The organism is Nostoc sp., from assembly GCF_036917935.1.
Taxonomy (GTDB): domain Bacteria; phylum Cyanobacteriota; class Cyanobacteriia; order Cyanobacteriales; family Nostocaceae; genus Nostoc.
Genome location: NZ_JBALEL010000039.1, coordinates 57,672 through 115,342, shown reverse-complemented (window position 1 = coordinate 115,342; position 57,671 = coordinate 57,672). Strand labels below are relative to the sequence as shown.

Annotated in this window: 46 protein-coding genes and 1 pseudogene (2 of these 47 cut by a window edge); 22 read left to right on the top strand and 25 right to left on the bottom strand. The window is 42.6% G+C overall.

Annotated features, from left to right (window positions below; all coding sequences use genetic code 11):
* The 11 genes from V7K62_RS17835 to V7K62_RS17785 form a co-directional block, all read right to left on the bottom strand.
* Positions 1 to 2,585, bottom strand: partial view of a type I restriction endonuclease subunit R gene (locus V7K62_RS17835; RefSeq protein ID WP_334866241.1) — the 5' portion only. The gene continues 880 nt to the left of window position 1, outside the view; only the first 2,585 of its 3,465 coding nucleotides appear in the window; it begins with the start codon at positions 2,583 to 2,585; its stop codon lies beyond the left edge, outside the window.
* 289 nt (positions 2,586 to 2,874) lie between these two features.
* Positions 2,875 to 4,179 (bottom strand): restriction endonuclease subunit S, encoded by a 1,305-nt coding sequence (locus V7K62_RS17830; protein WP_334866240.1) that lies wholly within the window; start codon positions 4,177 to 4,179, stop codon positions 2,875 to 2,877.
* On the bottom strand, positions 4,172 to 5,281 hold the full coding sequence (locus V7K62_RS17825) for a hypothetical protein (protein WP_334866239.1): 1,110 nt from the start codon (positions 5,279 to 5,281) through the stop codon (positions 4,172 to 4,174). The genes V7K62_RS17830 and V7K62_RS17825 overlap by 8 nt, the downstream gene beginning before the upstream one ends.
* Positions 5,282 to 6,046: 765 nt before the next feature.
* Complete coding sequence (locus V7K62_RS17820; protein WP_334866238.1) at positions 6,047 to 7,630, bottom strand: type I restriction-modification system subunit M; 1,584 nt, start codon at positions 7,628 to 7,630, stop codon at positions 6,047 to 6,049.
* Between the two features lie 254 nt (positions 7,631 to 7,884).
* The gene (locus V7K62_RS17815; protein WP_334866236.1) at positions 7,885 to 8,946 is read right to left on the bottom strand and encodes a saccharopine dehydrogenase family protein; all 1,062 of its coding nucleotides are present in this window, start codon (positions 8,944 to 8,946) and stop codon (positions 7,885 to 7,887) included.
* Positions 8,947 to 8,958: 12 nt separating this feature from the next.
* The gene (locus V7K62_RS17810; RefSeq protein ID WP_334866234.1) at positions 8,959 to 9,267 is read right to left on the bottom strand and encodes a putative quinol monooxygenase; all 309 of its coding nucleotides are present in this window, start codon (positions 9,265 to 9,267) and stop codon (positions 8,959 to 8,961) included.
* Positions 9,268 to 9,296: 29 nt separating this feature from the next.
* A complete protein-coding gene (locus V7K62_RS17805) occupies positions 9,297 to 10,937 on the bottom strand; it encodes a lipoxygenase family protein (RefSeq protein WP_334866232.1) in 1,641 nt (546 codons plus the stop codon).
* A 92-nt stretch (positions 10,938 to 11,029) separates the two neighbouring features.
* The gene (locus tag V7K62_RS17800) at positions 11,030 to 12,463 is read right to left on the bottom strand and encodes a c-type cytochrome (RefSeq protein WP_334866230.1); all 1,434 of its coding nucleotides are present in this window, start codon (positions 12,461 to 12,463) and stop codon (positions 11,030 to 11,032) included.
* 76 nt (positions 12,464 to 12,539) lie between these two features.
* A complete protein-coding gene (locus tag V7K62_RS17795; protein ID WP_334866228.1) occupies positions 12,540 to 12,965 on the bottom strand; it encodes a hypothetical protein in 426 nt (141 codons plus the stop codon).
* 11 nt (positions 12,966 to 12,976) lie between these two features.
* Positions 12,977 to 14,443, bottom strand: a complete 1,467-nt coding sequence (locus tag V7K62_RS17790; RefSeq protein WP_334866226.1) for a cytochrome c — start codon at positions 14,441 to 14,443, stop codon at positions 12,977 to 12,979.
* Between the two features lie 66 nt (positions 14,444 to 14,509).
* Positions 14,510 to 15,952: an NADH:flavin oxidoreductase gene (locus tag V7K62_RS17785; protein WP_334866224.1), complete on the bottom strand. Its 1,443-nt coding sequence runs from the start codon at positions 15,950 to 15,952 to the stop codon at positions 14,510 to 14,512.
* Positions 15,953 to 16,568: 616 nt separating this feature from the next.
* Between V7K62_RS17785 and V7K62_RS17780 the strand changes: the two genes are divergently transcribed.
* From V7K62_RS17780 to V7K62_RS17770, 3 genes are all read left to right on the top strand, one after another.
* On the top strand, positions 16,569 to 18,578 hold the full coding sequence (locus V7K62_RS17780) for a hypothetical protein (RefSeq protein ID WP_334866222.1): 2,010 nt from the start codon (positions 16,569 to 16,571) through the stop codon (positions 18,576 to 18,578).
* A 389-nt stretch (positions 18,579 to 18,967) separates the two neighbouring features.
* On the top strand, positions 18,968 to 20,443 hold the full coding sequence (locus V7K62_RS17775; protein WP_334866220.1) for a lipase family alpha/beta hydrolase: 1,476 nt from the start codon (positions 18,968 to 18,970) through the stop codon (positions 20,441 to 20,443).
* A 330-nt stretch (positions 20,444 to 20,773) separates the two neighbouring features.
* On the top strand, positions 20,774 to 21,565 hold the full coding sequence (locus V7K62_RS17770; RefSeq protein WP_334866218.1) for an SDR family NAD(P)-dependent oxidoreductase: 792 nt from the start codon (positions 20,774 to 20,776) through the stop codon (positions 21,563 to 21,565).
* Between the two features lie 267 nt (positions 21,566 to 21,832).
* Here V7K62_RS17770 and radC read toward each other — a convergent pair whose 3' ends face one another.
* Complete coding sequence (gene radC, locus V7K62_RS17765) at positions 21,833 to 22,564, bottom strand: RadC family protein (protein WP_334866216.1); 732 nt, start codon at positions 22,562 to 22,564, stop codon at positions 21,833 to 21,835.
* Between the two features lie 206 nt (positions 22,565 to 22,770).
* Between radC and V7K62_RS17760 the strand changes: the two genes are divergently transcribed.
* Positions 22,771 to 23,313 (top strand): hypothetical protein, encoded by a 543-nt coding sequence (locus V7K62_RS17760; RefSeq protein WP_334866214.1) that lies wholly within the window; start codon positions 22,771 to 22,773, stop codon positions 23,311 to 23,313.
* 250 nt (positions 23,314 to 23,563) lie between these two features.
* Here V7K62_RS17760 and V7K62_RS17755 read toward each other — a convergent pair whose 3' ends face one another.
* Positions 23,564 to 24,502 carry a phosphoribulokinase gene (locus V7K62_RS17755; protein WP_334866397.1) on the bottom strand — a complete coding sequence of 313 codons (939 nt, stop codon included), beginning with the start codon at positions 24,500 to 24,502 and terminating at the stop codon, positions 23,564 to 23,566.
* Between the two features lie 206 nt (positions 24,503 to 24,708).
* Here V7K62_RS17755 and V7K62_RS17750 point away from each other — a divergent pair, with 206 nt between their 5' ends.
* Positions 24,709 to 25,371, top strand: coding sequence for a class I SAM-dependent methyltransferase (locus tag V7K62_RS17750; protein WP_334866212.1), 663 nt, complete (start codon positions 24,709 to 24,711; stop codon positions 25,369 to 25,371).
* Between the two features lie 18 nt (positions 25,372 to 25,389).
* Here the strand turns inward: V7K62_RS17750 and aroA are convergent, their stop codons facing one another.
* Positions 25,390 to 26,670 carry a 3-phosphoshikimate 1-carboxyvinyltransferase gene (gene aroA, locus V7K62_RS17745; RefSeq protein ID WP_334866210.1) on the bottom strand — a complete coding sequence of 427 codons (1,281 nt, stop codon included), beginning with the start codon at positions 26,668 to 26,670 and terminating at the stop codon, positions 25,390 to 25,392.
* Positions 26,671 to 26,877: 207 nt separating this feature from the next.
* Here aroA and obgE point away from each other — a divergent pair, with 207 nt between their 5' ends.
* Positions 26,878 to 27,906, top strand: a complete 1,029-nt coding sequence (gene obgE / locus V7K62_RS17740; RefSeq protein WP_334866208.1) for a GTPase ObgE — start codon at positions 26,878 to 26,880, stop codon at positions 27,904 to 27,906.
* Here obgE and V7K62_RS17735 read toward each other — a convergent pair.
* Complete coding sequence (locus V7K62_RS17735) at positions 27,899 to 30,970, bottom strand: PAS domain-containing sensor histidine kinase (protein WP_334866206.1); 3,072 nt, start codon at positions 30,968 to 30,970, stop codon at positions 27,899 to 27,901. The two genes, obgE and V7K62_RS17735, sit on opposite strands and share 8 nt — an antisense overlap.
* A 300-nt stretch (positions 30,971 to 31,270) precedes the next feature.
* Between V7K62_RS17735 and V7K62_RS17730 the strand changes: the two genes are divergently transcribed.
* The 3 genes from V7K62_RS17730 to V7K62_RS17720 are packed head-to-tail and all read left to right on the top strand — an operon-like array spanning position 31,271 to position 32,960.
* Positions 31,271 to 31,876 carry a vWA domain-containing protein gene (locus tag V7K62_RS17730; RefSeq protein ID WP_334866204.1) on the top strand — a complete coding sequence of 202 codons (606 nt, stop codon included), beginning with the start codon at positions 31,271 to 31,273 and terminating at the stop codon, positions 31,874 to 31,876.
* Between the two features lie 55 nt (positions 31,877 to 31,931).
* A complete protein-coding gene (locus V7K62_RS17725; protein ID WP_334866202.1) occupies positions 31,932 to 32,537 on the top strand; it encodes a vWA domain-containing protein in 606 nt (201 codons plus the stop codon).
* Positions 32,538 to 32,564: 27 nt separating this feature from the next.
* Complete coding sequence (locus V7K62_RS17720; protein ID WP_334866200.1) at positions 32,565 to 32,960, top strand: salt stress protein, Slr1339 family; 396 nt, start codon at positions 32,565 to 32,567, stop codon at positions 32,958 to 32,960.
* 574 nt (positions 32,961 to 33,534) lie between these two features.
* Here V7K62_RS17720 and V7K62_RS17715 read toward each other — a convergent pair.
* On the bottom strand, positions 33,535 to 33,876 hold the full coding sequence (locus V7K62_RS17715) for a winged helix-turn-helix transcriptional regulator (RefSeq protein ID WP_334866198.1): 342 nt from the start codon (positions 33,874 to 33,876) through the stop codon (positions 33,535 to 33,537).
* Between the two features lie 379 nt (positions 33,877 to 34,255).
* The gene (locus V7K62_RS17710; protein WP_334866196.1) at positions 34,256 to 34,999 is read right to left on the bottom strand and encodes a ferritin-like domain-containing protein; all 744 of its coding nucleotides are present in this window, start codon (positions 34,997 to 34,999) and stop codon (positions 34,256 to 34,258) included.
* Positions 35,000 to 35,113: 114 nt separating this feature from the next.
* Here V7K62_RS17710 and V7K62_RS17705 point away from each other — a divergent pair, with 114 nt between their 5' ends.
* Complete coding sequence (locus V7K62_RS17705; protein ID WP_334866194.1) at positions 35,114 to 35,680, top strand: thermonuclease family protein; 567 nt, start codon at positions 35,114 to 35,116, stop codon at positions 35,678 to 35,680.
* A gap of 95 nt (positions 35,681 to 35,775) precedes the next feature.
* Here the strand turns inward: V7K62_RS17705 and V7K62_RS17700 are convergent, their stop codons facing one another.
* The gene (locus V7K62_RS17700; protein ID WP_334866192.1) at positions 35,776 to 36,657 is read right to left on the bottom strand and encodes a carbohydrate ABC transporter permease; all 882 of its coding nucleotides are present in this window, start codon (positions 36,655 to 36,657) and stop codon (positions 35,776 to 35,778) included.
* 24 nt (positions 36,658 to 36,681) lie between these two features.
* Between V7K62_RS17700 and purN the strand changes: the two genes are divergently transcribed.
* A complete protein-coding gene (gene purN, locus V7K62_RS17695) occupies positions 36,682 to 37,344 on the top strand; it encodes a phosphoribosylglycinamide formyltransferase (RefSeq protein ID WP_334866190.1) in 663 nt (220 codons plus the stop codon).
* Between the two features lie 228 nt (positions 37,345 to 37,572).
* On the opposite strand, the gene V7K62_RS17690 is transcribed toward purN, so the two are convergent.
* From V7K62_RS17690 to V7K62_RS17675, 4 genes are all read right to left on the bottom strand, one after another.
* Positions 37,573 to 40,152 carry a GAF domain-containing protein gene (locus V7K62_RS17690; protein WP_334866188.1) on the bottom strand — a complete coding sequence of 860 codons (2,580 nt, stop codon included), beginning with the start codon at positions 40,150 to 40,152 and terminating at the stop codon, positions 37,573 to 37,575.
* Positions 40,153 to 40,519: 367 nt separating this feature from the next.
* Complete coding sequence (gene pyrR / locus V7K62_RS17685) at positions 40,520 to 41,056, bottom strand: bifunctional pyr operon transcriptional regulator/uracil phosphoribosyltransferase PyrR (protein ID WP_334866186.1); 537 nt, start codon at positions 41,054 to 41,056, stop codon at positions 40,520 to 40,522.
* Between the two features lie 94 nt (positions 41,057 to 41,150).
* Complete coding sequence (gene cbiB, locus V7K62_RS17680; protein ID WP_334866184.1) at positions 41,151 to 42,122, bottom strand: adenosylcobinamide-phosphate synthase CbiB; 972 nt, start codon at positions 42,120 to 42,122, stop codon at positions 41,151 to 41,153.
* 57 nt (positions 42,123 to 42,179) lie between these two features.
* A complete protein-coding gene (locus tag V7K62_RS17675) occupies positions 42,180 to 42,620 on the bottom strand; it encodes an Rrf2 family transcriptional regulator (protein ID WP_334866182.1) in 441 nt (146 codons plus the stop codon).
* Positions 42,621 to 43,068: 448 nt separating this feature from the next.
* On the opposite strand from V7K62_RS17675, the gene V7K62_RS17670 reads away from it, so the two are divergent.
* On the top strand, positions 43,069 to 43,482 hold the full coding sequence (locus tag V7K62_RS17670) for an AbrB family transcriptional regulator (RefSeq protein ID WP_334866180.1): 414 nt from the start codon (positions 43,069 to 43,071) through the stop codon (positions 43,480 to 43,482).
* Positions 43,483 to 43,582: 100 nt separating this feature from the next.
* Here the strand turns inward: V7K62_RS17670 and V7K62_RS17665 are convergent, their stop codons facing one another.
* On the bottom strand, positions 43,583 to 45,487 hold the full coding sequence (locus V7K62_RS17665; RefSeq protein ID WP_334866178.1) for a chloride channel protein: 1,905 nt from the start codon (positions 45,485 to 45,487) through the stop codon (positions 43,583 to 43,585).
* 480 nt (positions 45,488 to 45,967) lie between these two features.
* Between V7K62_RS17665 and V7K62_RS17660 the strand changes: the two genes are divergently transcribed.
* Positions 45,968 to 46,354, top strand: coding sequence for a hypothetical protein (locus V7K62_RS17660; protein ID WP_334866176.1), 387 nt, complete (start codon positions 45,968 to 45,970; stop codon positions 46,352 to 46,354).
* 242 nt (positions 46,355 to 46,596) lie between these two features.
* On the opposite strand, the gene V7K62_RS17655 is transcribed toward V7K62_RS17660, so the two are convergent.
* Positions 46,597 to 47,481 (bottom strand): aspartoacylase, encoded by an 885-nt coding sequence (locus V7K62_RS17655; protein WP_334866174.1) that lies wholly within the window; start codon positions 47,479 to 47,481, stop codon positions 46,597 to 46,599.
* A complete protein-coding gene (locus V7K62_RS17650) occupies positions 47,478 to 48,533 on the bottom strand; it encodes a glutathione S-transferase family protein (protein ID WP_334866172.1) in 1,056 nt (351 codons plus the stop codon). Before V7K62_RS17650 ends, V7K62_RS17655 begins: the two co-directional genes overlap by 4 nt.
* Before the next feature lie 312 nt (positions 48,534 to 48,845).
* Between V7K62_RS17650 and V7K62_RS17645 the strand changes: the two genes are divergently transcribed.
* The 9 genes and pseudogenes from V7K62_RS17645 to V7K62_RS17605 form a co-directional block, all read left to right on the top strand.
* On the top strand, positions 48,846 to 49,106 hold the full coding sequence (locus V7K62_RS17645) for an NAD(P)-dependent oxidoreductase (RefSeq protein WP_334866170.1): 261 nt from the start codon (positions 48,846 to 48,848) through the stop codon (positions 49,104 to 49,106).
* Positions 49,107 to 49,843: 737 nt separating this feature from the next.
* Positions 49,844 to 51,589 (top strand): potassium-transporting ATPase subunit KdpA, encoded by a 1,746-nt coding sequence (kdpA, locus tag V7K62_RS17640; protein ID WP_334866168.1) that lies wholly within the window; start codon positions 49,844 to 49,846, stop codon positions 51,587 to 51,589.
* 354 nt (positions 51,590 to 51,943) lie between these two features.
* Complete coding sequence (gene kdpB / locus V7K62_RS17635; RefSeq protein WP_334866166.1) at positions 51,944 to 54,085, top strand: potassium-transporting ATPase subunit KdpB; 2,142 nt, start codon at positions 51,944 to 51,946, stop codon at positions 54,083 to 54,085.
* A gap of 6 nt (positions 54,086 to 54,091) precedes the next feature.
* Positions 54,092 to 54,361 (top strand): potassium-transporting ATPase subunit F, encoded by a 270-nt coding sequence (locus tag V7K62_RS17630; protein ID WP_334866164.1) that lies wholly within the window; start codon positions 54,092 to 54,094, stop codon positions 54,359 to 54,361.
* Positions 54,361 to 54,999 carry a K(+)-transporting ATPase subunit C gene (gene kdpC, locus V7K62_RS17625; RefSeq protein WP_334866162.1) on the top strand — a complete coding sequence of 213 codons (639 nt, stop codon included), beginning with the start codon at positions 54,361 to 54,363 and terminating at the stop codon, positions 54,997 to 54,999. The genes V7K62_RS17630 and kdpC overlap by 1 nt, the downstream gene beginning before the upstream one ends.
* Before the next feature lie 318 nt (positions 55,000 to 55,317).
* Positions 55,318 to 55,644 carry a TrkA C-terminal domain-containing protein gene (locus tag V7K62_RS17620; RefSeq protein ID WP_334866160.1) on the top strand — a complete coding sequence of 109 codons (327 nt, stop codon included), beginning with the start codon at positions 55,318 to 55,320 and terminating at the stop codon, positions 55,642 to 55,644.
* A 371-nt stretch (positions 55,645 to 56,015) separates the two neighbouring features.
* Complete coding sequence (locus V7K62_RS17615) at positions 56,016 to 56,414, top strand: hypothetical protein (RefSeq protein WP_334866158.1); 399 nt, start codon at positions 56,016 to 56,018, stop codon at positions 56,412 to 56,414.
* A 28-nt stretch (positions 56,415 to 56,442) separates the two neighbouring features.
* Positions 56,443 to 56,646, top strand: a pseudogene (locus tag V7K62_RS17610) (DUF7219 family protein); the annotation flags it as partial.
* A gap of 105 nt (positions 56,647 to 56,751) precedes the next feature.
* On the top strand, positions 56,752 to 57,671 hold the 5' portion of the coding sequence (locus V7K62_RS17605; RefSeq protein ID WP_334866156.1) for a hypothetical protein. The gene runs 541 nt beyond the window's last position; only the first 920 of its 1,461 coding nucleotides appear in the window; its start codon is at positions 56,752 to 56,754; its stop codon lies off the right edge, out of view.

Genomic DNA, 57,671 nt, shown 5'->3' with positions numbered 1-57,671 from the left:
TCGTGTAGTTTGGGTAGTTCTTCTTGGATATCAAACCAAGCACCATCCACATCTTCTTGATCGTAGACACTCATGGCGGCGGCGATATCGATACCGTAATAGTCTACAATTAAACCATAGGTTTTACCTTCGGCGGTGCGATTAGTACGAGCGCTCGCTTGTAATAAATCATGTTCTACTAAGCTGCGGTCTACATATAGCACTTGTTCTAAAGGTGCGTCGAAGCCTACCAAGAGTTTATTATTCACAATTAAAAAAGCTAAACCGTCTTCATCTAAGCTTTTCCAGAAACGGTTTTTGTAAGTGGTATGGTTGTTTTCATCCGTCCATTGTTTCCAGGCTTGGGGGTCTTGTTTGCTGTTGGCGGAGATAATCGCCGCAAATTCTAAGCGTTTGATGGTATCTAGGTAAGGATAAGCTTGTACAAGGGTGCGGTATTCGGCTGGTGCTGATTCTAATTTCAGATTTTGCAGAATCACGGCATTTGATTCTAATTCTTGAATCAGTTCGTCTTTGGCTGCGGTAAGATATTGCTGGTACAAAACGCAAGCTTGGCGATCGCTAGCCGCTACTTGAGCTTTAAATTTACCCTGCATGATCCGGGTGACATAGTGGCGTAAGATATGTCTAGCCTTGTCCCTCATCAGTTCTTTAGCGTTGAGGACGTTCCTTTTTCCGGCGTATTTGGATTTAATCGCAGCCCGTTCTTCTGCGGTATAATCTTGAAATAGCACCTCAAAAAGTTGGTCTAGGGTGCTGGCTCCTTTAACTGCTCCCATTGTTTCCAGCCCTTCGTAGAAAATGGGAACGGTAACTTTATCTTTTTGGGCATCCCGAATACTGTAGATATCAATATAAGGATTTTCGTCATGAGCAAAGATGTCTTTTGTTTTCTTTTTCTTTGCTGAGATGATGGGAGTTCCTGTAAAACCAATTTTGGCGCAGTTGGGTAAAGCTTTAGAAAGGTAAGCGTGAAGGGTGTTGCTGTGGGAACGGTGAGCTTCGTCAATTAATAGTAAAATGTTTTCGGAAGGATTGAGAGCATTGTTTAGCTCATCAATATCAGCGTATTTTTCGATATTAAGACCCCTCTCCAAACCTCTCCCCGAAGCGGAGAGAGGCTTTGAATCTTGATTTTCATGCTCCTCCCTCTCCTCGTAGGAGAGGGAGGCTGGGTGGGAGAGGTCTGCGGTTTCACCCCTCTCCAAACCTCTCCCCGAAGCGGAGAGAGGCTTTGAATCTTGATTTTCATGCTCCTCCCTCTCCTCGTAGGAGAGGTCTTTGCGTTGATTAATTTTGTTAAATTTCTGAACCATCCCAAAAACAATACCCGGCCCTGTTTGTCGCAGTTTCTTCGCTAAATCTTTGATGTTTTGGGAGACTTGCAAAGTTTGACCGGAAAGGGTTGCTGTTTCTGATAGTTGGTCTTCTAAATCTGTGCGATCGGTAACGATGACAGCTTTAAACTGTTGAAGTTGGGGAATTGTCCGCAGTTTGCGGAGGATAAACACCATATCCAAGCTTTTACCAGAGCCTTGGTAGTGCCAGATAATACCGCCGCGCTGGTCTTGGTTCCCGTGTTCTGTTTTGGTTTTACCGTGTAGCAAGCGGTCGATGGCTTTGGATACGCCACGAAATTGTTGATAGCGCGGGACTATTTTGATGCGACGGTTGTGTTTGGTTGTGAACAGGATGTAGTGGCGCAGGATGTCCAGCAAGTTGGCGGGGTGAAGCATTCCGGCGATGAGTTGCTGGCGGCGGTTAAGTCCCGATATATCAATTAAATCCTCGTTCGTAGTGGGTGCTTCAGCGCTCAAATCAACACTAAAATCCTGACTACAAACCTGGGCGATGAAGCTGGAATCAAAGGGGCTGGTGTCTTTCCATTCGAGATAATGCTTGGGTTGACTCCCCACCGTACCCACAACAGCCCGCCCGGAGGTGCAGGAAATCATCAATTGGTTGTAGTGAAAAAGCCGCTCAATTCCTTCGGGTTGTAGGCTGTTGCGTTGGTTGGAGTAAAGTAGTAAGTCTTGAATCCCAGATTTGAGCATATCTGCACCTGGGGCTTTGCATTCGATGACGACGAGGGGAATACCGTTGACAAACAAAATGATATCGGGGCGGTAGTGACCTTTGGGGCCTTTTACTCCCGGTGGGTCGATGCGGAATTGGCTGATGGCGAGGTAGTCGTTGCGTTCCGGGTGGTCGAAGTCTATCAGGTTGATGGTAATTTGTTTACCTGTGAGTCCTTCGACTTTCACGCCTGTGAGGAGGAGTTTTGTCAGGGTTTCGTTTTTCTCCATCAGTTTACCGGGGCCGAGGTTTTGCAGTTGGCTGATGGCTTGGTTGATGCGGCGTTCGTCTAGCCAGGGTTGTCCGTTGTCGTCGAGGTTGATTTCTCGCAGTTGGCGCTGGAGTCGGGGAATTAGGAGAACTTCGTGGTAATTGTCGCGTTGTTCGGGGATTGCTGCTAAATGATTTGCTTCGATGTGTTCCCAGCCTAAACCGCCGGGAAGTTGTCGCATTTTTTGCAGTTGTTTTATTGTGGGTAGTTCTGTAGATGTATATTCAAGTCCCGTCATTTTGCGCCCCCTGTGGCGAAAATTGTACGTCTTCGTACAGCAGTTTGATAGGAAATTTAAACTCAATACAAACTAACTCTATTTCGTCGCTGTTGGTGTAAAAAGTTGTTTGAAAGGGCGGATGGAATTCGCTAGATTACGCAATGTGCGACTTATTCTTAAAACCCCTCTCCAAACCTCTCCCCGAAACGGAGAGAGGCTTTGATTCCTGCTCCCCTTCCCTCGTAGGGAAGGGGTTGGGGGTTAGGTCTAAAAGTAAAGTTGCACACGGCGTTAGATTCTTTTTTGGTTAAATTTTGACGCGCACCCGTCCGGTTAATAGGTCGGACATTAAGCCTTTTTTTAAGAGGTTGAGTTTATTTAAATACGTTTCCTTTTTAATAATTCGTTGTGTATATATCTCAATTCGCTCAACAATACCAATTTGCTCCTCTTTGTTAGGTACTAATACTAATAGAGCTTTCAGCATAGTTTGGTTAATGGTATTCAATCCTGAACTGGTTCCGCACAAACATTTCCAATAAGAACGAACCCATACACTGTTTAGCCAAAATAATGCAAACTTGGGATTTATTACCTTAGAACGAAGTCTGAAAAGGTGATTTTGAAAAGTCAGATTAACTGCTCCATCTGAAACAAGGGCACATCTTCCAATTTCATTTGGATCTGCATGACCTTCAACAATAAGTAAATCATTTTCTTGAAGTTTACGGCTAATAAATTCATCCTCATTAGCCTCAAGCTCTGCAATATCATCCAAAATAATTTTTTCACGTTTTACATTGGCAACACGCAGATACTTCCGTTTCTTATTACGTGGTCTTCGATGTTCTCCAAGAGTGAAGCCTGAAACTATATCGAACTCAAAACCAACTGATGAAATATCCCAATCTTTCGGAATTATCCCCAAGGGCGATCGCTTAAACAATTCAGGGTTACGTGTATAATCTCTCAGTTCGCCATGCTCGTCAATACCGCGTGTGAGGAGATCGTGCAGCAGTCCGGCTTTAGCTTTTTTAAGTTTTGTGATGTGAGTGTCGGTGAGTGCGATCGCTTTATCAATCGCGTCGAGAATTCCAGCAATCTTTTGTTGTTCAGTAATTTTTGGAATTGCAATCTCAATTTTTTCTAATTCTCCTAAATATAGCCCTGCTTGTGCCGTAGAGTTTGACCGTATAACTAGCTGCCTTTGAAAATAGTGACTTGCAGATAAGTGATAAAGATATCTCGAAATCAAATAATTTTTATCACAGCGTAAGACAGCAACACTTCTCTGAATTGTAAAACGATCACTTTTTTTTACTAAAGCACGACGGCCTAAAGTCCCAACTACTGTTAGTAGGAGATCATCATCTTCTAGCTCATATTTTCTATGTATTGTTTTATATTCAATTTCACTTATAAATGAGTCAGACTCATCCCAAAAAATGCCACCACTTTCAGTAATATTTTTTGCACTCAGTAAAGGTATCCCAGTATTCAGCCTTTTATGTGTGCCATGAGTTCCATCTTTAATTAAAGAACAACAGTTAACGAGTGGTAATTTAATCCAGCCACTAGGTAGTTGTTTAAGTTTTAAAGTATTATTATTCATACCCCAACCCCTTCAACAAATCACTCAACTGCAAATTAACCTCCTCCTCTTCCTTTTCAATTTCCCCCAACGTCACCCGATACTTATCCCACCAATTTTCTACCGCAGCAATCACCATCTGACGGTGTTCACTCACATATCTCTCCAACTGCATCAACAAATCCGCCTTAAACAAATCCAACACCAACCCCTGCGCTTTCTCCTCACTCAAACCTGCACTTGCAGCTTCCAACTCTTTTACAAGCAACCCTTTCAACTCCCGCACACACTTCCGCGCTTCCTTCAACCTTTCCAAAATCTCCTTGTAGGGTTGTAACTGCACCTCGATCTCGGCAATTTCCTGCTCTTTTGGGATCACCATTGATTGCAGATAAGCCAATTCCTCTTCTAAATCAGTTGTATCATTCCCCTGCTTATTCTCATACTTAATTGACCCCTTCTTGCGGTCAGTTCCCAGCAATTCCTTCAGCCGTTTTTGACCATCCTTAATTGAATATTTCAAATCCTTCAGTTGTTCTTCTAATAGCTTGACAAAGTTAACAACTTCCCCATCCTCCGACGCTTCCCCTTCCTCCCCTTGTTCAAACGCTTCCTTCTCCTGTTCCAAAGTCGCCACATCCGCCTCAGCATCTTCCAACTGTTGCAAATACTGCGGAACCAGCGCCGGGACAATTTTGTGACTCAAAGCGTCAAACTTATTACCAGATTGCTTACTTTCCGTATCTTCCAAAGCATCCCGAATTGTATCCACCCACGAATCAATCAAACCTTTAAAACCCAAATTCGCTAAACGTTTCAAATCAGCAGAAACCTCATAAGCATCTTCCCACCAGCTAGCAATAATTCCCATAGTCTTAAACCTATCTAACAAACCAATGGGACGCACCGCCGCTTCAAAGGTCTGTAAAAATTCTGCCCGCAGCTTCATCAACTGCTTGTTTTTAGGCAAATCAATTAAACGCTGTTGATGTTGCAGCCACCAATTGAGAGTAACTTGCCGTAGTTTGTCCTCCTGTTGTCCAATTCCGGCATCAGTTTCAATGCGCTGCTTAATTTGGGCGCGTTCGGTTAACGTTGGCTGAAAATCTAAATATTCTTCCATATTTATTAATTCGTAATCAATTTTGACCTCTCTCCAAACCTCTCTCCTAAGAGGAGAGAGGCTTTGAATCTTACTCCCCTTCCCTTGTAGGGAAGGGGCTGGGGGTTAGGTCTGTATTTCGTGCAATTGACAACCGCTATAAAGCCCCCTTTTTAAGGGGGTTGGGGGATGTGACTGAGTGCGTAAGTTCTATCAAGGTGCGTTAGCCTACGGCATAACACACCCTACAAAGTTTTTATTATGCCAATACATCGGCTTGTTATGCCAATGCATCGGCTCGTTATGCCAATGCATCAGCTTGTTATGCCAATGCATCGGCTTGTTATGCCAATGCATCAGCTCGTTATGCCAATACATCAGCTTGTTATGCCAATGCATCAGCTTGTTATGCCAATGCATCAGCTTGTTATATCATGTCCACTTGATTGCTTATTAAACTCGAAGAACCCCACCCCCAACCCCTCCCCGCCTGCGGGGAGGGGAGACTAAGCGTAGCTTTGGCGGGGTGGGGTGCAATAATTGTGAGAATCATAACTATAGCGTTTCCTAATCATACAAGGTACATCTTAGCCCCCTCCTTGCTTGCGGGGAGGGGGTTGGGGGTGGGGTGCAATAATTGTGAGAATCATAACTATAGCGTTTCCTAATCATACAAGGTACATCTTAGCCCCCTCCTTGCTTGCGGGGAGGGGGTTGGGGGTGGGGTTCTTGTACCTCACTTGGGCCGAGAACCGCTATAATTATCTGGACAGCGTTTTCCCAGCTTTACCCTTCCCTTCGTTGCAACAAAGTCATCGGGTCAAAACCATGACTAGTAAACAATTCTTGCTTTGCATCCACCTCCGACTTGGGTACACCACCCAAAAGATGCGATCGCACATCTTGAGGTTCTGGCGGTGGAGTATTATCAGCATAGCGGCGAATATTACAGTTGTATTCGTAGTCAGCCAATTGTTGTTGAGTCACCACCGCCGCATAACCAGGAATCCCCGGATAATCGGCATTGGTTGTAAAATCTTGATAAGCTGAGACAATTTTTTCTATATGTTCGGGACGCAAAGAATTTTGAGCGCGTCCAGCCTGAAATTCCGCATCAGCGTTGATAAATAACACTTTACCTTGAGTCGCTGCCGGTTTCGCACCTTTGGGACGCATCACCAAAATACACGCCGGAATCCCCGTACCATAAAATAATTGTGGTGGTAAGCCAATCACCGCCTCTAAATTATCTTCTTGAATAAATAACTGGCGGATTTTCTTTTCTTCTCCACCGCGAAACAGTACCCCATGCGGCATAACTGTCGCCATAATCCCATCTTGCTTTAACACCGCTAGCATCTGCTGGGCGAACATTAAATCAGCTTTTCCACTCGTAGGGCAAAAAACGCGGAATCGCTCTTTAAACTCCATCTCGTTATCTTTATTACCCAGGCTGTAGTTTTGCGAAAACGGGGGATTACTCAATATTCGGTCATAATGCTTTAAATTTCCCGCGTCTTTAATCGGCACCATCAAGGTATCATCATTCTGAAGCACAGCATTGGGGATGCCATGCAGTAATAAATTCATCTTGCAGATAGCCCAAACTCCCCCGTTATTGTCTTGGCCGTAAAGCCTCAAATTGCGGGAGTTTCCACCGTGTTCTTCAATGTGCTGCTTCGACAAAATTAACATTCCCCCCGAACCTACGCAGGGGTCATAAACCTCCATCCTTTCTTGGGGGTTGACAATTCGCACCATTAACTTTACCACCCCACGGGGAGTATAAAATTCACCGCCTTTTTTACCAGCAGAGTCCGCAAAGAAATAAATTAAATACTCATACGCCGCACCCAATAAGTCGGGAAATTCTAAATCTTCATTCCGTAGCGATCGCTTGTCAAAATGTTCTATCATTTGGCGTAACTGCAAATCGCTTAACGTACTCTTGCCACCCACCTGCTTATTAAAATCAATATGCTCAAAAACATCTTGCAACACCGCCGGATTAGCATCAGCAAGTTTGTGTAGAGCAATATTAAGTTTGTTGCCTATCTGTTGATGAAAGGTGTTAACTATGGTACTCCAACGAGATTCTCTCGGTACAAATAACGTATAGGCTTCTGCATCAGTTGCAATGTAGCGGTTATCATTTTCCGCCCTTTCCTTAGCAGCTTCCTCACTCTCTCCTTTATCCATAAAATTCTTGACAATTTGCTGATAGCGGACATCAAACACATCAGCAGCCCGCTTTAAAAACAGCATTCCAAAGATAAATTCCTTATATTCAGAAGCGTCCATCTTCCCGCGCAAAATATCAGCCGCCGCAAACAGGTGACGTTCCAGCTTAGGAAGGGTGAGTTTTGCCATAACAATATAATCCCCGGCTTTTGATGATTAGAAACTTGTCTTTACTTCCTGGGTGTTAGTACCCATTGCTCGCAAGTATAAACAAAGCCAGCATCAAAAGACCTCTTGCAAAAGTCCCTAACACCCCACCCCCAACCCCACCCCCAACCCCCAACACACCCCACCCCCAACCCCTCCCCGCAAGCGGGGAGGGGAGCGTTTGCGTTAGCAAATGCGGGGTGGGGTTCTTTGTTTTTTATTTATGCAAGAGGTCTCTAATATCCTGACTCGAACCCGATAACTCCCGGAATCTCAAGGACAAAATCTGCCCCATATACAGATGCAGGAGTCTGGAATCCTACCTTAACTTCGCCTTTAATCACCCGTTTGCTCACTGCTACAGCCGCTAATGCCGTAAAATCGTATGCTTCCGGCCCTAAGAGCTTTGCAGTTACTTGTTGACCATTTTCATCCTCAGCAATACCAATTACTCTAACTTGCCCCTTGGCTCGTTCTGCTGCCGTTGGGCCAGTGGGTAGAGTTTTAATTAGACTTGCTAAAGCACTTTGGAATAAAGACGAGTTAAATAACCATCCCAAATACTGGCTCGACTCCATCAAGAAGCGCACAGGATTAGGAAATACGGTATAAACCTCGATGTTTGGGATACCCGTAGTTTGGAACGCCGTGATCATATCAGCACGCCAAGGGTTTGTTACTGCTGTCACCGGGCCATAACCAAAATCAATTTTACGTCTTTTCGATGCTGGTCGAGATGGGATGAGCTTACCTGCTTCTCGGACTACCCCGATATGATGTAAAGTTGGCAGCACTGAATTTGCGGTTCCCTGAGATACACCGCCCACTGTTTCGTAAATTAAAATCAGTCGTGTTGCAATCGCTAACTTCTGTTTGAGGTAAGCAGCTACACAATCAGTAGGGACAACCCCAAATCCCACACCGGGAAGAAGCATTATCTCTGCACTTTTAGCCTCAGTATCTCGTGCTTGTAGCGCCTGAAATTCAGGTACTTCGCCAGCTATGTCTAAATAGTGAGTTTTAGTTTGGAGGCAAGCATCGACAAGTGGCTTTGAGGTTTTGGAGAAAGGCCCAGAGCAGTTGATGACAGCAATTATATCCTCAAGAGAGCGAGCGAGCGATCGCGGATCGTCTAAGCCAAAAACCCGAAAGTCCAAACTTAATTCATTGGCTACTGCTGCTAGTAAACTTTGATTGCGTCCAGCTAAAATTAATTCCAGTCCGTTATTTTTAGCTGATGCAGCAATGAGTTTTCCAGCATAGCCAGTTGCACCATACAATAACACTCTTGATGTCATTATTATCACCAGCTAGGAATTGTTCACAATCTGCTGCCATAACCTGACATCAGGAGGTTCAACTAAAAATTGTCCTGACTTTTCACCCAGAGCTTTAATATACGGCTTCTCTAGGTGTTGAGCTAAAATTTCCTGGCTGACCCAGTTTTCATGTAACAGAAACAAAGATGGCTCGTCAACAGATTGGTGCAAATCGTAATTAATACAACCTTCTTCTGTAAGGGTGAGAGCTATTACAGGTTGGAATTCCTGCTTGAAGTTTTCTTCAAAACCCGGCTTCACTTTTAGTCGAGCGGTGACGGTTACTTGCTGATTTGACATTGTGATTCCTCTTTTTTACTAAGGCTAATTCAAGTATTGATGCTGTTAATAATTTGCGAAGGCTTGAAGTAGTTGTAAGGTATGGGACGAGTTTGATTTCTAATGTCTATTTGCCGTTCTATCTCATGCAAATTCTGTTGGAATTGCACCACAATCTCCTGCGCCAATGGATCGGCAAACTCCTCATCATAAAAACCCAATTTGTCATAGTGATACGATGTTAAAATCTCAGTCCACATCACCTGATCGGCAGCTTGTTTAAAAGGAGGAAGTATCTTCATGATAGTTTCCAAGTCCACACCCTTAGTTTCTGGAATTGGGTGGTAGGCTGCATAGGGCATATTCGGTACAAAAGCCATATATTCGTACTGAGAAAAATTCAAAGCAGAGTGTAGAGGAGCGCAAGTGAACACCACTACACTAATGATTTCAATCAGTTGTTCTAAAGTCTCAATCCTGGCTGGCATTCCCTTGACTCTACCACCATCTTGGGCGACTAATTCCCTGGCCCAATTTTGCAACTCATAGTCATCACTAATATCCTGTGAGATTTTGTAATATAGTTGCAAGTATTCAGACACAAACTTTTGCACGGCATTCCAGATTAGTATGCCATCGTCCCGGAAAGGAAAGTGCGGTAAAATTTCTGGATCATCTGTTTGACGACTTTTTATTAACCGAGGGAAGGTAAACTTTTCAACACTCCATTCTTCATAAACCTTCGCCACAAACCCAAGAGACTCCGCCAATGAACCTGCCATAAACTCATCAACCGGGCCTCCAGGCTGTAAAAACTGAGTTCGTCCCAAATCATTATCAAATAGCATGAAACGAAAGTGGGGCTTTAACAGTAAGGCGATGGGATGATTTTCTGCTAGTTGCCGCGCAGTTACAATTGCAAACGGAGCCATAACTGCATGAGTGTAGGCAAAATGACTACCCAATTCTTGATGGTTGCCATCAGCAATTTGGATGCAGGTTTTTGCCAAAAACCAATCTAAATGGGGGTCATCTGGTGTATAAATCAGGCTATTTGCCCCAGAGTCATGATTAATCTGGATAGCAACAGGAACTAGAGAACCACCATTATTAGTATCATGACTTTGCCAGTAAAATAGAGCTTGCGGCTTGGGAAGATACTTTTTAACATTATCGTAGACACCACCTTGAATATCAGATAACAAAGGGTAATCTAAGAAATACAGCTTGCCTTCCTTGAGTGCCTTTTCCAAAGTAGCTTCTGCACCTGCAACCTTCTGAAAATGGTAATCCGTTACAGCAAAATTATCAGGTAATACATCAATTCTTCGGATAGCTAATGGGTTCGCTCCAGAGAGTCGTTGTTCAGCAAAACACGAGTCGGTTTTGTAATTTTTTATGACATCGGGCTTTGGTAGTAGTGATAAAAGGTCTTCATATTCTTCTAATTCATCCAGCGGGTCTAAAAAATTTCTGGCTTTGGCAGCCAACATATTCGGTACAAGACTTGCCATACTTGCCAAGCGTTTCGCAGTATATTCCGCCGAGAATAGTTCTTTATGAGGAATCTTATCAATTACTGGTAGAGGAGCCAGATAATTGTAATTAAAATTGTACTCTTCTCGATTTTTGTCTAGCCAATTTATTCGGACATTAACATTAGGATCATTTTGCGGTAAGTATGGTTTCATGATTATCTCAGATTTGGTTTTGTATCACTTGCTAGTAAATGATTAACGTCAGAAAGTTGGTAAATCATATCAGGATTTCGCAACTATTTTAACTACAGGGTTTTCAGATACTCAATCAAAGCTTTTTTATCGCTACCAGATAAATCAGTTCCATAAATATGCCCCTGACTTGAATTAGCAGTTACCGTCGTATCGTATTTAAAACCTATAGCTTTGGCTTCATCTCCCTCAGTAATAAAACCAACTTTTTTCGGGTCGTAGACATCATATCCCCGATAGAAAATCTGAGGACGATTTTCTGGTTTTTCTAACAAATCTTGTAGAGATGGTACTGAACCATTATGTAAATATGGCGCTCTTAACCATAATCCATCTAGAGATACAGATACATACCCATTGGTTTTGCGTAAGTTTTTAAAATCCCAAGGGTAGCCATCACCAAAATGATTGTAAGTATCTGCTCCTTCTTGCGTCCACATATCTAACCGATGGCGGTCAGTTCCCACTTCTTCCACAGGGATGACAGTACCCGTTCTTTCCCCGCCAAAAGCGTGACAAGATGCACAAGTATTAGCAAAAATTTGATTTCCTTTTGCAGCCACTTGTTCATCAACAGCAAATGGATATTTGGGAGGTGGTACTTCTTGAATAAAATCTTCTACCCGCTGTAAATCGGCTACAGGAAGTGATTTTTTGGTAGCACCGTCACCAATTGCTCCAGTTTGAACAGTTTCTGTCAATGAAGTTTCTAACCCATCCCAATGTAACGCAAACCCTTTGTGCATCTTTTGATTCCAAAGAGGCATCATATCAGAGTTGCCGATGGTGTTATCTTTGGGCAACTTTAAAGTATTGAATTTAACCGGGTTAAAAGGGTCAATGCGGCCAGGGCCCCAGTTAGGACGAGAATCTGTCCAACTATAGTCTTCTTTTTGTTGCAGCAGCGCTTTCTTAGTTTGAGGTATTAGCAGATAGCGATAAAGCAGGTTTTCCAACCAGGAAAGCCGATAGTTATATTTGATTTCATCAAGGATATAATCTGCTGTAAATCTGGAATCACCAGCAGTTGCACTCAAAAATCGTAAATAGCCTTGTGAATCAAACTTATTCGCAGGGGCTGCGACCACAAGTGTGGGTTTATCTTTCTCTGTTGTTCTATAGGTGGCGGTATGGCAAACAGCGCAAGTTATACCGACGCGAGGGAAACCAATGGTTTTTTTCGTAAACCCAACTGGCATTTCTTTACCCTCTTCCCATGTGATTCCCAAGGAAGTATAACCACCTGGCCCTGGTAACTTATCAGGGAATATTCGTGGTAATACCAACCAAATCCAATAGGGAACACCTTGCGCTTCTTCTGTGCCAATAGAACCATATTTAAAGTGTTCTTCAGGCGACTCATAATATGTGGGAACCTCTCGAAAAAGGTTGTACCATCCCACATACCCAACTACACCAGCCAAAAGGATCACAATTAAAACAATGCTTGTGATTACCCTACCTATTTTGTCTTTGAGTATTGTCATGGTACTCTCTTGCTCCTTTGCAGAATAATCTGTATGTAGTGCAGGCAATATGCCCACACTAGGCTAGGCATGAGAATTAGGAGAATTGCTTCACTGGAGTTGCTGCAATGGCGTTTTGATAGCGCATTGCTACGGTTAGAAGAATTACTTCCGCTAATCCAAAAAACAGGTCTACAAAGGCAATGGATAAAAACCCTTTATCTTGACCAAAGAAAAACACTGCACAAATGAAAAATGTTGAACCAAAAGCTCTTGAAGGAAATATTGATATCCAGGCAGTTGCCTGATATCGGTACGGGTCAATAGCTCCAGGAACATAAAATGCACTAATAATAAATAACAGCATTCCCGTCGCGCGAACCCAGATAATTGGCACTGGTATATGCATCTGAAGGAACGTCAGCATTAGTTCTGGAAAGAAGCAAGAGGGAATGACAAAAAACATATTAACGATAATGCCGAGCCAAGTAACACGACTAAACCATTTAGCGTAATTATTCATTTTTTCTCCTTTTAAAGCTTCTTCATGTACTCAACTAGCGCATCTTTATCTTCTGTGGGAAGATCAGTACCGTATAAGTGGCCACTGTTACTATTTCCAGCTTTTGTTGTATCTAACTTAAAGTATTGCTTACCGTTTTCTACACCTACATCAGATACAAAACCAACTTTTGTTCTGTCAATCACATCGTAGCCACGATAGAATTCTTTAGGTCTATTTTCTGGTGTTTCTAGTAAATCCCGTAAGGTGGGGACTGAACCATTGTGCAGATAAGGGCCGCGTAGCCAAACACCATCAAGGGGCATATTTGCATAGCCATTAGTCTTACGGAAATTCTTAAAGCGCCACGGATACCCTGTATACAGAGTATTTTGGTTAGACATCGTTTTGTAGGTATATGAGTCGAGACGATGAGGGTCTGTACCAATTTCTTGAATTGGGACAACTTTGCCTGTATATGCACCACCAAAAGCGTGACAACTAGCACAATTACTTTGAAAAAGCTGTTCTCCCTTCGCTGCTATAGTTTCGTTAACTTCGTAGGGATATTTTGGTGGTGGTAGTTCCCAAAGCCAATCAGCAACTCTCTGAATTCGAGGCAAATCAATCGTTGTGGGTGTGACTCCAGCACCTAAAGCTGCACTCTTATTTCGTTCATTAACAGAAGTGTTATTACCATCCCAATGTAACTGCAATCCCTCACGGGGTTTTTGATTCCAAACTGAGGGAAAATCAGAAGTACCAATCAGTTCATCCTCACGCAATTTATCCATTGGGAAATGAAATTGAATTGCTTTATAAGGATTAAAAGTATCTACTCTTCCTGGGCCCCAATCTGGCTGTTCTTCAACAAACTTAAGTCGAGATGCCTGATTAATTAGTGCATCTCTAGTTTGAGGAATTGCAATGAAGCGATAAAGTAATTTTTCAATGGGATTAAGACCACCACTTATTTTTTCAATTTCTGGCAACATCCGATTAGCAGTAAAGCGCTCATCCACACCAACTGCTGATAAGAATTTGATATATCCCTGCAAATTAACCACATTAGCAGGCATTGTCGTGATAACTTGATGTTCGCTATTAGGGGTATTTCGCAGCGTTCCTGTATGACATACCGCACAATTTAACCCAATTCGATCAATAAAGACTCGCCGTTGCGAAAAACCTATAGGTAAATCTTTGTCAGGTTCTTTGATAAATCCCAGAGAAGTATAACCTTTTCCAGGTAATTTATCTGGGAATAGTTCTGGTAAAACTTTCCAAATCCAGTAAGGGATGCCATTGATGGGTTCGCTGCCGATTGAACCATATTTAAAGTGGTTTTCAATGTCAGCATAATCCACTGGGGAGTTAGATAAAACAGGCCAAAGGAAAAATACTGCTACTGCTACAATACCTACAATCACAACCCAAATCCGCTGGAAGATTCCCTTGATTGAGGTCGGGAGTAGGGTAGGGTTTGTTTGTTCGGTCATGAAACACTCCCCATTTGGTCGAGATTATTTGTAAGCGAAATTGTCGATGTGATACGCATCGCTTTTTCATCTAGATAAATTTGCAAACTGAGTTTCATGAAAGACTGACATTACTTCTTCCATCATCTCTTCATAGCTATTGAAGCGATCCTGCTCGTAACAACCCAAGGGATTTTCAATTACATTCAGCAGACATTTATTGCAATAGGTACAGGGTTTATCTGCCAGGTCTTTACCTTCTTGAAAAGATTTAACTAGGTAATTATTAGCAATTAGGGTACGAGCCATTGTGACGCCATCGCAATAATGCTCGTTAATTGCCTGACGAATATAAGAAGCTTGCTGTAAACCACCTGTACATAATACAGGAATATTAACGTGCTTTTTAATTTCTCTGGAATCCAGCAAGTTTCTGCCTTGGTTCTCTATCAATAGCTGCTTGATTTTGGGGTCTTTTACATCATCACCGCTAAAGGCTTGAGGAGGCAATTGCTTTTTCACACGATTCCATAAAAAATTGAAAATTGGATGCAAAAATGCTTTGCGAAATAAAATGTAGTTACGTGTGGTTTCGACGCCACTCGACAACATCGCATCATAAGTTTTAGTAATGACATCAAAATTAAAATCACCAATGGGATTGAGTGGGTGAGGAAATAAGCTACCAGTTGACACATGCACAGCATCAGCCCCAGCTTCTTCTGCCCATTTACAAACTTGGATGGAATCTTCTATGGTATTACCTGGTTTTTCCCAAAAGGTGACGGCGTTGTTATAATCAATAGCACTAATTTTGAATTGCAGATGAAAGTCGTTGCCTACTTCTTTGCGGATTGCTCTAATTACATCTAGCAAAAACCGCGCTCGATTCTCTAATGAACCACCATATTCATCTTGACGGTCGTTAATTCCAGAACTGAGAAATTGGTTAAAAAGATATCCATTAGCACTGTGCAATTCCACTCCGTCCAAACCTGCTTCACGGGCACGTCTAGCACCATCGGCGAAGTATTGGATTGTTTCTTTAATTTCTGCTAGTGTCATCGCTTGACACAAAAAGCCGTGGAATGGCTCTGTTTGGCTGGTGGAACTTAAGGCTTTTTTTCCTAAGTTTTCTACACCACCAATATCTTGCTGTCGCCCAGAATGACTTAATTGTAAGATAAGTTTACAGTCATATTCGTGGACTCTTTCTCCTACTTTTCGCCAAAAAGGAATGCGCTCATCACAGTGAATGGTGGCGTAATTAGGCATAATTCGTCCCCGGATGGCGACTGGGACAAAGGAAGTAATAATAGCTCCTACACCACCACGAGCAAACTTTTCTTCCCAGTTGATTCGGGCTTGAGTACCTGAACCATCATAGTTATCCCATCTTCCAGATATACTAGAGCGAAATATCCGATTTTTGACTGTGAGATTACGGAATCTCAATGGCTGAAAGATAATATCGTTTTCCATGTGTTCCTCTGTCTTTTGTGTTATTTCGGCAATAGGATTAGGTGTCAAAATTCTTCGTAGTAGTAACAGTCTGTCCAGAGAAGTATTATTTCTAGTGTCTCTGGGAGGGCAATTTTTTATATCTACAAATCCACAATGGAGGTTTTCGGATGCGATCGCTAAATATTAAGTTTTTGTTACTTAAATTTACCTACCAAATTTCAGCATGGATATTGATCTTTATTGGTTTTTCCAGTTATATAAGAACTTTTGCAGTTTGTAAACCTACGGTATTTAGAAAACAATTCTTAAAAAAAGTGAAAATTTTCGTCTTTTATTTCTCTTCAAAGGTTAAGGCAACCTTAAAAGTAGCTTCTAACAATTTGTTACAAACTTAACCAACTATGCAGGGAATCGATATAACCATAGCAAATAGGTTATTAAACACCATTGTAAATTTACAAATTTTTAAATTTTTGATTTAAAAATGTCTAAAAGTTTATTGATGACGTTTTGCAAACTTGTGTAGTAAGTTCATATATAACGAGCCTCAGTAAGGTACATTTTAAATCATCAAAATATCCCAAGACTAAATCTGGAAAATGGGAAATTAGTGATGAAGTATTAGTGTACCTCTGCAAACGTGAGGTGCAGTGGAAAAGGTTTAGGTGTCACAGAGAGTTTTATGAAAAAGACAAGTCTAATTTTTAAGGGCTGTCTGCTCCTCCTATTCGTGACTATGTTTATAGTCTGCGGCTTTTATGGAACGCCTACAGCTCTAGCCGATGAGTATAGTGAAATACCTACGTCCCTAGGTACTAAGTATTCTGATACTGCTGTAAGTGAATACCTCGATAACTGTGAGGGTATCGGTTATCTCCCAGAGTACACAAAGGAGAATTTGACAGATGCCGAGAAACGGGGCCGTTGCACCTGGTACTTATGGACTGGCGGTAATGATAAGTACTATCGTGATCTAGCGAAGCGAACGAGTGGTGGTGCTGACCTGCTAAAACTGATTAACTCAGATAAGCATGACGAGCGATTCAAACTCTATGGCGCAATTAACGATCCTGGATGTGAAAAATCGACAACACCAGATGAATACGGATTGCAGCTAGATAAATGTCAAGACCCGCTCTCAACTGGCGTAATTGGGTTGCGTAAGTTCCCCAACCCCAACTTTGACTCGGCAAAATGGAACCCTGTTGAATATGCCAAAAACTCACAAATTGAGCCTCCTTATTTGATCGGGCAGTCCTGTGCCATCTGTCACGTAGCATTAGATCCCCTCAATCCGCCCAAAGACAAAGAACATCCGAAATGGGAAAACCTGGTAGCAGCATTGGGTAATCAGTACATCAAAGAAAACAAATTCTTTGATGCCAGCGTCGGGGAAAATAGTTTTATTAAGCAAGTACTTAACTCTCAGAAACCGGGGACTTCTGATACTTCTCGGATTGCCACCGATCATATTAACAATCCGAATGCGATCAATGCCATTTTTAATTTAGGCGATCGCCCCAAATATCCAGAGGTGATGAACGATGGTTCAACCAAGGATGTTAATCATATTCTCAAGGATGGTGCGGACTCTATAGGAGTAGCAAAAGCCTCACTACGCGTCTACGTCAACATTGGGATGTGCGGCGATTACTGGACAAGTCTCCATGAGCCTTTATTAGGCAGAACTCCCCAAAAACCTTTTGACATCGAAAGGGCGCGGAAGGAGTGCGAAGGCTGGAGACAGACAGAAACACGCATGGCTGATGCCGAAGCATTTCTGAAAACTATCCAGCCGATGCACCTAAAAGATGCACCAGGTGGTGAAGAGTTCTTGACTAAAGATGAAGAAGTTCTCAAACGTGGCAAGCTGGTTTTTGCCAGCACTTGCGCTAGTTGCCATTCCAGCAAAATGCCATCGGCTGCGATCGCTACTGACTCCGAACAGGCTCAGAAATGGTATCAAGAGTCTGTACTCAGTAGTAATTTTCTTGACCACAACTTCTTGTCTGATGACCAGCGTTATCCAGTTACACTAATTGGTACTAATGCGGCGCGATCGCTAGGAACAAATGCTACTAAAGGGCATATTTGGGATCAGTTCTCGTCGAAGACTTACAAACAACTGCCTTCACCAGGTACTTTAACGCTGTACAACCCCTTCGATGACAAAAAACCCATCGAATTTAAGATCCCCGACGGCGGTTTGGGATATTACCGTACACCTTCACTAGTGAGTATTTGGGCAACAGCACCACTTCTTCACAACAACACACTAGGACTTTACAACGAAGATCCTTCAGTGAAAGGACGTGTAGAAGCTTATACGGATGCGATGGAAAAGCTGCTGTGGCCTGAAAAGCGTGAGGGAATTATCAGCAGGACATCTCAAGATACTAAATTAGAGCTTCCCCCAGGAGATCCAAATCCGAGATTCAGGCTTCCTGTTCCTAAAGGTACGCCTGTGAATTTGCTGGCAAGCATCAATATGAGAGAGGCGATTACATCTCTCAATCTCGGCAGCCTTTTCCAAGACTTGAAACCGGGGGGTGGAATTAAGGGTAAGTTGGCACGTGTGCTTTTAAGAGCCAACAAATCTCCTGACTTCGTTGAAGATGAGGGTCATTATTTTGGCTCAAATCTGCCAGATGAAGATAAGAAAGCCCTAATTGAGTTCGTGAAAACGTTCTAAGTACAGCTTTGCCTAAGAGGTTGTTTGAAAAGTATTTAGCTGTGATTTTAGGCATTTGTTGATCCCCCCTAACCCACGCCAGTCGCTCCACTTGGGGAGACCCCATCGCGCAGCGTCTCGTAGAGAAGACCGCGCTGGCTCCCCTTAAAAAGGGGGGAACTGGAATCAAAGTCCCCCTTAAAAAGGGGGATTTAGGGGGATCTAAAACGTTTTGCTACTAAGAAAAGGACTTTTCAAACATCCTCTAAAATCGTAGTGTTTTAAACGCCGAGAATTCGCTACGAATTAATAAAATGTTGTACTAAGACAACTTGTCTTGATATTCTGCACTCGTTCCCAGCTTAAATCTGGGAACGAAAAAAAATATTGATTAAATAGCAAGGATATATATGCAGTATTTACCAATCATCTTCGTTCGTGGATATGCAGGTACACAACAAGATGTTGAGCAAGCAGTCAACGATCCGTTTTATGGATTCAATAGTGGTTCAACCCATATTCGAGTAGATGAGAAAGAAAATCCCCAGAAGTTTTTTTTCGAGAGTCCATTGCTGAGGCTAATGAACGATCATGGTTATCAACCGATTGTTGACAATCAGAATTTGAGCAATCAGATTAAAAGATTGTCTGACCAACTTCATAAAACTATTTGGATCTACCGATTTTATGATATAACAACACCTAGTTTTAGCTCCTCAAGTGTAGTCCGACAGGAGATGGAGCAAATAGCTCAGGGTTTAAGAAAACTGATCCAGAATGTCAAGGATAGAACAGGTGCTGACAAAGTTTATCTTGTCGCCCACTCGATGGGAGGTCTTGTTTGTCGCAGCTTGATTCAAAAGATTTATCCAGATGAAAACGAACAAGCTGTTGATCATATTGACAAATTCTTTACCTACGCTACACCTCATGGTGGTATTTATTTTGAGGTCGGGGGTGGCTTACTTGAAAATCTGAGGGACAGGTTCCAATTGAATAATTCTGATGACTTTGGGCCCTGGCGGATGTACCAGTATTTGACACCTGAAGTCAACAAGACAACGGATGAGTTACCCGATAACTTTCAGCTAGAAAAACTACAAAGCATAGAGAATGCATTTTCACCAAGCCGCGTTTTTTCTCTAATCGGCACTAATGCACATGATTATGAAGAAGCTTTTGGTCTCTCACGCAAGACTGTCGGGGTGAAAAGTGATGGTCTAGTTCAGATTGATAAAGCTTATATCAGCGGATCTCATCGTGCTTATGTTCATCGCTCTCATGGTGGGCGTTATGGCATTTTGAACTCCGAAGAAGGTTATCAAAACCTGCAACGCTTTTTGTTTGGTGATATCCAGGTGAAACTGTCTCTTAGCAATGTCGAGTTAAAAGACCGGGACAAGAATTTTTATCAATTGGAAACTAGGGTTGCTTTGCGTGGTCTTCCTATTCCTATATATGAGCAAGCGATCGCTCATTATTGCCCAATCACACAAGAGTTAATCAGAACAGATAAACCTGTTCCTTTGTTTACAGCCTTTTTAATCCCAAGAAACTCAGCCAGTGATAATAATGTCTGTAGATATGCCCTGCGTTTAGCCCTGCATTCCTTCACAAAACAAGAGACGAATTGGTTAGGTGACAGTCATCTCGACCAAGTGCCGGTGTGGTCTGACTATTTAATTACTGATGTTGTCGAATCAAATAGCACTTATGAGGCTAAATACAGTTGGAATTCTGATGAAAAAGAGCCAGTAACAAAGTTAAATCCGACTTCAGAATCCAGTTCCGGGGTATATGTTGCATATATTCCCGTACCGGAACGTGGGCAAAAAGTCTTAGGAATAAATGCAGCAGTTCGCTTGGAAATTTCCCAATGGCAATAAATGAGTGCTTGTTGTTATGTAGTCTGTGATTAGTTATGGTTACTTAGCACCTTTTAATTATTCTGGAGAAAGAATAATCAAGGTTAAAGAGCGTTAGGTTAATAATGACTAATAACTAATGATTTATAAGAGATATGAGTGAAAAAGAATGTAGAGATGTAGCACTGCTAAGTCTCTATAAGGGTTCTGGATTAACACTTATAGCAGATTGCAACAGGCGTGAGGTACAGAGAATTGTCGGGGCACAACATGTTGTGCCCCTACCCCTACGCTGTAGTTAATTTCACTCATATCTCTATTTGTTTTCAAGTTGTTAAGAGAGGAAAAATTATGCAGAGTAATCGCAAACAAACGGCTCTTATTACTGGTGCATCTGGCGGCATCGGTTATGAATTCGTGAAATTATTTGCTCAGGATGGTTACAATCTTGTGTTGGTAGCTAGAAGCGTGGAAAAGCTGAATAAAATCGCCGATGAATTTAAAAATAAATTTGGCATTGATGTCAAAGTTATTTCCAAGGATTTATCTAACCCATCAGCCCCAGAAGAAATTTTCACGGAGCTAGAACAAGCATCGATCAAAGTTGATGTGTTGGTTAACAATGCTGGATTTGCTACCTACGGATTATTTAACGAAATTGACCTGAATGCTGAAATGCAATTGCTACAAGTCAATGTTTTATGTCTGACACATTTAACCAAGTTATTCCTCAAGGGTATGGTTAAGCGGGGGTCTGGAAAAATATTAAACCTGGCCTCCACTGCTGCTTTTCAACCAGGGCCACTGATGGCAGTATACTACGCTAGTAAAGCCTATGTCTTATCGTTCTCAGAAGCGATCGCTAATGAATTAGAAGGTACAGGCGTTTCTGTAACAGCGCTTTGTCCAGGGCCTACAGAATCTAATTTTCAACAAAGAGCCGCAATGGAAGACTCAAAGTTGGTCAGCGGTCAAAAAATTATGACTGCGGAAACGGTAGCCCAAATCGGCTATCGTGGTCTATTTGAAAACAAAACTGTTGTCGTTCCTGGAATTAAAAATAAGCTACTCGCTGAATCTGTAAGATTTACTCCCAGAAAGCTAGTAACTAAACTAGTTAGAAATATGCAGGAAAGTAAATAAGTTGTAATAAGCTGTTCCACATTTAACTTGCATAATTAGAGCGCTCATGTTGCCCACCCCACAAGAGTTATATAAATTTTAGATATGCAAACTAGATGTGGTTTAGCTTATCATGTCTGCTTGATTGCTTAACTAGGCTTCAAGAACCCCACCCCCCAACCCCCTCCCCGCAAGCGAGGAGGGGGCTATGATATATCTCATTTGATTAGGAAAAGCTATAAGAGTCTGAAACAATTTTTAATTACGAATTACGAATTACGAATTATTTTAATCCCCCTGTGGATGCTCATCCCACAAGGTTGTCAGTTCCCGTAAACTCTGATGATTGCCATTACCCAAAATCAGATGATCTAGTACCGGAATGCCCAAAAGCTGCGCCCCTGCTAACAACTGACGCGTCAATTCTATATCTTCTTGGCTGGGTTCAAGGTTCCCAGAAGGATGGTTGTGGGCAACTATCACCCGCGTTGCGCCTTGACGAATAACTTCCCGAAAAATATCACGGGGAGAGGCTAGGGTTTCGGTTGCGGTACCAATGGTAATTACTTGCGTACCCAATAAGCGATTCTTGACATCTAACAGCACCACTGCAAAACGTTCTTGTATCTGCCACATCAAATCTTGACTGAGGGTAGCAGCAGCAGCAAGTGGGCTATCAATTAATGTGCCATCATTGGGACGAGATTGAAAGGCGCGTTTACCCAATTCAATTGCTGCTAAGATACTTGTTGCCTTCGCCGGGCCAACACCAGAAATTTGCATCAACTCAGCAGGGCTAACTTCTCGCATAACTACCAAAGGATCGCGTTGGTGTTTGCCTAATTCGCTCAAGATATATTGTCCCAAACCCACAGCAGATAGTTTCCCTGGCCCTTGACCGGTGCCTAGAAGAATTGCGATTAACTCCGCTGTGGCTAAAATTTTTGCACCATGCGTCATTAATCGCTCACGCGGACGCTCATTTGTAGGTAGGTCGGCAATTCTGAGGCAATAGGTCATAAACTAAGAAAATAGCACCACACATCAAACTATCTTTATTTATCCCTTGTTTGCTCTCAAAATCATCTTTATTTGAGAAAATCTTTAATTTTGGGAAATTTTCTCTATTTCTGTATATTCCTCACTTAGGATGTCTCTCAAGTTACTATTAAGATTCCAAACGGATAGCAAAAGCTCAATCGATGCCAGGTGTAAGAAAGGTTACAATGACTGCTGATGATAGAGCCTATGAGTTAGACATCCTGAAAAAAGTAATCAACACTTATTTAGATAAAACTGTACCAGTTACAGAAGAGGGTTTAAATTCCCTAGTGTCCAAACACGATGAGACTGTCTGGAAGATAGCTACAAAAATTTATAGCGAGAGCGGACACAAGGTTGAATTTTCTCTAGTGCGTGATATTGTTAACTCCTATATAGAAGTCTTGAAAATGCACGTAGCGACTGAGAAGGCAGCTGCCTACAAGCGCTTACAGTATCAAAAAGTTGAGGAAGCTCGACGAGTGACACAAGAAGTTCAACAAGCGACAGAGGCAGAGAATCGCAGGCAAAATCGATTGATTCAGTTAGCTAAAAAGTTTGATGAGTCCGGTAGAGACAAGAGTATGTCCGATCTTTTTGTTAAAGTTCTAGATATAGTCAGTAAACAGTTGAGCGTTGAGTTGGATAAAGTAAGTTTGACTAGTCACATCTGTAACGATTTAGGAGCAGATGAGCTTGATACTGTTGAGCTTGCAATGGCACTTTAAGAGGCGTTTAATTTTAATATTGAAATATCTGAGGACATATTAGGGTCAGTTAAAAAATGGCCTCCGTCATTTAGCTATAATTCTTTCGGTGATTCAGATCCTGTAGCTTGCACTGTTGGAGAACTATTAGACTACATTCACAAGCAAATCTCTACCTGAAGATTAGCCGTTAGCAAAGTGCGATCGCATAATTCAACAGTCCAATACTACACGCGATCGCAAACCATTTAAACCCCTTCATTGTCGCTAATTACTGATAAATTTGCGTTGCTTTCAGCATGTGGTAGGTAATGATTAACTGAGTCAAAGCCAGAGGATAACTTTGCAGTGTTTCTCCAGTTGTACCAGCAATTTTACCCAGTTCTGGATTACTTTCGCGATCGCAAATATTTCGTAAATGGGGCATATCAGAACAAATAATATGCTCTAACTTATTCACCTGTTCTAAGGTGGCATGACCATCAACTTCTAAGACATCTACTGGCTTACTCATATCCCTGTCTAGCCCTAGACGGATCGCTGAGTCAGAATTACCATAGCTAGAGTTGGTAATTGGGGTAAAATCTGGATGCGGAATTGTCGGACGCAGTACCAGTCGAACATTCAGGTGTCCATTGGTTTCATCATCTTCATCAGTGGGTGGATAGAAACTAATTACTATATCAGACCATTGCCGTTGCGGACGGATAAACTGTGCTGAGTCTGGTTCGCGCTTTTCTAGTTCTGCTAGCACCTGTTCAGCAGTGTAGCCACGCTTTTGCGTATCTCGCTTGACTTTCCATTTAGCACGAACTTGTTCCGGGGGTGCAAGGTATACTTTTATATCATAAGAATCACGAGCAGCACGAGTAGAATAACCGAGTAATCCTTCAACAATCACGAATTTACTCGGCTTGATATACTGCGGTGGCTCGAATGTACCTGTTTTATGGCTGTAAACTGGCTTGAGAATGGGCTGTCCTGTGCGTAGCAGCGACAGATGTTGCTGCATAATATCCAGGTGGTTGCAGTCGGGGTGGAGGGCAGTGATGCCAATTTCTGCACGTTGTTGGCGATCGTAACGGTGATAATCATCTGTACAGATGATTGTGACATTTTCTGGGCCGAGTACCTGAGCGATTCCTCGCGTTAGTGTTGTTTTACCAGCGGCGCTGTCGCCGACAATACCAAGAATTATTGGACGGCTCATCATAACCTCCCACAATAAAAATAAGTTTAGTAATAAAATTACCCACAATAGTTTTTATTCTAGAAGGGTTTAAGCAACTAACTCAAGCAAAGACTTGGTATGCAATATCTCTACATAATATAGAATGTTTGTGCGATGCCTACGGCGGGAAACTACGCTTTTTGCATAATAATTGCAATCTAGATGATTGCCCAATGCCCAATTTTATGACAACTAAAACACTAGGACTCGAACAAAACCTCTACGACTATTTACTGTCAGTCTCTCTCCGAGAACCAGAAATTTTAACCCAACTGAGACAGGAAACAGCCCAGTCTCCGATAGGGAGAATGCAAATTGCTCCCGAACAAGGGCAGTTTTTGGCGTTATTGGTGCAGTTGCTGGGAGCTAAGAAAACTTTGGAAATCGGGGTATTTACAGGTTATAGTTCCCTGGTGGTGGCATTGGCATTACCGAGGGACGGTAAGGTAGTAGCCTGTGATATTAGTGAAGAATTTACAACGATCGCTCGGCGCTATTGGCAGCAAGCAGGAGTAGCAGATAAAATTCAACTGCATATTGCCCCAGCTTTGCAGACTTTAGATCGGCTACTGGCAACAAAAGAAGCAGAAACTTTTGATTTTGCCTTCATCGATGCAGATAAGAGCAACTATGATGGCTATTATGAGCGATCGCTGCAATTAGTGCGTCCGGGGGGATTGATTGCGATTGATAATGTCCTCTGGTCAGGCAAGGTTGCCGACCCCGAAGTGCAAGATAATAGAACTAAAAGAATTCGTGCTTTTAATCAAAAACTGCATCAAGACCAGCGAGTTAGTCTTAGTGTAGTAGCGATCGCAGATGGCTTAACTTTGGCACTGAAAAGGTAAGTTTAGCGAAAATAGCTCTTATTGTTCTAACATTTGAAAGAATCGGGTAAAGTAATCTGGAAAGGTCTTCGCTGTACAACCAGGATCTTTAATTATAATCCCTGGAACCTTCAAGCCAGTCACAGCAAAAGCCATCGCCATTCGATGATCGTGATAGGTTTCAATTGCCGCCGGCGTAATGGGGCCAGGCTGAATTTTCAGTCTATCTGCAAATTCTTCAACTTCAACTCCTAACCGCCGCAACTCTGTGACAACAGCTTTAATTCGGTCAGTTTCCTTATAGCGAATATGTTCCACGTTCCGAATCGTAATCGGTGAACTGGCAAAGGGGGCGATCGCTCCTAATGTTTGCACTAAATCTGAGATATCATTCATATCAATGTCGATGCCTTGCAATTGCTTCGGCCCCGTCACTTCGGTGTAATCATCCGCATCCTTAATTTGGCAACCCATCTGTTCTAAAACATTCAGCCAGAGAATATCACCCTGACAAGATTGTTTGGTCAAATGTTTTACCCGCACCCGTCCACCCGTGACGGCGGCGGCGGCAAAAAAGTAAGAAGCATTTGACGCATCGGGTTCGACTGTGTAATGTCGAGCTTGGTAACGTTGTCCTGCTTTAATCTGAAATTGATTATCGCCAATTTGAATCACCTCCACGCCAAAATCTGCCATCAGACGACAGGTCATTTTGACGTAAGACTGAGAAACCAGCGTACCTTCAACCTCAACAATTGTGTCTTGTTGAGCATAAGGCGCAATCATCAGCAACGCCGAAAGTTGCTGACTTGTTTGGTTCGCTTTCAAGCGAAAATTGCCACCAGCGAATTGCCGACTATAGACGGTATACGGCATAAACCCGGAGTTTCCCTCAAAGTTAATGGTTGCTCCACCCATTTGTAGTACCGTCAACAAGTCGCCCATCGGTCGTTCTCGCATCCGGGGAACCCCATCTAGGCGATATTCGCCGTTCCCCAGTGCCACCAGCGCCGAAATAAACCGTGCTGCTGTACCTGCCAAACCCACAAATAAATCTGCCTGTTTAGCTGGAATCTCGCCTCCTCTTCCCGCCACTTGAATCTGTGCCAGTTGAGGATTCAAAGTAATGGGAATGCCCAACTGCTCTACGCATTTGGCAAAATACTCGCTGTCTTCACTAAATAAGGCATTTTCTAAAATGGAGTCACCTTGCGCTAACGCAGCGACAAGTAACGCCCGATTGGTAAGACTTTTAGAACCAGGAATTTCTACCGTGGCATCCACTGGCCGATTTAGAGCAGGAATTGCAATGGTATCCACTTTAAACCTCTACGTAGGCGGTTAGCTACAACTTTATATATTGCCATATCTTGAGCAAAAGGGGCAGGGGAGGAAAAAGTGTGAGTTACAAGTAAAGTAGTGAGAAATGAGATTTTAAAACTTATAATTTATAACTCCCATATAACTCGCAACTCATAATTCAGCACGGGTTAAACCCTAGCTATCCGCTAACAGGACTGTAGAAAAATGCAATTTATCGATCAAGCAAAAATTGAAGTTGAAGCTGGTAAGGGCGGCGATGGTATTGTCGCCTTCCGGCGAGAGAAGTACGTGCCGACTGGTGGCCCCTCTGGTGGTAATGGGGGACGAGGTGGTTCGGTATTTTTCGTTGCCGAAGAAAACTTACAAACTTTGTTGGACTTCAGATACAACCATCGCTTTCAGGCAGAAAAGGGTACTCGTGGCGGGCCAAGTAACTGCACCGGAGCAGGAGGAAAGGATTTAATTATCGAAGTTCCTTGCGGTACAACCATTTATGATGCTGAAACTGGCGAACTGCTGGGAGATTTAATTGAGCCGAAGCAGACTTTGCTGATTGCCCAAGGTGGTAAAGGCGGACTGGGAAATCAGCATTTCTTGAGTAACCGTAACCGCGCCCCAGAATATGCCCTCCCCGGATTACCAGGGGAAATAAAGCAGCTGCGCCTAGAGTTAAAACTTTTGGCAGAAGTGGGGATTATTGGCTTACCAAATGCTGGTAAGTCCACTTTAATTTCATCTTTATCCGCTGCACGTCCGAAAATTGCAGACTACCCTTTTACTACCCTGATTCCAAATTTGGGTGTAGTGCGGAAACCTACTGGCGATGGAACTGTTTTCGCTGACATTCCCGGACTAATTGAGGGAGCAGCACATGGGGCAGGGCTGGGACATGATTTCTTGCGCCACATCGAGCGCACGCGGGTGCTACTTCACTTAATTGATGCCACTAGTGATGATGTGGTTAGAGACTACAACACAATTAAGCAAGAATTACAAGCTTATGGGCAGGGTTTAGCAGAACGTCCGCAAATTTTGGCGCTGAATAAAATTGATGCAGTTGATCGGGAAACTGTCGATTTGGAAGCGTTAGCCACCCAACTTAATCATCTCTCCTACGCCCCGGTTTTTGTGATTTCAGCGGTTACTCGCTCCGGGTTAGAGCCGATGTTACAAGAAATTTGGGGAATTCTCGACCAAATGAAGGCTCCTGAAGAAGTGGAGGTATTTAGCTAATTCCTAATTCTGATGTTGACGTATCTTGAATCAGGGGAATCTTAATCACAAAGTCAGCCCCTTGTCCTGGCTGCGAAATACATTCTAAGCAACCGCCATGTCTTTCTGTAATGATTTGGTAGCTAATGGCAAGACCCATCCCCGTACCTTGGCCGATGGGCTTGGTGGTAAAGAAGGGGTTAAATAGTTGTTTTTTAACATCTTCTGATATTCCCAATCCATTGTCGGTAATCCTAATTGTTACCTGATTTGGCTGCTGTAGTTGGGTACGAATGCAAATTGTCGGAATTGGGCATTGAGAATTGGGCATGGGGCATTGTTTATTCTCCTTGTCCCCCTTGTCCCCTGTCCCCAGTCCCTCTTGTAAAGCATCGATCGCATTTGACAAAATATTCATGAATACTTGATTTAGCTCCCCTGCGTAACATTCAACCAGCGGTAGCTTACCGTATTCTTTGATTATTTCAATTGTCAAGCGCTGGTCATTACCCTTGAGGCGGCTTTGCAAAATCATCAGAGTACTGTCGATTCCCTCATGGATATCAACAGCTTTCATTTCGGCTTCATCTAAGCGCGAAAAAGTTCGCAGGGAAAGCACAATCTCGCGAATGCGGTCTGCACCAACTTTCATTGAGTTGATTATTTGTGGGAAATCTGATTTCAAAAAGTCTAGTTCGATTTGTTCTGCAAAATCCTGAATTTCTAGCACAGGTTGGGGATAATGACTTTGATAGAGTTGCAAAAGTGAAAGTAAATCTTGGGTGTATTCTTTGGCAGGGCTAAGGTTGCCATAGATAAAATTGACCGGGTTGTTGATTTCGTGTGCCACTCCTGCAACTAGTTGCCCCAAACTAGACATCTTTTCACTTTGAATTAAGTGAGTCTGGGTGCGTTGAAGTTCGCGGAGTGTAACTTTAAGTTCTTGGGCTTGTTGTCGTAGTTGCGCTTCCGACTTTAGCAGGGCTTCCTTGGCTTGTTTGCGTTCTGTGATGTCCCTAACAACAGCTACCCGACAAAAAGGCTCTCCTGTTTCAGGGTGTTTAACGATAAACAGGCTGCAATCAGTAGGAATTTCTATACCTGTTTGAAAATGTCTATGGCGAAACTCGCCTTGCCAGAAACCATATTCAAGCATCAAAGGAATAATTTGTTGCTGAAACTCTGCAAAAGCTTCTGGTGAATGAAAATCAACCACTGGCTTGGTTTTGGCTGCTTCCAGGCTACTAAGTCCCACCATCTTGAGTCCAGCAGGGTTTACATAGAGAACTTGCCCTTCCATTGAAGAAATGCCAATAAAGTCACTGCTGTTTTCAACCAACGCTACAAATTTTTGCTGTTCCTCTTCAGCTCGTTTGCGTTCTGTGATGTCCAGCACCATTGAGGCAATGCCAAGCACCTGGCCATCAGGAGCCACTAAGGGGTTGTTATACCACTCGCCGACTATCCTCCTGCCATCTTTAGTGACGTTCTCGTTGACACTAAAACTTCCTCCACTTTGTGTTAACAGGGCAGTGATAATCTCATTTACGTGCTTTCTGGCGTTTTCAGGAACTATAATCTCAAAACGATTCCCCAGCATTTCCTGTGTGGTGTATCCAAAGATTCTCTCTGCTGCCCGATTCCATGTCTGAACCTCAAAGTTGGTATTCCATTCAATAATGGCTAAAGGTGTTTGTTCAATCAGCAATGCCAGCCTTTGCTTTGAAGCCCTGAGTTGTGCGTCTGCTTGCTTGTATTCGGTAATGTCGCGATAATACCAAATCCTACCGTAATAGTCTCCTAAAGGTGATATCTGATCACAAGCCCCTTGCTGTTTACGCACAGGTGCAGAATAGCGCTCAAAAATCTTTCCAGATTTGAGGAAAATTTCATCATGGCTGCTTTCGTCTGGATGCTGGTAAAGATACTCCACCTTAGCCAGAAATTCGTCTGGATTTACTAGTTTGTCTAGTACCGATCCCACGAGTAGGCGATCGTCCCGTGTTTCGATCAGTGCCGCAGGAATTTGCCATAACTGGGAGAATTTCTGATTAAATGATGTAACTGTAAGATTTTCATCAATAATCAGAATTCCGTCGATGGAAGCTTCTTGTTGAGCTTGGAGTACAGCATTAATCCGGTGTAGGTCTTTCTCTGCTTGCTGGCGTAAGCGCAACGCAGCTTGCTGTTCGCTGATGTCGCAAAGCAACCAACGCCAGCCGACCTGCTGACCCTGTGAATTATACATTGCAACCATCCTGATACTAGCAGGAAAGGTTGTACCTCTTCGTGGCTGTAGATAGACTTCCCAATCCTGCACCTGCTGCAAACTTGCCAGTTGGTTGATGAAGGTTTGGCGGTCGGATTCAGCGATAAACAGGATTAATGGTTTACCTACCAGATATTTTTGTCTCGCAGATAGTAAGGCTGCGGCTACATAATTAGCCTCTTTGATGATGCCGACTAGATCAATCACTAAGTAAGCATCTGGGGCGAGATCAAACAAATCCTGGTAACGTTGATGCTCTAATTCAGCAGTTTTACAAGCGATCGCTAGTTCTTCGTTTTGTTGGCGCAGTTCTTTCAGGGTTTTCCGATGTGTCTCGCTGGTTTGTATGAGTTCAGTAAGATCAGTAACTCTGCCACTCACATCCAGAATTTTTCCGAGATCATTTTGTAAAATTATGTCTCGAATACTACCCACCAAAAATTTATTACCAGTCTCATCCTCAAAGCAAGACTTTTTTGTAGAGATGAGATGGGTTATACCCTGAGCATCGCTAAAAAGCTGCTGATTCTCATTAGTAATATTTGCGGTAAAAACCAGTTCATCTTTTTCCCGGAACACATCAGCTTCTGCTTGCGGAAAAAAATCATAGTCTGACTTGCCAATTAGCTCTTCTCGGCGATGACCGACGAAATCACAGTAGCGATCGTTAAGTAACACCCAGCGATGTTGACGGTCTTTGACAAAAACTGCGTCAGATATGCCATTAATTATCTGATGCAGAAATGCTGGGGAGAAGTTTTGCTGCTGTGTGTTTTGTTTTGGCCCAGGGTTATCTAAGAATCTAGGATGGTTCATACCCGAATTTATCTCTAAAATTGAGCTAAACAGCTTTGTTTAGCTCCATGTGTGTCAGCGCATGAGTAGTATTTATTATTCCCAGACTAACTACGGATGCAACAGGGGACTGGAGATTGGGGACTGGGAAGATTTTGTTCTTTGATGAGGTTAGGTGATGCCTGCAACGGGCTACGCCAACGCATTTATCAACTGTGGCTTTTTTGAGTAGCATAATTGATACGAAACCTTAAAATGCTTACGGTATCGTCAAATTCGTAGATTAGACTAGAACCAGAGGGTAACAATCAGAGGAAGATTATGATGAGCGATCGCGACTATACATTAATCATTGACAAAAGCGGTAGTATGTCCACACCCGACCAAGTGGGTGGTAGAAGTAGATGGGAAATCGCTCAAGAGTCTACTCTCGCTTTGGCCAGAAAGGCCGAACAGTTTGACCCCGATGGCATCACCGTTTACGTATTTTCCGGCAGATTTAAACGCTACGACGATGTTAATTCAGCCAAAGTCGCACAGATATTTCTCGAAAATGACCCTGCTGGCACAACAAACTTAGCAGGTGTACTCCAGGATGCCCTCAATAATTACTTTCAACGCAAAGCAGCTGGTAAAACCAAGCCAAATGGAGAGACAATTTTAGTCATCACCGATGGTGAACCAGATGATCGCAAAGCTGTGTTTGAAGTCATCATTCATGCTACTCGCCAGATGGAACGTGATGAAGAATTAGCAATTTCGATCATTCAAGTAGGTTCAGATGCCCAAGCAACTAAGTTTCTCAAAGCTTTGGATGATCAGTTGCAAAGTGTTGGCGCTAAATTTGATATTTGTGATACCGTCACTTTAGACGACTTAGAAGAAATGAGCCTTGCAGATGTATTGAGCAACGCCATAACTGACTAATGTGTTAATCGCCCATAGTCCAGTAACTCTTTACTATTAACTGGAGAATTTAATAATGCTAGAAAATCGTGATTATACCTTGATTATCGACAAAAGTGGTAGCATGGCAACCCAAGATCAAAAGGGTGGTAGAAGTAGATGGGTTGCAGCCCAGGAATCTACTTTAGCTTTAGCTAGTAAGTGTGAGCAATTTGACCCAGATGGGATCACTATCTATCTATTTTCTGGTAGATTTAAGCGATACGAAAATGTCACATCCAGTAAGGTATCACAAATTTTCCGAGAAAATGACCCGTCTGGTACAACTGACTTAGCAGGTGTGTTAAAACATGCAACTGATGATTACCTTCAACGCAAAGCAGCCGGTCAAACAAAGCCAAATGGTGAAACAATTTTAGTGGTTACTGATGGTGAACCCGACGATCGCAAAGCAGTAATGAAGGTGATTATTGAAGCTTCTCGCCGCATCGATCGAGATGAAGAACTAGCTATTTCCTTTATTCAAGTTGGTACAGATCAGCAAGCTACCCGCTTTCTGAAAGTCTTAGACGATGAACTCCAAAGTGCTGGTGCTAAATTTGATATCTGTGACACAATTACTATGGAAGATATGGAAGATATGAGTCTCTCGGAAGTGCTACTCAATGCTATTAATGACTAGCTATACCATTTATTAGGAATTGCCAAAATGGATTCCATTGATAAGCTATTAGCTGAACTCCAAACGGAATACAAAGAAGTACAACCACAACAGCAGCAGTCAAAATCAGCCGCAGCCAAATCGTTTATCCCACCATCGCCAAAGTCAGCATCTTTTATGGATAAGCTTTTGGCAGAAGTTCAGGCTGATTTTGCCGAAGAGGATGCTGCTATTGAGTTAAAAAGACAGCAAGAACTAGAACAGGAACGAATTCGACAAGAACAACTCAAAGCCAAACAACTAGAGGTTTTGAAAGTGGAAGCAAAAAAATGGTTAGCCAAAGTAGATCCACTTTCGTCCGAAGGACTTTGGTTTGAAAGGTTTGCTGAAAGTTATTCCTCAAAATTAGAGGCAGCGATTGAATATTTAAGAAGCAATGAATAAAATAATTAGTAATGACGCTCAAGGTCTCGCTAACGCTGCGTTAACGTAATTCGGATAAATCTGCTAGCTAAAATTGTAAGCTAGCAATTATTATTTATTATCTATAGGACTAGTATTTGATTTTTGAAATGCACGTAGTGGACTGTCTAGGTTTTAATAGTGCATTAGACGTAGACGTAGGTTGGGTGGAGGCTTTGCGTAACCCAACATATATCAGGATGTTGGGTTGCGCTCCGCTCCACCCAACCTACAATTTTTTGCAACTCAAATTATCAGGTAGCAATTATTATTTATTACCTATGCTCAATATTAACGGCGATTTGTTTGAGCTAAATGTTGCACAGCCCATTCATGCATAGCATAAAGAATTGGTTGCAAAGTTTCTCCTAAAGTAGACGTAGGTTGGGTGGAGGCTTTGCGTAACCCAACATATATCAGGATGTTGGGTTGCGCTCCGCTCCACCCAACCTACAATTTTTTGCTACAATTTTTTGCAACATTAAAGCCATGACAGTTCACTACAAGACTACCGAGATTTTTTCAGAAATCAAATATGATTCCTATATGCTCAATATTAATGGCGATTTGTTTGAGCTAAATGTTGCACAGCCCATTCATGCATAGCATAAAGAATTGGTTGCAAAGTTTCTCCTAAAGGCGTTAGAGAATATTCTACCTTGGGTGGAATTTGGGGATAAACTTCTCGATGAATAATGCCGTCTTCCTCCATTTCTCTGAGTTGCTGAGTTAGCATCTTTTGCGTAACTCCAGCTAAAGCCCGTTGCAACTCACCAAACCGTTTGACGCCAGTCATTAATTCTCTAATAATCAAAACTTTCCAGCGTCCGCCAATCACCTTTAGGGTAGTTTCTACTTCACAAGTCAGCCTGAGATGGTTTTCTGCTTCAGCTTTCATAGTTTTTTTGTAGGAAGAACCTGACTCAGGTTTGCTGGGTAGTACCGCTAATTATCTAATTATTACTTGTTTTAGGTCTTCCATAACTAATAGACCTCTTGCATAAATCAATAAATTTGAACCCCACCCCGCCAAAGCTACGCTTTGTCTCCCCTCCCCGCAAGCGGGGAGGGGTTGGGGGTGGGGTGTTACGGACTTTTGCAAGAGGTCTAACGAGTCCCAAGCTCTACTAAAATACGCCGGGAAACTATTAGTATGCAGTAACTTGGAGCTAAGAAGCTTCAAAAATTTCAGGTTTAGCTAGGGAATATAGAAACCCCTGGCTAACGAAAGTTTGAGCCAGAGGTAGTTGATCATTAGATACTCAAGATATCTATAATTACATAGCTACCAACTCAGAATCGATTTCCGACGGCGCACTATCCTGGACTAGCGATCGCGTTTCGCCATTACGCTGGAGGATACCGCCAACCATTGCCAACAAAGCGTTTACCTTGCGAGTTCGCCACATATCTACGAGTTTTTGCACTTTAGTTGCAGACATCCGGCGCATCATCGCTTCGTAGAGATAAGCAGCATGTCCAGTTTCATCTTGGGCAATACTTAGCATTCCTAACTTCAAGTTACGAGCGGTTGGCTCGTTATCAGGTAATACTTTCGCCATTCGCGCAAAGTCTTTGCTAGCATCTAACTCCAGAATGTATGTGCTAGCCATAAATACATCCCACTCAATCACAGCCGGTTTTAGCTGTTCTTGAGGGTAGCCCTCAAAGAATGCTGCGAAAAAGGGACTACGCTGTTGTGATTTTTTTGTAGGTGTAGTTTGGGGTTGACGCTTGAAATCTATAACTTGTTTATTTAGCTGTTGTAAGGCGTGGGCAAAAATTTGACCATGCCTAGTTTCATCTGATGCATGTTTTGCTAGTTTTTCGGCTAGCCATGTATCGCCTTCGGCAGATGCGCGATCGCTAAGTGCAGATAAAAACGGCACAGAGCCAGATTCGGCCAACTGAAACCCCGCAAGGATGTTGGGGCGGGTTTTAGAATCACGAATTTGAGCCGCAGAGTAATAGGCAAAAGCACCTGAACCAGCTAGATGCAGAACGTGAGTCAAGAAGTTCATCAGGAATTCCCGCTGACAATTGGAAGGTTACAATTCTTATTATGTCAACGGTTAACAAATATATCTTTTCATTTTGCTAGTATCATCCCACAGAGGTAATACAGGTAAGTTTGAATGGAAAAATTAACTAAATCAGTGCGATTTTGGCTTTGTGCAACTATCATAATTTTGGGTTTGATCGGCTGCGATCGCTTTGTCGGTACTTCTGGAGAAGCGGTTGAGCGAGTGAGTGATGGGGATACTCTAGTAGTCAAAGATACCAACGGCAAAAATTTTAGTGTGCGCTTTGCTTGTGTAGATGCGCCAGAAATAGCTCATACTAATAAAGAAAAGCAGAGTAAACGCACTAGCGATCGCAATCAATTTACTTGGGGTGTGAAAGCTCAACAACGGGTGCAGCAACTGGTGCAACAAGGAGGCGATCGCGTGACTTTGAATATCACTGATAGCGATCGCTATGCACGTAAAATTGCCGAAGTCCGTTTAAAAAATGGCACTTTTATACAACAGGTATTGTTGGAAGAAGGGTTGGCAAAAGTGTATCGTCCCTATTTAAACAAGTGTCCTAGTAAAGACTTAGTTCAACAAGCCGAAGCTAAAGCGAAGGAACAACGGCTTGGTGTTTGGAGCGATGCTAAATTTATTAATCCTTGGGAATATCGCAGCTTATATAAAAAGTAAAAACTCTAGCTGTTTCTAACTGAATGCACTACATTTTTTGGCATTGCATATTTACGCGATGATTTAGCAACTTCCAAAATTCCCCCCTACCTCCCCTACTCCTCTCCCCAAGTTTGCAGTTGCAAATAAACTAGTACCAGCGTCACAGCTAGTAACACCGTCGCTGCTGCTGCTGCATAACCAAAATCAAATTGACCAAAAGCCTCTTGGTAAATATAGTAAACCAGCAAATTAGTCGAATTCAGTGGCCCACCGCCAGTCATCACATAAACTTGCTCAAAACTCCGCAATGTAAAAATCGCGGTAGTGATGATTGCAAATATCACAGTCGGGCGCAATCCAGGCAGAGTAATATACCAAAATTGTTGCCAAGCATTTGCTCCATCTAAATCTGCTGCTTCATAACGACTGGGAGGAATTGCTTGCAACCCTGCTAAAAAAACTACCATATTGAAACCCAGTTGTTTCCAAATACTCATTAAAATAATTATCGGCATTGCCCAAAATGTGTCTCCAAGCCAGGGTATGTTTGGAATGCCAAAAAAATCTAAAAGTCCGTTAACTGGCCCTGATGTTTGAAACAGCCAGCGAAATCCCAAACCGGCTGCCACAAGTGAGATAATTGAAGGTAGAAAATAAGCACTTCGCAGGAAGCCCCGCAAGGGAATGGAGCGGTTTAATAGCACTGCCAATCCCAAGGAGATAACTAAACTGGGAATGATGGTGGCAACACTAAAATAAAAGGTGTTACCCAGAACTTGCCAAAAGTCGGGGTCGAGTAGCAAGCGCCAATAGTTTTTTAAGCCTATCCAATAAGTACCTTTTAAGGTGAAACTACCAGCGGTGAAACTGAGGTAGAACAAATAGGCGATAGGCCAAATGATAAAAACACCCAGCAAAATTAATGCTGGTGTGAGAAAAATCCACGCGGCTACTGTATCATTATCCAACCACGACTTAGGATATATTTTTGGCATCTATAATTAACCCTCTTAGCTGTTATGACTCTCCGCCTTGATTCTACCCTGAGCTTAATTTCCCCCAACATTAGCGATGATTGCCAACAATTCGCCCCTTTAAAACTGGGAATTATGGCTTCTGGGAATGGCAGCAATTTTGATGTAGTTGCCCAAGCTATCCAAGATGGGCGGCTAAATGCCCAAATTCAAGTTTTAATTTACAATAACCCCTCGGCGAAAGCAGCCGTCAGAGCAGCTAATAGAGGTGTAGAAACTATTTTATTAAATCACCGCAACTATCAAAGCCGAGAAGAGTTTGATGAGAAAATTGTGCAGACATTGCGGCACTACGATGTAGAATGGGTGATTTTGGCTGGTTGGATGCGATTGTTAACATCAGTTTTCATTGATGCCTTTCCTGAGAGAATTATTAATATCCATCCTAGTTTGTTACCTAGTTTTAAGGGAATCCATGCTGTAGAACAAGCCTTGGCGTGTGGGGTAAAAATCACTGGTTGTACAGTGCATATAGCTTGTTTAGAAATGGATAGTGGCCCAATATTGATGCAAGCCGCAGTACCAGTACTGCCGGATGATACAGCAGAAACACTCCACGCCAGAATTCAAATTCAGGAACATCGAATTTTACCATTAGCGATCGCTCTGGCAGCTTCTTCGTCAAAAGTTACACTAAGCGTAACGTAAAAATACATAGTTTATTGTTCTCTCGTTCCCAGTCTCCGACTGGGAATGCCTAATGGGGGGGCTGCCGCCTCTTAACTTGCGGCAGAGCCGCAATTGAAGTGCATTTCCAGCCAGAGGCTAGAAACGAGGTTTTAAAATGGTTTTGGTTTAAGTTGACATCAAACGTACCATGTTATGTAGCAGTGCGTTAGGCTAAAGCCGTAACACACCCTAACTTTTGATTTACTATTAATTAGAGTTAGCTTCAGCAACTTGATTCGCTTGTAAGAGCCTAGCATGATCGAGAGTAAATCCTACTTGCATCGCTATCTGGGCAAATAAATCAATCTCAGCTTGTTGCCAATCACGGGGTTCAGAGCATTGATGTGCAATTAACAAGCCAAATAGCTGCTCATCTTTGATAATGGGTGCGACTAAATTTGCTTTCACACCAAAAGATTCGAGCAGGTTAATGTGACAATCAGCCAAACTAGACTCATAAATGTTGTTGATGGCGACAACGCGACCAGACTGGTACTTTTCTACATAGCCTTGAGTGAAACAGGGGTCGTGAATTTTAGATCGCAAAACTTTGGGATAAGCTGGAACCACTGATTCGGCAATTATAATTCCGAACCAATTAGCGTAAAAGCTATAAACCAGCACTCGGTCAGTACTCAGTCCTTTACGAACCTCTTCCACAGTAGTTTTGATGATATCCTCTTCGTTGAGCGATTGGCGAATGCTGCGGATAATATCTACTAGTAACTGACTTCGCATCCTTTCAGCTTCGATTCGTTGCAGGAGTCTGGCATGGTCGAGAGCAAATCCCACTTGCATCGCTATCTGGGCAAATAAATCAATCTCAGCTTGTTGCCAATCACGGGGTCTAGAGCATTGATGTGCAATTAATAAGCCAAATAGCTGTTTATCTTTAAGAATGGGGGCTACTAAATTTGCTTTGACAGCAAAAGATTCGAGTAAGCTAATATGGCAGTCAGCCAAACCTGCTTCATAAATGTTGTTTATGGCGAGAACGCGACCACGCTGATACTCTTCTACATAGCCTTGACCAAAACATGGGTCTTGGATTTCAGCTCGCAAAACTTTTGGATAGGTGAGAACAACTGATTCAGCAATCACTGTTCCAGACCAATTAGCATCAAAGCTATAAACCATCACTCGGTCAGTACTTAGTACTTTCCGAACCTCTTCGACAGTGATTTTGAGGACATCCTCTTCGTTGAGCGATTGGCGAATGCTGCCGATAGTATCCGCCAGCAACCGACTTTGCACACCTTCAGCCTCGATTCGTTGCAGCAACCTGGCATGGTCGAGAGCAAATCCCACTTGCATCGCTATCTGGGCAAATAAATCAATCTCAGATTGTTGCCAATCACGGGGTCTAGAGCATTGATGTGCAATTAATAAGCCAAATAGCTGTTCATCTTTGAGAATGGGGGCGACCAAATTTGCTTTCACAGCAAAAGATTCGAGCAGGTGAATGTGACAATCAGCCAAACCTGCTTGGTAAATGTTGTTTGTGGCTACAACGCGACCAGACTGATACTTTTCTAGATAACCCTGACTGAAACAGATGTCTTGAATTTCAGACCGCAAAACTTTGGGATAACCTGGAACCACTGATTCGGCAATTATAATTCCAGACCAATTAGCGTTAAAGCTATAAACCAGCACTCGGTCAGTACTCAATACTTTGCGAACCTCGTCCACAGTGCTTTTGAGGACATTCTCTTCGTTGAGTGATTGGCGAATGCTGCGGGTAATTTCTATAAATACCTCAGCTTTATCTGCTTTGGTATCTACCTGTTGTAAAAGTTTGGCGTAGTCAAGGGCAAATCCTACTTGCATGGCTATCTGAGCGAACAAATCAATCTCAGACTGCTGCCAAAAGCGAAGTCTAGAACACTGATGTGCAATCAATAAACCGAATAGCTGTTTGCCTTTGAAAATAGGTGCTACTAAATTAGATTTGACAGCAAATTGCTCCAGCAACTCAATATCAGCATCACTAAGATCGGCTTGATAGATATTATCAATAGCACGGATACAAGCATTCTGGTATTTTTCTATATACGCTGCCTCAAATCCAGGGTCAGAGACTGTAACCCCTAATATTTTCGGTAAACCAGGTGCTACTGATTCGGCGATAAAGGTTCCATTACAGTTGGAGTTGAAGCAAAAGATAGTTACGCGATCAATGCTTAAAGCTTTACGAATTTCTTCTGAGGTAGTTTTGAGAACATCTTCTTGATTGAATGATTCTCGAATCCAACGGGTAATTTTTATTAATAGTTGGGAGTAATCAGCTTCGGCTTCTTTCTCTTGTACCAAAACCGAAAGTAGGTCTGTAAATAAAGTGATGTTTCTCTCTAACATCACTAATTCATCTTGGCTAGCGATAAAAACTTGAGTAAACTCACTGTCTGGACGTAGCCTCTTTTTAATATTATTAGAGATTGCGGCTGCCTTGCTGACTCGACTTATAACTCGATTCGTCACAAAAACAGCGATCGCACCTGCTAAAATTGCTGTAACCCCCATACCAGTTAACAAAAGTGACAGTTGTCTTTGTAAAGCAAGTTCAGTTTCTATTGAACTTTGTACACTCTCTTGTCTGAATTGCGGAATTTGTTTGGTAATTAAATTAATGCCATAGTAGTAAGTAGCTGTTCCAATTGCAACTACAGGAAGGATACTGATACTTAGTGCCCAAACTATCGCCTTAGTCTTTAAATTCCATTTTTGTTGCCAGAGTCTTTGTTGACGATTTTGTCTTGCTTGGTTTTGAGAAAAAGACTGACTCATAAATGAAACCTGGATTGCTGCAATTGAGAATCAAGTAAATAACCTCACCACCAAATTCTACACAAACCAGAGTTTTACAGACTTCTCACAGTTATTCTTGCCCCTAAGAAGTAAGTTTGCCTATTTCGGAAATATATTAGCCTAACTATGCATTTTAGCAGACGGGCTGCATACTGAAGGCAAATGTCAGGCTGTTTGGGTTCTTGGTCGGGACGCTACTTTAAGTTTGTTAACAAAATTTTTAACAAAGAAAAAAATACTCAACTACTTCTTGTGGGCGTCTCGCCCGCCCGTAGCCAAAGGCGGACAAGATGCCTACTCCACAAGTAGTAGTAATATCAATTCTTCTAACTCCTAATTCCATAGCCTAATCTGCAATTAACTCCACTGCATCTCGTCCATCGGAATTTTGTAAGTAAACTTTGACAATTTCTTCTTTAGCTGTAGGCAACTTCTTGCCAATAAAATCTGGATGAATTGGTAATTCTCGATGACCTCTGTCTACTAACACAGCTAAACGAATCACTTCTGGTCTACCATAATCGTTGACTGCGTTCAAAGCAGCGCGAATTGTCCGTCCTTTGAAAATCACATCATCCACAAGTACAACCGTTTTCCCCGTCAGGTCAAAAGGAATTTCGCTTTTCGTTGGAGTCCGCAATCCAATTTTGTCGAGGTCATCTCGATAAAATGTAATATCCAAAGCACCGACTGACACGTCTACACCTTCCAGCGCCTCAATTTGACGCGCTAACAACTCAGCTAATAACGCACCCCTGGTATAAATACCAAGAAGCACAAGTTGAGACAAATCACGCGTCCTTTCGACAATTTGAGAGGCAAGGCGAGTCAAGGTACGACGGATTTCTTCGGATGAGAGAATTTCAACTACTTTGGCAGACATAGCTATAGACTGATACCCCTAAAGGATTAGGTACTGGAGACTGGGGACTGGGGGACAAGGAGAATAACCCATGCCCAATGCCCTATATTTATCATTACCTATTTGGAAGTATTAAGAATATAGCGATCGCTATCCCCAACCATAGCAAAAAACAATATCGAGTCAGCTGCAAACCATTCTGAATAGAAGTTGCAGTAATCGGATAAATAGCATCTCCTAGCAGTGGTTTGTACTTAGCTACCCCGCGATACCAATTTGTACCCCCCATCTGCACACCCAAAAAAGCAGCATAGGCGCACTCACTCCAGCCAGAATTGGGGCTAGGATCGTTAATTGCATCCCGACGACAAAGTTGCCAAACATGCATCGGTTTACCCGATAACAACGCCAGAGTCACGACTGTTAACCGACAAGGTAGCCAAGTCAAACAATCTTCCAACCGCGCACAGAACCATCCCAAATAAGTATAGGGTGCTTCCCGATAGCCCACCATTGAATCAAGGGTACTGCTGGCTTTATACGCTAAAGCTAAGGGAGTTGGCCCCACAACTGGTATAAAGACACCAACAATTGCATAAAAAAGCGGAGCCATCACTCCATCGGTGGCATTTTCTGCAACTGTTTCTAAAACGGCTCGTGAAATTTCTGCTTGTGAGAGGTTTTGGGTATCTCGACCAACGTAATTACTTAAAATCTTCCGAGCCTCCCCCAAATTTCCTGCTGTTAAAGGTTGTAAAACAGCCTCCGCTGCTGCTCGCAAACTTCTGCCAGCAAAACAACTAGCCAAAAGAATGCTATTTATTGCAATTCCCAAGAGTGGATGAACCCATCTGGCAATTTTAATTATCAAAAAGCCAACAAGGCCGCTCCCAATTATTAAGATAATGCCTAGTACAATTCCAGCTAGGCGTTGTGTTAGAGAATTTTGACACAATTGGAGAAAAATTTTCGTCAGGCGAGAAATTATCCACCCCATAACTTGCACTGGATGAGGCCAATCCCAAGGATCGCCAATTAAGTAATCTAAAAATGCTGCAATTATTAAGATATAGATATTATTAGTCATAATTCGCAAGTCTTGGGTTAAAAGTCAACGGTCAATATTTGGACTATTGACTCTTGACTAAACCACAAAACTAGCTTCTTCTCCAAGGGAAGCTTGCCAGCTACGAGCATCGTAATAAAGGTCTGCCAGAGTAATACTGTACAAAGCTTCTTTGAGCTTTTGGTTTAGTCTCTGCCAGAGGCTAAATGTTACCCAATCTTCGGCTTGTGTAGGTGCTGGGGTGTGATGAGGTAAATGACTAGTCTCGCCAACAGCTTCTAAAATTTGTCCTATAGATATTTGTACAGGCTCTCTTGCCAATTGGTATCCGCCGATGCTACCACGAACTGATTTAACTATTGACGCACGACGCATTTCTATTAGTAGTTTTTCGAGGTAAGGAGCTGGGATATCTTGGCGTTTAGCGATCGCTCTCACAGATACAGGCCCATATCTTGGCTGTAAACTCAAATCTAGCAACGCCTTTACACTATAGTGTCCTCTGGTAGTTAATTTCATTTTGGCCTGCTTTTTTGTTTGTCCTTTGTCTTCGTTAGTGCTGCGTCTCCCTGAAAAGAAATTCTCCTAGTCGGCTTGCGACCCTGAGACTTCTCTATTTGTCCTTTGTAAATAACCAATGACTAAGGATCAGTTTTACTTATCATTCTGTAACTCAGTTATCATCCTCAGCAAGTAAACGACTTTTTGAGCGTTAGTTTAGAAAACTTAAACAAATATAGTCTAGCAGTGATTCACTAACTATATATATATAGTTATCAGCATTGCCAGCTTTATCTAAAATAGATTGTCTTGGCAATATTGGTAATGGCATAACAATTGTGCATCTGAGTGTAATATACTTGGCTAGGTTGAGATAAAAACTAAAGGATTATGTTCCTATTAGCTCAACCTCAGCTAAAATAAAATCGATTCAAACACTTCAAACATTCATTTTCGACCTAAGTTGATGCCTAAACAGAAAAAAATTGAACCCTTACTCGGTGAAGAACTGCTCAAAAAAGTCAAAGAACTAGAGAGCGAGAGCAAAGAAGACAAAGCCAAGAAGTGCGGCTACTATACCATTACCAAAAACGGTATAGAGCGCGTCAATATGATGAAGTTCTTAAATGCCCTAATTGATGCCGAAGGCATTCAGTTGGACAGTACACCCAGTGCTAATGGGCGTGGTGGACGTAGTGCAAGCTATAGAATTAGTGTGCAATCGAATGGTAACTTACTTATAGGTTCAGCTTATACAAAACAGATGAATCTTAAACCAGGAGATGAGTTTCTGATCACTTTAGGCAAAAAGCATATTCGTCTGAGACAGGTAGATCCAGAAGATCGGGAAAATGATGAAGCCATAGAAGCCACGGCTTAATAAACGGTCATTAGTCAATTGTCATTTGTCCAAAGTCCAATTGTGAAAACCAATGACTATAAATAGTCATTAGTCAATTGTCATTTGTAAAAACCGATGACTAATGACTAATGACTATATCTTTGGTGGGTAAAACTGGTAAATAGTGGCGAAGTGCCTTGCGCGTAACTGCTAAATTACAAGTTAATGCAATTTGCTCTTTTTCTAGTAAACCCAAAATGCGATCGGGTTTGTCTCGTGCTACTACTGGTAATTGATGCAAACCTCGAAGACTCATCCGGTCTAAAGCTTCAGATAATAGTTCATCTTGCCAGGCGTAGAGGATTTCAGTAGTACAAATGTCTATGAGGGTTTGACTCAATAAATTATCTGGAATTTCAGTTAGGGAATTTGGGTATGTTTGCCAAAGATCAAGGGCACGGTTAATATCTTCCAGAGAGAGTATACCAACTAATTGCTCTGCTTGATCAATTACTAAAGCACTACGGACGCGATCGCGGGTCATTTCCACAGCTGCATCTAACACTCCCAGAGTTGCAGGTAACTTTTTGGGACAGGGGTACATGGCATCTTCTACCAAAATTTGCTGCACAATTTCCGCTTGTTCATCTTTTAATTCCGAAAGACCAATTTGTTGTAGGTTAGAGTTAGAGTTAAAAGTTGGTTTAATCCTTTCCACTAGCCAAACACTCAAACCCACAGCTGCCATCAATGGTAAAACAATCCGATAGTCGCGGGTTAATTCAAACAGCATTAAAATAGCTGTTAACGGCGCTCTGACACTAGCCGCCAGTACTGCTGCCATTCCCACCATTGCGTAAGCTGGGGGAGCCGCCATCTGATCGCAAATTGCCGGGAATGCCACAGCCAGAATCTTGGCGTAAGCTGAACCAAAAGAAGCACCTAAAAACATTGCTGGTGCAAACAAACCGCCGATGAAACCACTACCTGCACTAATTGCTGTCATTAATAACTTCACCACCAACAGCACCACCAACAAGTAGAGTGGAAACTCCACATCCTGAAGCATTGCTTCTACAGTTTCATAACCGACACCTAGAATTTGTGGGAAGTGCAAAGCAACTGCGCCAATGATTACACCGCCAATAATTGGGTGAATCGGCTCAGGAATTCGTCCCAAAAAGGCAAAACCTGGAACCTTACCAGCAAAGCAGGCCTTTGCTGCCCGAATTGATTGAGTATAAGCCAGAGCAACTAAGCTGGCCCCTAAACCCAAGCCAAGATAAAGGGGTAATTCCAAGGGACTGCGAACTTGGTAAACAGGTAAATCAAAAGCAGGTTGTGTGCCCAAACCAATTTGGGCAACTAATGCTGCTACCACGGCCGCTAGCAGTACTACACTTACAGCAGAAGTCGCGAAAGATGTAGCTCCCATCACCACTTCTAGGGCAAAAAATACTCCAGCGATGGGAGCATTAAATCCCGCCGCAAGTCCCGCCGCCGCACCAGCACCCAACAGCAAACGTTGTCGTTCTTGAGATACATTGAGGATCACAGAGAACAACATCCCAAAATTTGCGCCAATTTCGACACTCGGCCCCTCTGGCCCCAAAGAAGCACCGCTTCCCAAAGAAACAGATGCAGCCAGCATTTTTGTAACTGGTCGTAGTGGTCGCCTAATCTCTGTTCCCTGAGAGGCGGCGATGAGAGATGAAAGTCCCGGGCCAAAGTCTTGAGTGCGCCAACGCATCAAGCCAACAATTAATCCGCCAAGGGTGGGAACGCAGGCTAAAGTCCAAGCACCCCAAACGCCAATTTGACCCATTAAATTTTCCAGCATCAACTGGTGAATCAGCTGGATTAAATAGTGAAAGGTGACTACACCCATACCAGTACCACCGCCAATGAGCATGGCTAAAAACAGCACAACAGTCTCTGGGGATGGTTGAAAACGATTAATTAGGTGAGCTAAACGAGCGGAAGGTGTAGGAAAGGCAGGTTGTTCGATTACCTTCCTCAGTTGAGTGGGAGGCAAGAGAGTCATTGAGAGGCGGGGTAAATGTAAGAAAAAATTTAAATTTTTATCTGTTACTTATCATTGTGAGCCATTATTTAGCAACCGGACAAGTAGACTTTATTTGCTTAACTTACAAAGCTTTAGCCAAAAATGTCATTGTGCAAAATTTTTGTGGGGAGAATGGTTAAATGAGAGACAATTATTATTTAAGGATCAGCGATGCCTAAAGTTGGGCGTAGCTGCGGCTAGTGGGGTGCGAGTGAGCGCCAACGCTGTTTTTTCTAAAGACAACAGAGTTTTTTCGACTGGGTGGACGCACCCGTAAACATTAACTAGGAGTCATCCTTGCCTAAATCTAGCTATACTCGTGTTGCGACCATTGAGCCATCCTTGGTAGTAATAGAATGTATGTATGGTTGATGCCTGATGTCAGACCATACATTATTGATCCCAATTCAATATAGCTATTGTTATAGAGCGAGTAAATGGACTAGGCGGACGAGGTAAATGAATATACACACTTTTGATAATCATTATGTTACTTGCCCAATTTGCCAAAGAAATGCTACGCCCAAACCAGTTAAAACGCGCATGGGCTTGTTTTGCTGTCCCTATTGCCAGGAAAGGCTAGTAGTTTGCCAAAGTGGTCATTATGTCCGCGATCCGTTTACTTGGAGACAAATGATGATTTCTTCAGCGCTACGTCGGCAAAGCCGACCTTTAGCGAGGATTCTCAGAGATTTTGTCTTACTCAAGCGTCCTATGGTAGCCTTGGCTGTAGGAAGTGCCATTTTCTTTGGTGCGATCGCCTTAACTCAAGAAAGGACAAGTTACGATCGCCAAATATTTCCCACAACAGAGAAAGTTAATGAACTAGGAAACAAATCTCAGTAAATGGATTACTTTGGTATAAATCAAATTCTACTTTGATTTTTGTAATATTATAACTAAATACTCTGATAAAACCGTGTCTTATTTACCCCAAATAGAACACGGTTTTACATAAATAGGTTTTAGCGTAGGCGTAGCCCGTCGCAGACATCGCGCTAGATATAGAAGTTATTAATCATTTGGATGCTCAATTTCTATCATTACTTCCAATCAAAAGCAATTATCCCAAAAATTTCCTCCACATCCTAGATATTGATTTGCTGCCTTTGGGTCAAACACATTGCAATTCCCTTTTCGTAATAAGCTGCCTCATTAATAAAAATCGGCCAAACGGTAGATGCACCCTCATAAATAATTGTTTTACCGTCAAAGCTTATAAAAATTGGATCTCCTGGGTTCAAGGCTTGATAATCCTTATCCTGAAGCTCTGGATGAATCATCCCAAAGATTGTACCATCCGATTTTTTCGGGTAGTCTACAACTGATAAGTGGTCATAGAGAATCAACGTTTCGTTATTTGACGAGATTTTACCCTGGTTAAACTGTTCTAGGTAGTCCAGAAGCGCCTGAACAAGTTCCTCTGTTTGTTGGAACAGCGTTGCTTTTAAAACACCTTGGGCAATGGGGCCAACCTCGATCGCAAAGCCTAATTCGCACAGAGAATTTACAAATGGGTTTTCTTCAATAGATTGAAAAGAGCAGCGATAAATTCTCACCAAAGGATTAATCTGGCTCAGATAAGCAGCCAATTTCAAGTTTAAGGGATGACTGTTTACCAAAATAATTGTCAGACCCATATTAGCTGTACTGCTGTGTAAGTCTAAGATGAAATCTGCTTGTTTATCCCCATTTGATGCTAGGGTATATTGGATTAATTTAGCTTGCAATTCTTCGTAACTTTTCAAAGTCGGATCTTGTAAATCTTGCTTGAGAAAACAGCGATTTAAATCCTTCTCTACATATCGTCTCCCTGCGGCAAAAGCATTAGGATTTGCTAACAGCGTGACTGTTTCAAAACTTGGTCTAGTAATTAAATCGGGAAACTGGGCAAATTTCTGGATTAGGTAGGCTCCTGTAAACTCATTGCCATGAGTTCCACCAACAATTGCAACTCGATTAATCTGGTTCATGAAGCATTCACCTTGCCGATGCGATCGCGATCGTGTGGTTGATTAAGATAAGACATATCAGGGCCATTGGGAATAATTCCGCCGGGATTGAGTGGGAATAGGTTCCCGTAGTAGTCCCGCTTCACAGCTTCTACGTCGCAAGTGTCAGCCACACCTGGAAGCTGATACAGTTCACGTAGATAAGCTCCGAGATTCTGATAGTCTCGAATTCGCTGCCTATTGCATTTAAACAGCCCATAGTAGGCACTATCAAACCGAAATAATGTTGTAAATAAACGCACATCTGCGAGTGTCAGATGTTCTTTGCAGAGATAGCGATTAGTCTGCAATGCAAGATCAATTTCATCGAGAGTTGCGAACAGTTCATTACAGGCTTGATTGTATGCTTCCTGGCTTTGGGCAAAGCCGCAGCGATACACGCCGTTATTTACCGCGTGGTAAATCTTCTCATTCCACCAGTCAATTTTCTCTTTAAGTTCTTCTGGGTAAAGATTTAGCGTCGGATTGTTGGCGAACTCGTTAAACTCAGAGTTCAGCATAACGATAATCTCTGAACTCTCATTATTGACGATAGTTTTTGTTTGATTATCCCATAGTACTGGCACTGTCGAGCGTCCACTGTAGCCGGGTTCTGCCTTCTGATAAAATTCAGCCAGTGTGCGACAACCTGCTTCTTCTTGGTTAAATATCCAACCGCCTTCAATGGGAGAAGGAGAGACGATACACACTGATATTACCGCTTCGAGTTTTTTGAGCGATCGCACAACCAAAGTTCGATGTGCCCAAGGACAGCCCAGCCCAACATAGAGTTTGTAGCGTCCCGTTGCTGGTGGGTATGGATTCCCTGACTCTGTGCCGATAAACTTGCGAAACTGGCTATTAGGACGAATATACGCTCCCGACTGATTGCGAGGGGCCAGGTTTGACATCATTATTTGCCACATACTCGTCCAGACAAATTTTCCCAACCAGATAATCAGCTTGGGAGGAAGCGACTTGCCCTTCTTCTTGGGGAGATTTTTCTCGTCATCCATTGGAGTTGAGTTAGTCATAAATTTGTACTACAGCACCACGGATAAACATCTATATTCAGGGTAGACTAAGCAAAGACAAAATGAACCAGTAATATATCTCTTTGAAGAGATAAAAGGTTCAAGAATTATCCTTCAAGCTAAAGTCTTCGTCACTCGTCGCCTACCCATCGAATTAGAGCAACTGCGATCGCTCGCTACTGTGGAAGTTTGGCCAGAACGCCAACCCCCTCCCTACGAAATTTTACTAGAAAAAGTTAAGCAAATAGATGGTTTATTATGTCTGCTGACTGACCAAATCGATCGCCAACTCATCGAGTCAGGGGTGCTACCTTGGGGATTGTTGGTTTTGGGCGGATTGGTCAAGCGATCGCTCGTCGTGCCAAAGGGTTTGAAATGCAGATTTTGTATACGAGTAGGCAACGATGCAGCCCAGAATTAGAACAATTTTTAGGTGTGGAGTTTGCGACGTTAGAACACTTACTGCAAGAGTCTGACTTCGTGACGCTCCATACACCATCGAGTGATGATACTTATCATTTGATTAGCGATCGCTTCGCTAATTGTGTCAACCCTGAAATTTATAACTCATAATTCATAATTCATCTTAGAGGATGTTTGAAAAGTCCTTTTCTTAGTAGCAAAACGTTTTATATCCCCCGATAAATTGGGGGACTTTGATTCCGGTTCCCCCCTTTTTAAGGGGGGTTAGGGGGGATCAAAGTGCCTAAAATCACAGCCAAATACTTTTAAAACATCCTCTAAGAATCATATTTGATTTCTGAAAAAATCTCGGTAGTCTTGTAGTGAACTGTCATGGCTTTAATGTTGCAAAAAAATTGCTTTGTTGGGTGGAGGCTTTGCGTAACCCAATATCCTGATATATGTTGGGTTGCGCTCCGCTCCACCCAACCTACGTCTAATGCACTATTTTAGCCTAGAGGGTTCACTACGTGGATTTCAAAAATCAAATACTAGTCCTATATAAACTTGAAAATTGCTGTAATCTTCAAATACTCAGTTAGTTTTAGCGCTAAATAGCTATTTGTTTAGTATTTAGCTGTCCTTCTATATTTGCAGATATATAGCGAGATAAACGCTCGGCAAAATTCTATATATATATAAATATATTTCTGAGATAGCCGAGTTTAAATATCAATTTATACCTTGTGTTCTTTCACAAAAAGCTCGATGATTGATTCAGAAAGTCCATAGTTATAGGTTAGTTAGTCAATAATGATGCCGATATAATTCATAAGTTTTTACGATTCATAGAAAGAAAATATCTGATATTAATCTTAAATCTACTCATGTTGGAGTTTGATTAACTCATGCTAGAAGGATGGATTCAAATTGTATTAACGCTACTAATTGTCGTAGCAATTACTCCCATTTTTGGGCGCTATATGGCGCGTGTCTACCTAGAGCAAAGTACTTTTCTCGACCCGATTTTGAATCCGATTGAGCGAGTGCTTTATTCATTGGTTGGCGTTAAAGCCAAAGAAAATATGACCGGCTGGCAGTATGGGCGGGCAATTATATACAGCAACGTAGCAATGGGGTTGCTGATTTTCTTGATCATTATGAATCAAGGATGGCTGCCATTAAACCCAACCAAAATAGATGCTCCAACCTGGGATACAGTACTGCATACTACTATTTCTTTTATTACTAATACCAACCAGCAGCACTATTCTGGCGAAACCTACATGAGCTATGGCAGCCAAATGTGGGGACTTGGTTATCACATGTTTACCTCTGCTGCCACTGGTTTAGCGGTGGGGATTGCCTTTATTCGCGGATTGACTGGTAGATCGTTAGGCAACTTTTATGTAGATTTAATTCGCTCGATTACGCGAATTTTGCTGCCTATTTGTATTGTCGGCGCGATCGCTCTGATGGCATCTGGCGTTCCCGAAACACTGGCGGGTGCAATTGTATTCCCCACCTTGGAAGATCCGAATATCAGTCAAGCGATCGCTCGTGGCCCAGTAGCCCATTTTGAAATTATCAAGCAATTAGGGGAAAACGGCGGCGGCTTTTTCGCCATCAACTCCGCACACCCCTTTGAAAATCCCAACGGATTTTCTAACTTGATTCAGATTGTCGCCATGCTTTCGATTCCTACATCCCTAATCTACACTTATGGGTTGTTTGCGAATAACACTAAGCAAGCCTGGTTAGTCTACGGTATGGTCAGCGTACTTTATGTAATATTTATCATCGTTACTGCCATTGGCGAATACAACGGCAATCCGGCTGTGAATGCACTGCTGGGTAGTCAGCAACCGAATTTAGAAGGCAAAGAAGTCCGGTTTGGTTGGGCACAATCTGCACTATTTGCAACAAGTACAACCGGCACCATGTGCGGCGCAGTCAACAGTTTGCACGACTCCTTTATGCCCAACGGTGGTTTTATTACCCTTTCCAATATGTTCCTGCAAATTATTTGGGGTGGACAGGGTACAGGAACCGCTTATCTATTTGCTTACCTAATTCTGGCTGTGTTCGCCACCGGGCTGATGGTGGGACGCACACCAGAATTTCTCGGACGCAAGATTGAGAAGCGCGAGGTTGTACTTGCTAGTTTTTTGATTCTGCTAGTTCACCCGATCGCAATTATGATTCCCGCAGGTATTGCCTTGGCGTTTCCCGATCAACTATCAGGAATTAGTAACCCCGGCTTCCACGGATTTGCTCAAGTCATCTACGAATATGCCTCAGCTGCTGCTAACAACGGTTCGGGGTTTGAAGGCTTGGGAGATTCACAACCTTCACCTTTGGCAATCGCTACAGGTACAGCACCAACTTTAACCGCTTTGTGGTGGAACTTGAGTACCTGCTTCAGTTTAATTGCTGGACGCTATGTTCCCATCATCGGTTTGCTGTTTTTAGCAGATAGTATGTCTCGTAAGCAAGCTGTTCCCTACACAACTGGTACATTACGAACCGATACCGGATTATTTATAGGCGTTACCGCAGGTGTGATTTTAATCCTGGGCGCACTTACATTCTTCCCAGTACTGGCATTGGGGCCCATTGGTGAAGCTTTCTTTATCGCTAAAGGTATCGGCTAGGGATTGGGGAGTGAGGGATGAGGAAAGTAGGGGAGAAGAGGGGCAGAGGAGAGTTAGAACTGGATTCATCCACCTCGGAACTCGGTTCATCGACCTCGGAACTCGGTTCATCGACCTCAGAACTCGATTCATCGACCTCGGAACTCGATTCATCGACCTCGGAACTCGGTTCATCGACCTCGGAACTCAATTCATCGACCTCGGAACTCGGTTCATCGACCTCGGAACTCGGTTCATCGACCTCGGAACTCGGTTCATCCACCTCGGAACTCGGTTCATCCACCTCGGAACTCAATTCATCGACATCGGAACTCGGTTCATCCACCTCAAAGACTCATGCTCAAAATTTAATGTATGCCAATTACTACTGATTCTCCCTCGCCCCGTATTCCATCTGGAACTCGTGACTCGCGTAGGCACACCCCCAAAGCCGATATGCAGGGACTTTACCAAAGAGCAATTCGTGAGTCATTTATCAAGCTCGATCCGCGAATTACTGTCAGAAACCCAGTTATGTTTGTTGTTTGGGTGGGGACAATTGTCACCTTGCTTGTTACCCTCAACCCAAATCTGTTTGGTACAATCCAGGCAGATGTTAATGAACAACGCCTGTTAAACGGGTTGATTACCTTTATTCTCTTTTTCACCCTCGTTTTTGCCAACTTTGCCGAAGCTGTAGCTGAAGGGCGCGGTAAAGCTCAAGCTGATTCACTGCGATCGACGCGATCGGATACGATCGCTAACAAAATTCTCCCCGATGGTTCTATACAACAAGTCAATTCTACAGAACTGCGACGGGGCGATTTGGTCAAGGTGGTTGCAAATAATATGATTCCCGCCGATGGGGATGTGATTAAAGGCATTGGCTCAGTGGATGAGTCGGCAATCACTGGGGAATCTGCCCCGGTATTGAAGCAACCAGGTACAGATATTGCCAGTTCGGTGACAGGCGGTACACGCTTGCTCTCCGACGAGTTGACAATTCGCATTAGTGCTGATCCTGGTCAAGGCTTTATCGATCGGATGATTGCCTTAGTAGAAGGGGCAGAACGTAGCAAGACTCCCAACGAAATTGCTTTGACGGTATTGTTGGCAGTGTTAACACAAGTATTCTTGATTGTGGTAGCGACAATGCCCCCATTTGTTGGCTACATCGCCACCTTTATCAGCACGTCCTTTGGAGTTGAGGCAGGAAACAGTTTGCGGGCGGGTGCTAGCGTTGCTATTCTCATCTCGCTACTGGTAGCTTTGATTCCCACAACTATTGGTGGTTTGCTCAGTGCGATCGGGATTGCCGGGATGGATAGAGTTGCCCAGTTTAATGTCATTGCGACCTCTGGTCGAGCGGTAGAAGCTTGCGGTGACATCAACACCCTGGTGCTGGATAAGACAGGCACGATCACCTTGGGGAATCGGATGGCTGATGAGTTTATTCCCCTGGATAATCACTCAATAATAGACGTGGCGCGAGTCTCCTTAGCTGCTAGCTTGTTTGACGAAACGCCAGAAGGTAAATCGATTGTGATTTTAGCAGAAAAGTCCCAGGCTGGGGTAGACTTTAACATTGACAAAGCCGAAGGTGTAGAATTTTCTGCTAAAACCCGGATGAGCGGTACAAATTTACCCGATGGCAAACAAATTCGCAAAGGTGCAGTGGATGCCATTAAGGGATTTGTCCGTTCCCGTGGCGGCAATGTTCCTGATGATATAGACGAAGCTTATGAGCGAGTTTCGCGGTTAGGCGGTACACCCTTAGCTGTTTGCCAAGATGACAAGATTTATGGTGTCATCTACCTCAAAGATATAGTCAAACCCGGTCTGCGGGAACGATTTGACCAACTCCGCCGCATGGGTGTTCGCACCGTCATGCTCACAGGTGACAACCGAATTACCGCTTCGGTAATTGCCCAAGAAGCCGGAGTGGATGATTTCATTGCTGAAGCGACTCCAGAAGACAAAATTGAGGTGATTCGCTCGGAACAATCTCAGGGTAAACTGGTGGCAATGACCGGAGATGGTACGAACGATGCTCCTGCTTTGGCTCAAGCAAACGTGGGTGTGGCAATGAATTCTGGGACGCAAGCTGCCAAAGAAGCTGCTAACATGGTGGACTTAGATTCAGACCCCACGAAGCTAATTGACTTAGTAACCATAGGTAAACAGTTGCTAATTACTCGTGGAGCCTTGACAACATTCTCCATCGCTAACGATATTGCCAAGTATTTTGCGATCATTCCCACGATTTTTGCTGCGGCTGGAATCGGCGCACTTAATATTATGGGATTAAAGAGTGCCCAATCTGCGATCGTCTCGGCGCTGATTTACAACGCCTTGATTATTCCGGCACTAATTCCGCTAGCACTCAAAGGCGTGAAGTTCTTACCTTTAACAGCAGATCAATTGCTACGTCGTAACATCTTGATCTTTGGTCTTGGCGGTATCGTTGCTCCCTTCATTGCCATCAAACTGATAGATATTATCCTACCTTTCTCTTAATTTACTATGAAACCCGATCAGATTCGACGCACTATCGCTGCATCCCAAGTATTAGAAGAAATAACTGAAATCTGGTGTCAATGGCGCAGACAAAAGCTGCCACTGTATTTGTTCTTGGCGATGTGTTTCAACCTAGTGGTTGCACCTATAGTCTATGCTGCTACTGGTGAACAACTTTCCCGCAGTCAATCTTGGGGATTGGGGCTGTTAGGAATGGTGACACTAGGGCTTTCCATCTATCTATTTTTTGTCATGTTTGTACCGGAGAAATTCTAATGAGTTTTGCACGCGAAGCTGGTAGAGCTGTTCGGTCTACCTTGGTACTCTGGGTTATTGGAGCGATTATTTATCCTTTTGCAATGATTGTCATTGGGCAGATTGTGTTTCCCTTTCAAGCAAACGGTAGTCTCCTGAAAAATAGCACAGGTCAAGTTGTCGGTTCTGCTTTGATTGGTCAACCTTTTAGTAGCGATCGCTATTTTAACAGCCGTCCCAGTACCACCAGTTACAGCACAGCCGATCCTAAAAAGGACGATGCAGGAGTTTTGAAAACCGGGGTTTCTGGCGCTAGTAACTTGGCTCCCAGTAATCCCGCATTGCTGGAACGCATTAAAGGTAAAGATGACCCAGACCCCAGCAAAAAGGTAGAGGGTGACTTCAATCGTCTGAAAAAAGCAGGTGTGCAGCCGACTGGCGATTTAGTCTATACCTCTGGTTCCAGCCTTGACCCGCATATTACCCCGGAAGCTGCGATCGCGCAACTTGCACGAGTAGCCAAGGCGCGGGGAGTTCAACCGAACCAACTCGAAACTTTAATTTCTCAAAACACCGATGGTCGCTTTCTCGGCATCTTTGGTGAACCTGGGGTTAATGTGTTGAAGTTGAATTTAGCTCTGGATCAGATTAAAGGATAAAGGCTTGGGAAATAGCGAAAAGGGGAGTGTTCCTGATTATTGCTACACCTCTGATTCGGAATAGTTATTTATAGCAATCCTTAATGAGTACTTAAAATCGAAAATCTGAGATTCTCGACTTATTAAATAAGTCGAGAATCTTATTTTAAGTAGGACTATATCAAATCTATATCTCTAAATATATACTTATTTAGCTAATCAATAAACACATATTTACTTGGCTTAATACATTTTATATATCTTCAAAATATATCTCAAAAAAGTATATTATTTTTGCGTAAAGTATTGCACAATACTATTAGAGTTAAAAAATATTTTGTGTTGAAAAACAAAAAAGCTTTAGAACCAAGCTTGTTTGCTGTTTCCATCGAAGATAATAGCGTTTACTGCGGCATTCATTTAACTGATATTCAGTTACCGAATCAATGCGTTTTTCTAGGAATTCTAAGAGAAACTCAAGTCATTTCAACAACAGATAATCCTACTATTTACGCCGGAGATTACATTTTAGCAATAGCAACCCATCCAATGATGATTCCCGCTCTCAAAGTTACTCTAAAAAAAATCCATTCTGTTTACTATTCCCTCAACAGTTGCTTATTGGAAGCTCGACCAACAGACAGCCAATCTGTTAATTCAGATTAGAGACTGACAAGAAATAAATTATCCATTTTGTGGGGTGGGCAGGAAAGCCCGCCCTGAATATAGGACGGGTGTTCGCGTCGCGGCACGTAGTGCGGACACCCATCCCACAAGAGAATTTGGGATGTTTTTTTATTTGTCAGTCCCTTAGTCAGAGCTATCAAGTACTTTCAATTCCACATATTATTAGATAGATGAATATTTACCGAATAAAGGCAGAGGGTAGTACGAGCTTGCGGCAGGAAGAAGAAAATATATTTTTGCCCTCTGCCACTTTCTTGATCAGCCGCCTAAATTTATTTATGGTGATTCCTCCTACCTCCTGCTGACTTAACTTTACTGAATCAGAGTTCGACTAACTAAAGGTTTCTAATATGCATACTTCGGAGCTTTTCCGACTTTATGTATCCGCCCAAAAAAGTGTTCATCAGTCCACCCTGATTGAAGCTAACCTGGCTAAGGCAACACATAGTGACATAAAACCACAGGACGGAGACATTCCCTTTGCAGCAGTATTTTTGGCTCACATTTCCTTCATGTTAGTTTGGGCAATTGTCGTTTTTCTCGTTTCATTTGTCTGCAAGGCACTAGAAGATCCCCCAGAAAATACGGCACAAGATAAAGACGAAATAGTAAGCATCAAACATTTAGAGCAACATACCTGTAAAAAATGCCGATTTTTTAACAATAACTATTTTCTAAAGTGTGCAGTACATCCTACCACTGCTCTAACGAAACAAGCACTCAATTGCTCTGACTACAGCCCTAAATAGGTGAGTTTCTCGATATGCTTATAGCGATCGCTACCACGGTCAATTTCAGCCAAATAACCTAGTATTTAATGCCAACCTCCAAGAAGTTTCTCAAAAAATTAGCTATATCACTAGTTTAAAAACTGGTGGAAAACTATCTCCAGAAAAAGCTTTTGACCAAATAGAAGCACTCTGTAAACAGTTGGAGGATAGTAAAAATAAACTAGGAATTGGTAGCGATCTATCGGTTTAACTTAGTTGAATAATTCTGATATAGCTGTAACAAGAGTGATGCAGTGATTGTGACGCTGAGAACGTTTAAACAAAGTTTGAAGTTTGAAAAACCTGAACAAATTTTATGAAACAAAAAGAGACGATATTTGTTATTCCGACTCATCGACTGAGAGATGTAGCACAGACCATCGAAAAATATGATGAGAATTTCTGGGCAAATGGTCATGCTTTAAAAATTATCGTTTTTGACGATTCCAGCATTGCCAACCATGAGAAATATTACCCACTTTTAGAGCAAACTAAGACAGTCAATGACGTTTTTTATGTTGGGCCCCAACAGAAAGAGCAGTTTATTACATTTTTAAACGAAAGACTGCGCGATCGCAAGCTAGAATCACTCGTCAAAAACTTATTCCGACCTAGTTATGGAGGAAATCGCAACTTCACGCTAATGTATACCCTTGGTCATTTAATGGTTAGTGCAGATGACGATATGCGACCAGATGCATTAATTGAAACTAGCCCAGAATCTTTGTCAGGTGATGAAATATGTCGAGGAAAATTAATCAAGTCCAACCAACAAGGCGGCTACGTCCATAAATCTTTTGACTTACTCACAGCTTTTGGTGATGTTCTCGGTCAAAAAGCTAGCCATGTACCAGAAAATTTCGAGGCTGGAGAATTGGTTATTGATACAGCAATGGATTTAGAAACGAACACAACTAAGGGTTACTTTCGAGAGAACAGCCTCTTATTACAACCAGGGAGAGTATTAAATAATGCGATCGTCAAAATTGCCCAGACTTTTCGCACAGGAACTAATGATATCGATACACTTGATTTTATTCACATGTATCTCAATGATGAGAACCAAATTAGTCCAAATGACCTAAATGATTTTTATATTCTTACCAATTTTAGACCTGTTATTACTAACAAAAACTGGAGAATGGATTGTGGAGTCGCTGGATATGATAATCAGCTAGGTTTACCACCCTTTTTTCCAACTCGACTCAGGTTTGAGGATTATATCTACAGGATTTG

Excerpts from the sequence above, each read along its gene's own strand:
- V7K62_RS17760 (WP_334866214.1), top strand. The coding sequence starts at position 22,771 with ATGACTGCTGATGATAGAGCCTATGAGTTAGACATCCTGAAAAAAGTA.
- V7K62_RS17615 (WP_334866158.1), top strand. The coding sequence starts at position 56,016 with ATGCATACTTCGGAGCTTTTCCGACTTTATGTATCCGCCCAAAAAAGT.
- V7K62_RS17790 (WP_334866226.1), bottom strand. The coding sequence starts at position 14,443 with ATGACCGAACAAACAAACCCTACCCTACTCCCGACCTCAATCAAGGGA.
- kdpB (WP_334866166.1), top strand. The coding sequence starts at position 51,944 with ATGCCAATTACTACTGATTCTCCCTCGCCCCGTATTCCATCTGGAACT.
- V7K62_RS17755 (WP_334866397.1), bottom strand. The coding sequence starts at position 24,502 with ATGAGCCGTCCAATAATTCTTGGTATTGTCGGCGACAGCGCCGCTGGT.
- radC (WP_334866216.1), bottom strand. The coding sequence starts at position 22,564 with ATGACCTATTGCCTCAGAATTGCCGACCTACCTACAAATGAGCGTCCG.
- V7K62_RS17690 (WP_334866188.1), bottom strand. The coding sequence starts at position 40,152 with ATGAGTCAGTCTTTTTCTCAAAACCAAGCAAGACAAAATCGTCAACAA.
- V7K62_RS17815 (WP_334866236.1), bottom strand. The coding sequence starts at position 8,946 with ATGACATCAAGAGTGTTATTGTATGGTGCAACTGGCTATGCTGGAAAA.
- V7K62_RS17670 (WP_334866180.1), top strand. The coding sequence starts at position 43,069 with ATGCCTAAACAGAAAAAAATTGAACCCTTACTCGGTGAAGAACTGCTC.
- V7K62_RS17770 (WP_334866218.1), top strand. The coding sequence starts at position 20,774 with ATGCAGAGTAATCGCAAACAAACGGCTCTTATTACTGGTGCATCTGGC.
- V7K62_RS17805 (WP_334866232.1), bottom strand. The coding sequence starts at position 10,937 with ATGAAACCATACTTACCGCAAAATGATCCTAATGTTAATGTCCGAATA.
- V7K62_RS17780 (WP_334866222.1), top strand. The coding sequence starts at position 16,569 with ATGAAAAAGACAAGTCTAATTTTTAAGGGCTGTCTGCTCCTCCTATTC.
- V7K62_RS17830 (WP_334866240.1), bottom strand. The coding sequence starts at position 4,179 with ATGAATAATAATACTTTAAAACTTAAACAACTACCTAGTGGCTGGATT.
- kdpA (WP_334866168.1), top strand. The coding sequence starts at position 49,844 with ATGCTAGAAGGATGGATTCAAATTGTATTAACGCTACTAATTGTCGTA.
- V7K62_RS17700 (WP_334866192.1), bottom strand. The coding sequence starts at position 36,657 with ATGCCAAAAATATATCCTAAGTCGTGGTTGGATAATGATACAGTAGCC.
- pyrR (WP_334866186.1), bottom strand. The coding sequence starts at position 41,056 with ATGTCTGCCAAAGTAGTTGAAATTCTCTCATCCGAAGAAATCCGTCGT.
- V7K62_RS17650 (WP_334866172.1), bottom strand. The coding sequence starts at position 48,533 with ATGACTAACTCAACTCCAATGGATGACGAGAAAAATCTCCCCAAGAAG.
- purN (WP_334866190.1), top strand. The coding sequence starts at position 36,682 with ATGACTCTCCGCCTTGATTCTACCCTGAGCTTAATTTCCCCCAACATT.
- V7K62_RS17720 (WP_334866200.1), top strand. The coding sequence starts at position 32,565 with ATGGATTCCATTGATAAGCTATTAGCTGAACTCCAAACGGAATACAAA.
- V7K62_RS17775 (WP_334866220.1), top strand. The coding sequence starts at position 18,968 with ATGCAGTATTTACCAATCATCTTCGTTCGTGGATATGCAGGTACACAA.
- V7K62_RS17730 (WP_334866204.1), top strand. The coding sequence starts at position 31,271 with ATGATGAGCGATCGCGACTATACATTAATCATTGACAAAAGCGGTAGT.
- V7K62_RS17710 (WP_334866196.1), bottom strand. The coding sequence starts at position 34,999 with ATGAACTTCTTGACTCACGTTCTGCATCTAGCTGGTTCAGGTGCTTTT.
- V7K62_RS17725 (WP_334866202.1), top strand. The coding sequence starts at position 31,932 with ATGCTAGAAAATCGTGATTATACCTTGATTATCGACAAAAGTGGTAGC.
- V7K62_RS17825 (WP_334866239.1), bottom strand. The coding sequence starts at position 5,281 with ATGGAAGAATATTTAGATTTTCAGCCAACGTTAACCGAACGCGCCCAA.
- V7K62_RS17820 (WP_334866238.1), bottom strand. The coding sequence starts at position 7,630 with ATGGCAAAACTCACCCTTCCTAAGCTGGAACGTCACCTGTTTGCGGCG.
- V7K62_RS17715 (WP_334866198.1), bottom strand. The coding sequence starts at position 33,876 with ATGAAAGCTGAAGCAGAAAACCATCTCAGGCTGACTTGTGAAGTAGAA.
- V7K62_RS17800 (WP_334866230.1), bottom strand. The coding sequence starts at position 12,463 with ATGACAATACTCAAAGACAAAATAGGTAGGGTAATCACAAGCATTGTT.
- V7K62_RS17705 (WP_334866194.1), top strand. The coding sequence starts at position 35,114 with ATGGAAAAATTAACTAAATCAGTGCGATTTTGGCTTTGTGCAACTATC.
- V7K62_RS17675 (WP_334866182.1), bottom strand. The coding sequence starts at position 42,620 with ATGAAATTAACTACCAGAGGACACTATAGTGTAAAGGCGTTGCTAGAT.
- V7K62_RS17655 (WP_334866174.1), bottom strand. The coding sequence starts at position 47,481 with ATGAACCAGATTAATCGAGTTGCAATTGTTGGTGGAACTCATGGCAAT.
- V7K62_RS17735 (WP_334866206.1), bottom strand. The coding sequence starts at position 30,970 with ATGAACCATCCTAGATTCTTAGATAACCCTGGGCCAAAACAAAACACA.
- V7K62_RS17795 (WP_334866228.1), bottom strand. The coding sequence starts at position 12,965 with ATGAATAATTACGCTAAATGGTTTAGTCGTGTTACTTGGCTCGGCATT.
- V7K62_RS17665 (WP_334866178.1), bottom strand. The coding sequence starts at position 45,487 with ATGACTCTCTTGCCTCCCACTCAACTGAGGAAGGTAATCGAACAACCT.
- V7K62_RS17630 (WP_334866164.1), top strand. The coding sequence starts at position 54,092 with ATGAAACCCGATCAGATTCGACGCACTATCGCTGCATCCCAAGTATTA.
- kdpC (WP_334866162.1), top strand. The coding sequence starts at position 54,361 with ATGAGTTTTGCACGCGAAGCTGGTAGAGCTGTTCGGTCTACCTTGGTA.
- V7K62_RS17660 (WP_334866176.1), top strand. The coding sequence starts at position 45,968 with ATGAATATACACACTTTTGATAATCATTATGTTACTTGCCCAATTTGC.
- cbiB (WP_334866184.1), bottom strand. The coding sequence starts at position 42,122 with ATGACTAATAATATCTATATCTTAATAATTGCAGCATTTTTAGATTAC.
- obgE (WP_334866208.1), top strand. The coding sequence starts at position 26,878 with ATGCAATTTATCGATCAAGCAAAAATTGAAGTTGAAGCTGGTAAGGGC.
- V7K62_RS17810 (WP_334866234.1), bottom strand. The coding sequence starts at position 9,267 with ATGTCAAATCAGCAAGTAACCGTCACCGCTCGACTAAAAGTGAAGCCG.
- V7K62_RS17750 (WP_334866212.1), top strand. The coding sequence starts at position 24,709 with ATGACAACTAAAACACTAGGACTCGAACAAAACCTCTACGACTATTTA.